44 protein-coding genes and 1 tRNA gene are annotated in these 49,872 nt (G+C 50.3%); 31 read left to right on the forward strand and 14 right to left on the reverse strand.

The genetic code is table 11. The features are described 5' to 3' along the window. Window positions 1-66: 66 nt before the first annotated feature. From Q0P86_RS08960 to Q0P86_RS08970, 3 genes are read right to left on the reverse strand one after another with little or no spacing between them, the layout of a single operon-like run. On the reverse strand, window positions 67-252 hold the full coding sequence (locus tag Q0P86_RS08960) for a hypothetical protein (protein ID WP_295038903.1): 186 nt from the start codon (window positions 250-252) through the stop codon (window positions 67-69). Beyond that, window positions 237-572 carry a hypothetical protein gene (locus tag Q0P86_RS08965; RefSeq protein ID WP_295038905.1) on the reverse strand — a complete coding sequence of 112 codons (336 nt, stop codon included), beginning with the start codon at window positions 570-572 and terminating at the stop codon, window positions 237-239. The genes Q0P86_RS08960 and Q0P86_RS08965 overlap by 16 nt, the downstream gene beginning before the upstream one ends. Before the next feature lie 24 nt (window positions 573-596). Next, a complete protein-coding gene (locus tag Q0P86_RS08970; protein ID WP_295038907.1) occupies window positions 597-833 on the reverse strand; it encodes a hypothetical protein in 237 nt (78 codons plus the stop codon). Window positions 834-1,071: 238 nt separating this feature from the next. Here Q0P86_RS08970 and radA point away from each other — a divergent pair, with 238 nt between their 5' ends. Next, on the forward strand, window positions 1,072-2,511 hold the full coding sequence (radA, locus tag Q0P86_RS08975; RefSeq protein WP_295038909.1) for a DNA repair protein RadA: 1,440 nt from the start codon (window positions 1,072-1,074) through the stop codon (window positions 2,509-2,511). A gap of 94 nt (window positions 2,512-2,605) precedes the next feature. On the opposite strand, the gene Q0P86_RS08980 is transcribed toward radA, so the two are convergent. After that, entirely contained in the window at window positions 2,606-4,024 is a 1,419-nt protein-coding gene (locus tag Q0P86_RS08980; protein ID WP_290994602.1) for a pentapeptide repeat-containing protein, read from the reverse strand. A 120-nt stretch (window positions 4,025-4,144) separates the two neighbouring features. Between Q0P86_RS08980 and Q0P86_RS08985 the strand changes: the two genes are divergently transcribed. From Q0P86_RS08985 to Q0P86_RS08995, 3 genes are read left to right on the forward strand one after another with little or no spacing between them, the layout of a single operon-like run. Continuing rightward, complete coding sequence (locus Q0P86_RS08985; RefSeq protein WP_295038911.1) at window positions 4,145-5,344, forward strand: NAD(P)/FAD-dependent oxidoreductase; 1,200 nt, start codon at window positions 4,145-4,147, stop codon at window positions 5,342-5,344. Window positions 5,345-5,366: 22 nt separating this feature from the next. Further along, window positions 5,367-5,801 (forward strand): SufE family protein, encoded by a 435-nt coding sequence (locus Q0P86_RS08990; protein ID WP_294113662.1) that lies wholly within the window; start codon window positions 5,367-5,369, stop codon window positions 5,799-5,801. A 21-nt stretch (window positions 5,802-5,822) separates the two neighbouring features. Continuing rightward, window positions 5,823-6,425 carry a hypothetical protein gene (locus Q0P86_RS08995; protein WP_294113660.1) on the forward strand — a complete coding sequence of 201 codons (603 nt, stop codon included), beginning with the start codon at window positions 5,823-5,825 and terminating at the stop codon, window positions 6,423-6,425. 467 nt (window positions 6,426-6,892) lie between these two features. On the opposite strand, the gene tsaE is transcribed toward Q0P86_RS08995, so the two are convergent. Further along, window positions 6,893-7,300 carry a tRNA (adenosine(37)-N6)-threonylcarbamoyltransferase complex ATPase subunit type 1 TsaE gene (tsaE, locus tag Q0P86_RS09000; protein WP_295038913.1) on the reverse strand — a complete coding sequence of 136 codons (408 nt, stop codon included), beginning with the start codon at window positions 7,298-7,300 and terminating at the stop codon, window positions 6,893-6,895. 98 nt (window positions 7,301-7,398) lie between these two features. Beyond that, window positions 7,399-8,538: a carboxynorspermidine decarboxylase gene (gene nspC / locus Q0P86_RS09005; RefSeq protein ID WP_294113656.1), complete on the reverse strand. Its 1,140-nt coding sequence runs from the start codon at window positions 8,536-8,538 to the stop codon at window positions 7,399-7,401. 69 nt (window positions 8,539-8,607) lie between these two features. On the opposite strand from nspC, the gene Q0P86_RS09010 reads away from it, so the two are divergent. From Q0P86_RS09010 to Q0P86_RS09020, 3 genes are read left to right on the forward strand one after another with little or no spacing between them, the layout of a single operon-like run. Continuing rightward, window positions 8,608-9,525, forward strand: coding sequence for a hypothetical protein (locus Q0P86_RS09010; RefSeq protein ID WP_295038918.1), 918 nt, complete (start codon window positions 8,608-8,610; stop codon window positions 9,523-9,525). 7 nt (window positions 9,526-9,532) lie between these two features. Then, complete coding sequence (locus Q0P86_RS09015; RefSeq protein WP_294113653.1) at window positions 9,533-10,507, forward strand: iron ABC transporter permease; 975 nt, start codon at window positions 9,533-9,535, stop codon at window positions 10,505-10,507. Continuing rightward, a complete protein-coding gene (locus tag Q0P86_RS09020) occupies window positions 10,504-11,238 on the forward strand; it encodes an ABC transporter ATP-binding protein (protein WP_290994583.1) in 735 nt (244 codons plus the stop codon). The genes Q0P86_RS09015 and Q0P86_RS09020 overlap by 4 nt, the downstream gene beginning before the upstream one ends. Window positions 11,239-11,257: 19 nt before the next feature. Here Q0P86_RS09020 and Q0P86_RS09025 read toward each other — a convergent pair whose 3' ends face one another. The 3 genes from Q0P86_RS09025 to rho form a co-directional block, all read right to left on the reverse strand. Then, window positions 11,258-12,613, reverse strand: a complete 1,356-nt coding sequence (locus tag Q0P86_RS09025; RefSeq protein ID WP_294113651.1) for a sigma-54-dependent Fis family transcriptional regulator — start codon at window positions 12,611-12,613, stop codon at window positions 11,258-11,260. Between the two features lie 86 nt (window positions 12,614-12,699). Then, window positions 12,700-13,506, reverse strand: coding sequence for a pyrroline-5-carboxylate reductase (gene proC / locus Q0P86_RS09030; protein WP_290994578.1), 807 nt, complete (start codon window positions 13,504-13,506; stop codon window positions 12,700-12,702). A gap of 15 nt (window positions 13,507-13,521) precedes the next feature. Further along, window positions 13,522-15,513: a transcription termination factor Rho gene (gene rho, locus Q0P86_RS09035; protein WP_295038921.1), complete on the reverse strand. Its 1,992-nt coding sequence runs from the start codon at window positions 15,511-15,513 to the stop codon at window positions 13,522-13,524. A gap of 290 nt (window positions 15,514-15,803) precedes the next feature. On the opposite strand from rho, the gene folK reads away from it, so the two are divergent. From folK to panC, 3 genes are read left to right on the forward strand one after another with little or no spacing between them, the layout of a single operon-like run. Then, window positions 15,804-16,313 carry a 2-amino-4-hydroxy-6-hydroxymethyldihydropteridine diphosphokinase gene (folK, locus tag Q0P86_RS09040; protein WP_290994573.1) on the forward strand — a complete coding sequence of 170 codons (510 nt, stop codon included), beginning with the start codon at window positions 15,804-15,806 and terminating at the stop codon, window positions 16,311-16,313. 1 nt (window position 16,314) lies between these two features. Then, on the forward strand, window positions 16,315-16,965 hold the full coding sequence (locus tag Q0P86_RS09045; protein WP_072977093.1) for a deoxynucleoside kinase: 651 nt from the start codon (window positions 16,315-16,317) through the stop codon (window positions 16,963-16,965). Next, complete coding sequence (panC, locus tag Q0P86_RS09050) at window positions 16,965-17,816, forward strand: pantoate--beta-alanine ligase (RefSeq protein ID WP_294113645.1); 852 nt, start codon at window positions 16,965-16,967, stop codon at window positions 17,814-17,816. The genes Q0P86_RS09045 and panC overlap by 1 nt, the downstream gene beginning before the upstream one ends. 60 nt (window positions 17,817-17,876) lie before the next feature. Here panC and Q0P86_RS09055 read toward each other — a convergent pair whose 3' ends face one another. Beyond that, window positions 17,877-21,014, reverse strand: coding sequence for a CHASE2 domain-containing protein (locus Q0P86_RS09055; protein ID WP_294113644.1), 3,138 nt, complete (start codon window positions 21,012-21,014; stop codon window positions 17,877-17,879). A gap of 192 nt (window positions 21,015-21,206) precedes the next feature. On the opposite strand from Q0P86_RS09055, the gene Q0P86_RS09060 reads away from it, so the two are divergent. From Q0P86_RS09060 to guaB, 6 genes are all read left to right on the forward strand, one after another. Next, window positions 21,207-24,278 (forward strand): DNA translocase FtsK, encoded by a 3,072-nt coding sequence (locus tag Q0P86_RS09060; RefSeq protein ID WP_295038925.1) that lies wholly within the window; start codon window positions 21,207-21,209, stop codon window positions 24,276-24,278. Between the two features lie 169 nt (window positions 24,279-24,447). Next, window positions 24,448-25,317, forward strand: a complete 870-nt coding sequence (ispE, locus tag Q0P86_RS09065; protein ID WP_290996253.1) for a 4-(cytidine 5'-diphospho)-2-C-methyl-D-erythritol kinase — start codon at window positions 24,448-24,450, stop codon at window positions 25,315-25,317. Between the two features lie 48 nt (window positions 25,318-25,365). After that, window positions 25,366-25,437: transfer RNA gene (locus Q0P86_RS09070), tRNA-Gln, on the forward strand. A gap of 39 nt (window positions 25,438-25,476) precedes the next feature. Beyond that, the gene (locus tag Q0P86_RS09075; RefSeq protein WP_290996255.1) at window positions 25,477-26,085 is read left to right on the forward strand and encodes a 50S ribosomal protein L25; all 609 of its coding nucleotides are present in this window, start codon (window positions 25,477-25,479) and stop codon (window positions 26,083-26,085) included. A gap of 154 nt (window positions 26,086-26,239) precedes the next feature. After that, window positions 26,240-26,794 carry an aminoacyl-tRNA hydrolase gene (pth, locus tag Q0P86_RS09080; protein WP_290996257.1) on the forward strand — a complete coding sequence of 185 codons (555 nt, stop codon included), beginning with the start codon at window positions 26,240-26,242 and terminating at the stop codon, window positions 26,792-26,794. 114 nt (window positions 26,795-26,908) lie between these two features. Further along, a complete protein-coding gene (gene guaB, locus Q0P86_RS09085) occupies window positions 26,909-28,366 on the forward strand; it encodes an IMP dehydrogenase (RefSeq protein ID WP_294113641.1) in 1,458 nt (485 codons plus the stop codon). A gap of 181 nt (window positions 28,367-28,547) precedes the next feature. On the opposite strand, the gene Q0P86_RS09090 is transcribed toward guaB, so the two are convergent. From Q0P86_RS09090 to Q0P86_RS09100, 3 genes are all read right to left on the reverse strand, one after another. After that, on the reverse strand, window positions 28,548-28,841 hold the full coding sequence (locus tag Q0P86_RS09090) for a diguanylate cyclase (protein WP_366941257.1): 294 nt from the start codon (window positions 28,839-28,841) through the stop codon (window positions 28,548-28,550). Then, a complete protein-coding gene (locus Q0P86_RS09095) occupies window positions 28,819-29,043 on the reverse strand; it encodes a hypothetical protein (protein ID WP_294113640.1) in 225 nt (74 codons plus the stop codon). Before Q0P86_RS09095 ends, Q0P86_RS09090 begins: the two co-directional genes overlap by 23 nt. A gap of 248 nt (window positions 29,044-29,291) precedes the next feature. Further along, window positions 29,292-29,780: a GNAT family N-acetyltransferase gene (locus tag Q0P86_RS09100; RefSeq protein ID WP_294113639.1), complete on the reverse strand. Its 489-nt coding sequence runs from the start codon at window positions 29,778-29,780 to the stop codon at window positions 29,292-29,294. 108 nt (window positions 29,781-29,888) lie between these two features. On the opposite strand from Q0P86_RS09100, the gene bioA reads away from it, so the two are divergent. From bioA to bioD, 4 genes are all read left to right on the forward strand, one after another. Further along, window positions 29,889-31,235 (forward strand): adenosylmethionine--8-amino-7-oxononanoate transaminase, encoded by a 1,347-nt coding sequence (gene bioA, locus Q0P86_RS09105; protein WP_294113638.1) that lies wholly within the window; start codon window positions 29,889-29,891, stop codon window positions 31,233-31,235. A 79-nt stretch (window positions 31,236-31,314) separates the two neighbouring features. Beyond that, entirely contained in the window at window positions 31,315-32,163 is an 849-nt protein-coding gene (locus Q0P86_RS09110; protein ID WP_291021932.1) for a 6-carboxyhexanoate--CoA ligase, read from the forward strand. A gap of 269 nt (window positions 32,164-32,432) precedes the next feature. After that, window positions 32,433-33,593, forward strand: coding sequence for an 8-amino-7-oxononanoate synthase (locus Q0P86_RS09115; protein WP_295038929.1), 1,161 nt, complete (start codon window positions 32,433-32,435; stop codon window positions 33,591-33,593). Between the two features lie 47 nt (window positions 33,594-33,640). Continuing rightward, on the forward strand, window positions 33,641-34,336 hold the full coding sequence (gene bioD / locus Q0P86_RS09120; RefSeq protein WP_290996266.1) for a dethiobiotin synthase: 696 nt from the start codon (window positions 33,641-33,643) through the stop codon (window positions 34,334-34,336). Between the two features lie 28 nt (window positions 34,337-34,364). Here bioD and Q0P86_RS09125 read toward each other — a convergent pair whose 3' ends face one another. Next, window positions 34,365-35,246: a LysR family transcriptional regulator gene (locus tag Q0P86_RS09125; protein WP_295038931.1), complete on the reverse strand. Its 882-nt coding sequence runs from the start codon at window positions 35,244-35,246 to the stop codon at window positions 34,365-34,367. Between the two features lie 1,008 nt (window positions 35,247-36,254). Between Q0P86_RS09125 and Q0P86_RS09130 the strand changes: the two genes are divergently transcribed. The 11 genes from Q0P86_RS09130 to Q0P86_RS09180 all read left to right on the forward strand — a co-directional run bounded on the left by Q0P86_RS09130 (window position 36,255) and on the right by Q0P86_RS09180 (window position 49,800). After that, complete coding sequence (locus tag Q0P86_RS09130; RefSeq protein ID WP_295038935.1) at window positions 36,255-36,755, forward strand: hypothetical protein; 501 nt, start codon at window positions 36,255-36,257, stop codon at window positions 36,753-36,755. 775 nt (window positions 36,756-37,530) lie between these two features. Next, on the forward strand, window positions 37,531-40,755 hold the full coding sequence (locus Q0P86_RS09135) for a helicase-related protein (RefSeq protein WP_295038937.1): 3,225 nt from the start codon (window positions 37,531-37,533) through the stop codon (window positions 40,753-40,755). Window positions 40,756-40,766: 11 nt separating this feature from the next. Further along, window positions 40,767-41,423 carry a DUF4391 domain-containing protein gene (locus Q0P86_RS09140; protein ID WP_295038939.1) on the forward strand — a complete coding sequence of 219 codons (657 nt, stop codon included), beginning with the start codon at window positions 40,767-40,769 and terminating at the stop codon, window positions 41,421-41,423. After that, window positions 41,395-43,257: a site-specific DNA-methyltransferase gene (locus Q0P86_RS09145; RefSeq protein WP_295038941.1), complete on the forward strand. Its 1,863-nt coding sequence runs from the start codon at window positions 41,395-41,397 to the stop codon at window positions 43,255-43,257. The genes Q0P86_RS09140 and Q0P86_RS09145 overlap by 29 nt, the downstream gene beginning before the upstream one ends. Window positions 43,258-43,269: 12 nt before the next feature. Beyond that, window positions 43,270-46,350, forward strand: coding sequence for a DEAD/DEAH box helicase family protein (locus Q0P86_RS09150; protein WP_295038942.1), 3,081 nt, complete (start codon window positions 43,270-43,272; stop codon window positions 46,348-46,350). A 161-nt stretch (window positions 46,351-46,511) separates the two neighbouring features. After that, window positions 46,512-46,826 (forward strand): helix-turn-helix transcriptional regulator, encoded by a 315-nt coding sequence (locus tag Q0P86_RS09155; protein WP_291025571.1) that lies wholly within the window; start codon window positions 46,512-46,514, stop codon window positions 46,824-46,826. Window positions 46,827-46,833: 7 nt separating this feature from the next. Continuing rightward, window positions 46,834-47,568 (forward strand): ImmA/IrrE family metallo-endopeptidase, encoded by a 735-nt coding sequence (locus Q0P86_RS09160; RefSeq protein ID WP_291025572.1) that lies wholly within the window; start codon window positions 46,834-46,836, stop codon window positions 47,566-47,568. After that, window positions 47,540-48,193, forward strand: a complete 654-nt coding sequence (locus tag Q0P86_RS09165; RefSeq protein ID WP_295038945.1) for a DUF4417 domain-containing protein — start codon at window positions 47,540-47,542, stop codon at window positions 48,191-48,193. Before Q0P86_RS09160 ends, Q0P86_RS09165 begins: the two co-directional genes overlap by 29 nt. Then, window positions 48,186-48,635, forward strand: a complete 450-nt coding sequence (locus Q0P86_RS09170; RefSeq protein ID WP_295038947.1) for a hypothetical protein — start codon at window positions 48,186-48,188, stop codon at window positions 48,633-48,635. The genes Q0P86_RS09165 and Q0P86_RS09170 overlap by 8 nt, the downstream gene beginning before the upstream one ends. Window positions 48,636-48,645: 10 nt before the next feature. Beyond that, window positions 48,646-49,167 carry a hypothetical protein gene (locus tag Q0P86_RS09175; protein WP_295038949.1) on the forward strand — a complete coding sequence of 174 codons (522 nt, stop codon included), beginning with the start codon at window positions 48,646-48,648 and terminating at the stop codon, window positions 49,165-49,167. Between the two features lie 360 nt (window positions 49,168-49,527). After that, window positions 49,528-49,800, forward strand: coding sequence for a hypothetical protein (locus Q0P86_RS09180; RefSeq protein ID WP_295038951.1), 273 nt, complete (start codon window positions 49,528-49,530; stop codon window positions 49,798-49,800). Window positions 49,801-49,872 lie beyond the last annotated feature (72 nt).

Below are 49,872 nucleotides of genomic sequence, written 5' to 3' on the forward strand. Positions count from 1 at the left end.
GAAAACCGCTGCTTAGACTCCTCCCAACCCCTCCACACAAACTGCAGAAGCCTCGTAAAAATGCCCTTATTTTGAGCCTTTCGTTTCAGTAAGACCGAATTCCCGGCGGGCCCAAGTTTCCATATAGGGCAGAATTTCCTTGTAAGGCACCACGATCATCACGCTGCCGTGGGAATGCCAGCCGATTTCGAAAGAGTACCCGTCAAAACCGATACCGTCCTTCAAAAAAGAAGGTTCTAGCTTGAAATCCATGCCGATGGCATTGGGACGTGCATCGTATTTTTCCGCATATTTGCGAAGAAGCGATACAATCTTTTCCTTTTCTTCTGGATTGAATAGAACTCTTCATGAGTACTCAAGATGCTGATAACGCATTTGTCCTGGCCGAACACGGCCTTGAAAACCTTGATTACATACACGAGGCCGCGTTCAAGCTCGGGTGTAAGCTCCATTTCGACACCTGGTTTCTGGAAGGTGCTCGGGTCGAAAATGAGCTTATAGCCAACGATGAGCATGATGACTATAAGGATTAGCCCTAGGAAGATTTTGATAAGGTTGACAAGGCATCCCATGGTGACGCCTCCGTTGTTGTTGGTTTATTTTCCATATTGTTCGTCATAGAGGCGTTGCAAAGCCTCCTTGTATTGAGCATCTCGTTCGGCCTCGATTTTCTGTTTCTGGATTTCTTGCGAGTGGTCCACATAGGGGTTATGGTTGTGCCTATGCGTTGCAAGAAAAAGCAAGACGACTGCAAGTACGATGATGATAAGCAAGATAGCTTGTGTGAAAAAGTGAGTTATGCTTTCAAGAATGTTGCTGATGAAGTCAAACATAGGTTACCCGTTGGCTGTATTTCCTATATAATTATCGTAGGTAATTCTGCCAATGTAAAGCAAACCAGTGAAAATTGTAAAAAAAGTAAATAGCCTTGTGCTTTCCGCTTAATGCTTTGAGTGCTAAGAAGGAATGCCCTGCAAAAATCGGGTGCTGAACCTTATGTAAAAGTGCTTTTTTGTGCATTATTTATAAAATGTCATAAATTGTCGGTGGTAATTTGTTATATTAGTGCACATGGTAGCACTAAGTAAAACGAAAGCGAAAAAAGAAATTGAGTTCCTCTGTACCGAATGCGGCAATACCACGCCAAAGTGGGCTGGCAAGTGTCCGTTCTGCGGGGCGTGGAGCAGTCTCAAGGAGCATGTTGTAGAAAGTGTTCTCGACGGTGGGCGAGCTTCTCGTGGCCTTGGCGGTCCTGTCCATAAGGTGATTCCGCTGAAGGAGGTTGCTACAGAAGAGACGAGGCGGCTGAGCACCGCCAATACCGAATTTGACAGAGTGCTAGGGGGCGGGCTTGCACCAGGTTCCCTGGTGCTCATCGGTGGCGATCCTGGAATCGGGAAATCCACCCTGGTGCTGTCCACGCTCGCCACCATGACAGCCGCCGGCGTCAAGACGCTTTACGTGAGCGGCGAAGAAAGCGCGGTGCAGGTCAAGCTGCGCAGCGAACGCTTGAATGTGGCGGGTTCCGAAATGCTTTTGCTTTGCGAGACTAGCCTCGAAAAAATTTTGCAGCAGGCGGCAGAGATCAAGCCGCAGGTGCTCGTCATCGATTCTATCCAGACGGTCTATAAAGAAAATCTTTCGGGGACTCCGGGCTGCGCCACGCAGCTTCGCGAATGCACGCTCGACCTGATGGTGTTCGCGAAGAATACGGGCTGCATCACTATTCTTATCGGGCATGTCACCAAGGACGGTCAGATCGCAGGGCCTCGCATCCTGGAGCACATGGTCGATACGGTCGTGTATTTCGAGGGCGACCGTAACCATCAGTACCGCCTAATCCGTACCATCAAGAACCGCTTCGGCGCAACGGACGAAATCGGCGTATTCGAGATGACTTCGCACGGGCTTTCTCCGGTAGAAAATCCGAGCCGGGCCTTTCTGCAAGAGAATGTTCCTCCGACGCCCGGAAGCGTGGTCTGCTGCACGATGGAAGGGACGCGGGCGATGCTTTTCGAAACGCAGGCGCTCGTAAGCCAGACCACCTTTGCGGTACCGCAGCGCGTGGCCGCAGGGATTGACCCGAAGCGGCTCACCATCATCCTTGCGCTGCTTGAAAAGTTCGGCGGGGTAATCGTCGGGGCTTCCGACGTGTTCGTCTCGATTGCCGGCGGGCTGAAGGTCTCCGACACTTCGTCGGACCTCGCCCTCGCGCTCGCCGTCGCGAGCAACCACCTCGCCATTCCGCTCGGCAGGCAGTCCATCGTCATCGGAGAACTCGGACTGTCGGGCGAGGTCCGCTCCGTGAGCCTTTTGGAACAAAGGCTCAAGGAAGCCCGCCGCCTGGGCATGACCGAAGCGGTCGTCCCGGCGGGTGGCCGCCTGCCGGAGAATTCCTCGGGCATGAAGGTTGTCCAGGTGCATACGCTTTCCGAAGCGGTGAACTGGCTGATGGACAAATGCGAAAGGCGAGTTTCGCAGTCACGCTCGCATGGCTATGACCGAGCCTAGAGTTTGATGCTTGAACGAAGCGATAGCATAAAAAAAACACTAAAAAAGCCTCGGTTCGTCACCGAGGCTCTTCAATTCCGTTTTTGGTTAACGACTATTCGTCGTCATTGTCCATTGACTTTCTTTTCTTGCGCTTCTTCTTCGGCTGGTCTTCGCCGTCACCGGACTTCTTCTTGCCTTCGACCTTGATATCGGCGGCCTTTTCACCACGCTTGGTGAAACCATACTGACGCGGGTCAAAGCCTGACGGGAACTGGGTCTTGTTGTCGTAGATTACCTTCTTGGCGGTGAACTTTTCGATCTTGGCGCCTTCGAGGTTTGCGCCAGAGAAGTCCACGTCTTCCATCTTGGTGTCGGCATCAATCTTGATGCCCTGCATGTTGGCGTTGGTGAAGTTCACCTTTTCGAGCTTGGCACCGGCAAAGCTTACACCGGCGAGCTGGGCGAGAATGAAGTCGGAACGTTCAATGGTGGAATTCGCGAAGTTGGCCTTGGTGAGGTCAGCTTTGTCGAAGATGTTCTTGCGGACGTATGCACCGTCGAACACGGCCTTCAGGAGTTCTGCGTTCTGGAAGGAGTTCTTGCTCACTTCGGTATCGTAGAAGGATGCCTTGGAGAGCTTGGTCTTCACGAAGGAGCTCTTGGAAACGGAGCCCTTGTCGAACACCACGCCCGTGAGGTCCTGGTTGTCGAAGTTCATGTTCTTCAGGGTGGACTGGGCGAACTTGGCCTTCTGGAGCTGGGTCTTGGAAAGATCCACGTCATTGAAGGTGGTCAGGGAAAGGTCTGCTTCCCTGAGGTTCACGTTCTTGAATTCGGCACCGCTGAAGTTGGCCTGGGAAAGACCAGCCTTGGCGAAGTTCACTTCGATGAGGTCCACGCCCTTGAAGTTGGCGGCGATCAGGTTACAGGCGGTGAAGTCCGTCTTCACGAGGGTCGTCTTGCGGAGGTCGCTGTTTGCCATCAGGGAACGCGAGAAGTTCGCGTTGGTGAGGTTTGCCTTGTTGAAGTCGGCGGCAGTCAGGTCCACGTCCATCACGGATGCCTGGGTGAGGTCAGCCTTGCTGAAGTCGGTCTGGTCGGACACCTTCATGGCGTCGAGGCGGGCATTCTTCAGGTTTGCCTTGGGGAACTGGCTATCGAGGAGCGTTGCACGGTAGAGGTTCGCTTCCTGCATGTTGGCGCCTTCGAAGGAGGAGCCACGGATGTCGGCACCGCTAATGGTTGCCTTGACGAGGCTTGCATTTTCAAAGTTTGCGTTGCTGATCACCGCATTCTGGAAGGAAACTTCGTTGAGGTTTGCGCCCGTGAAATCTGGGTTTTCACCAGTTGCACGGCGGAAGTCCGTCGTATGGGCGACAGCCTTCGCATTCTTGAAGTTGAAATTGTCGATACGCTTGTTACTGAAGGACACGTTCAGGTCCTTGCCGGCCCAGTTGTCCTGAGCAAAAACGTTGAGGGCTAGTGCGCTGACTAGGCACAAACCAAACTTTGATACTCTCTTCATATTCATATACATTCCCTTTTAAGGATAAAACCAAATAACGGATAGCCCTAAAATAACTAAAAAAATTGGCAAATAACAATAAAAAAGAAAAAAACTTTATAAATAAATGCTAATTTGTTCCCCGAAATGGCAAATTTTGCATCAAATCGGTATGATGTGGTGGTTTGCGGGGCCGGTCCTGCCGGTCTCATGGCCGCCTGCACCCTGGGGCGACTGACTGGCGGTGCTAGACGTATTTTACTTTTGGACAAGAAAGAACCGTGGAAAGAGCCGATTTTTTGCGCCGAGGCCGTCTCTAATGACAGGCTGAACGCCCTGTGGCCGGTGGATCCCTCTTTTGTCCGTGGAACGCTTTCCGGAATTTATTTTACCTCCCCCAAGCGCTATCGAGCTGAGTTCTACAGCAAGGACTGTGGCCTGATCCTGGATCGCAGGATTTTCCACCATAGCCTGGCGGAAGGATGTAGCGCGGCAGGCGTGGAATGCCGCTACGATGCCTTGATCAAGAAACTTGAAAAGACCACCGATGGTTGGAACGTTTCTGTGTCCGTGGCTGGTGGCGAAGTCGAGACGCTTTCGGCCGTTGCCGTGGTTGACGCTTCGGGCCCGAGCTGCAAGCTGACCCGCGGTATCGAGTGCCTGCAGGGAATTGAATCGGGCGATGCCGACCTGGAACCTGCAATCTTTGCGGTGGCCGAAGGTATAGAGCATAGCAAGGAACATATCGAGCTTTTCTTTGGCTCCGAATTCGAATCGGGGTACGGCTGGATTTTCCCGCGCGACGGCAAGGAAGTGAATATCGGCTTTGTGCTAGGCAAGGATGTCAAGCATAAGGTGCCCCTGCGCCAGAAGTTGCTGGACTTTATCGCCCGCGACTATCCCGAGGCAAAGGTCAAGGCCGTGTACGGTGGCGCAATCGCCTGTACCGGAACCCAAATTCGCCCCTTCGCGAAGTGCGGCCTCTTTAAGGCGGGCGATGCGGCAAGCTGCGTGAATCCCATCAGCCGTTCGGGAATCGTGGAATCGCTCCTGTGTGGAAAGGTGGTCGCGGAGTCCGTGAAGGAATGGCTTGACGATTCCGGTGCAAACCGTGAGGCAATCGAGGCCAAGACGCTTGACCGCTGGATGGCTGTTCTTGGCAAAAAGCACCTGCAGGTGGCGCGAGCCAAGGCGGGCTTCAACAAGATTAGCGACGCCCAGTTTGATCGTGCCGCCAAGAAACTATCGAAACTTCCGCGCGAAAAACAGACGTTGTTCAGAATTTTCTTTAATGTGCTGTGGGCCGCACCTTCGCTCATCTGGAAGATGCGTTCCTTCTTGCGTTGATGGTGATTTTATGAGTGATGTGATGGATTCTCGTTTGAACGAAGTGCGTGAGACGTTTGCAAACTTTGCAGACGAAGACGGCAAGTGGAAGTACCTGCTTGACTTGGCCCGTGCCCATAAGGGGATGGACACCGCGCTCAAGGACGAAAAATTCATTATCCAGGGGTGCGCCTCGACCATGTACCTGGTGCCTAAGTTCGACGGCGAAAAGATTCACTTCGAAATGGATGTCGAAGGCGGTACCACGAATCCGCTCATTAGCCGCGGCCTCGGCGCGCTTGCGCTCAAGGTCTATAACGATATGGCTCCGGCGGACATTCTCGCGGTCGATCCGAAGTTCTTCCAGGATATCGGCCTGAATGTAGGCCTTTCGCCGACGCGTTCGAACGGCTTTGCGAGCCTGGTCAAGCAAATTTATTTGTATGCACGGGTCTTTGCGGCCCTTGCCAAAAAGTAAGTGTAAAAAAGTAGGTAGAAAATGTTCAGTTTCTTGAATGGAAAAAGCCCCTTTGACGAAGCCGAAGAACGCCTGGAAGCAGGCGACACCGTCAACGGAAAACCGAGACTTCCCAGCGGCCCGATCATGGGCTGGCAGGACGGCGTGTTCCTCCTGGTCATTGTCGGCCTGATTGTGGGCGGTTATCAGTACTATCAGCATGTGAAACGCAGCTGCGCCGAAACGTTTGCACAGTGCGATTCTCTGTATGTCGCCGCGACCGCAGATGCGACGAAGTTTGCCGAAGTGGAAGCCTGCTACGAGTCCACCTGGGACTTGGCTTTCGTGAGCGATACTCTGGAAGTGCTCCGCCAGAACCGCCTCGGTGAAATCGAGGATATGCGCAACGCCCAGAAGGACTTGCTCGCAAATGCAAATGATGCTCTCGACAAGGGCGATACAGCCGCTGCCGCCAAGATCGTGACGGAATACAAGGGTGCCATGCTCCTGTATACCGGCGACAAGAGCGAATGGGACGAAATCGTGAAAATCTCGGAAATTCAGGCCGCGAAGGATGCCGCTAAGGCCTCTGCGGTCGCTGCTGCTCCGGCTAATTCCGCTGCCGACTCTAGCGCGGCAAAGTAGTTCTCAGAAACTTTAAAACGCAAATTTTATTGCAAATGAAGACGCAAAGCCGTTCCATAAAGGAACGGCTTTTGTGTATAGCTCCGTTTTTGGGGCGAAGACGTGCTTTTTCCTAGATTTTGTTCCATTTTGGGGTTGTTTTTGAGTGCTTTTTGGCGAAGTGTACCTATAAAGTGCTGCTTAGGACAATTTTATAGGTAAGAAACGGATTGCAAATTGTGCCTGTTTTGAATATATACCTATAAACAGGGGTTATTTGTTTGTTTTATAGGTGCTTAATTGTTTAATTTGTACGCAAGTACAGCAAAAGTTGAAAAAATATACCTATAAAGGGTCCGTTTTCGATTTGTTTATAGGTACGATTGCAAAGAGCGTTTTTTTTGTTACCTATAAACGAGTTGCTTTATGCCGGTTTATAGGTACACGCCGGCCCTGCTGCTGCTCGCGGCTCCAGTGGCATGGGAAATTTAAAGCGTAGTGACGGTGATATCCCTCTTGGTTTCCGAGAGGATTTTTATTTCAACCTTATGCGTGAGGCCGGGGTCGTTGTCTTCGAGGCGTTCAGGCCATTCGATCAGGCTAATCCCCTTTTCGAGGTAGTCGGGGTCGAGGCCGACCTCGTTCAGGTCGGCGCCGCCGTCCAGGCGGTAAAGGTCGAAGTGAAAAATCGGCGGGTTGTTCGGGTATTCGTGCAGGATGGTATAGGTGGGGGAGCAGACGGACCCCGTGAAACCGAGACCTTTGCAGACCCCGCGACTGATGACCGTCTTGCCGGCACCCAGGTTCCCGTAAAGGGCCACCTTGTCGCCCGGCTTCAGGCTACGCCCGAATTCTACCGCCCAGTTATAAGTTTCTTTTTCCGACTTAAAAATCATAATGCAATTAAAAATTCATTGATCATTATTCTCGAAATCTGAATTTTCTTAGTTCTAAGCTCTAAGATCTGAATTCCGAATTCTGAAATCCGAATTAATTACAGTTTCTCCTTGAACTGCTCGTAAGTGAACTTGTGGAGCAAATGGAATTTGCCCTGTTCGTCGAACTTGCCGATGCTCGGGTGGCGTACACCGTTAAAGAATGTGGTCTTGACCATTGTATAATGGATCATGTCTTTGAAGATAATCTTGTCGCCTACCTTGAGTGGCTCGTCGAAGGAAAAGTCTCCGAGCTGGTCGCCTGCGAGGCAAGAATTGCCTGCGAGTTTGTATGTGAATTTCTTTTCTCCAGGCATTCCCGCGTCAATCACTTCTGGGCGGTATGGCATTTCCAAGCAGTCCGGCATGTGCGCGCTGATCGACACGTTCAGGATGGCAATGTCCATTTCGTTGTGAACAATGTCTCCGACTGAGGAAACCAATTCGCCTGTCTGCCAGCCGACAGCTTCGCCCGGTTCCATGATGACGGTCAGGTGCGGGTAGCGGCTATGGAATTCTGTTAGGATACGCACGAGCTCTTCGCGATGGTAATCCTTGCGGGTAATGTGGTGGCCGCCGCCGAAGTTCACCCATTTCATTTGGGGCAGGTACTTGCCGAAATGTTGTTCGAAAGCTTTGAGTACGCCCTCCAGTGCGTCGGCGTCCTGTTCGCAGAGGGCGTGGAAGTGCAGCCCTTCGATGCCGTCCAAGAGTTCCGGTTTGAACTCCGCTTCGGTGACTCCGAGTCTCGAAAACTTGCCACACGGGTTGTACAGGTCGGTTTCTACGGTCGAGAACTGCGGGTTCACGCGGATTCCTGCGCTTACTCCTGCGGCGAGAGTCTTGTCTTTGAATCGCTGCCACTGGCTAAAGCTGTTGAAGGTGATATGTCCCGCGCAAGACAGGATCTGGTCGATTTCGTCGTCTTCGTAGACGGGGGCGAATACATGGACTTCCTTGCCCATTTCTTCCTTGGCGAGCCTCGCCTCGTTCAGGCTGGAGGCTGTTGCGCCAGCAAGGTATTCTCGGATGAGCGGGAAGGATCGCCAAAAGCTGTAACCTTTTAACGCACAAATTATTTTTACATTCCCTCGCTTTTGGATATCGTCCAAAATTTCCATATTACGGCGGAGTCTTGCCTCGTCCAGGACAAAACAGGGGGAGGGAACTTGGGTATAATCGAGCTTTTTTTCGAACATAGCCCAAAGATAGCCTTTTTTTATCCTTTTTCCTACTTTTTTGAATATGCTTTAACTACATTTAAGTCGATGAGAGATTTCATGTACAAGCATATTCTTATTTCGTTTTTGTCCCTGGCGTTCGTAGGGATGCCTTTCGCTCAGACTGCAGCATCTGCTGCTAAGCCTGCTCCCGCTGCTCAGACCGCGCCTGCCGCTCCGGCCAAGACCGCAACCCCGACGCAACCGTCCGCTACTGCAGCGACTGTCTCTTCTTCGACGTCCCAGGCTCCTGCCAAGTCCGCTACGCAGCCCGCAAACCTTGCGAAGGTGGAAGCTCAGGTGGTTGCCGCTCCCCGCGGTGCGACTGCAACGCTTGACGAAATGATCCAGGCGAAGCTCGATTCTATGAACAGGGTTGCCGCTCCGACGGGCCCCCGCAATAGCGACAGTGTCGCCAAGGTTCAGGCCGATAGCGTCCGCAAGCAGATCCAGAGCGGCAAGTACGTTCAGCGTGTGCGTTACGACAAGAGCAACTTCGACCACTGGAATATCGATACGGTCCTCCAGAAGAGGATGAAGGAACAGGTCTTCGGCGTGTGGCGCACTCCGATTATCGCCCACGGCCATGCCTTCCGCGATGCGGAACTTCGTTTCGGTGCAAACGACACCCTCGTGGGTATTACCCGCACCTATTCCGATTCGGGCCGCTATCAGATGACCGGTGAATACACCTTCAAGGCCCGTTACCGTTTCGATAGCGATCAGACTCTCGTGAGCCGCGAAGTGTTCAAGGACCGTCAGGTGGTTCGCTGGGACTATATCACGTTCGAAATCAGCAAGGACTCCCTGCTCTACAACTTGAACAAACTGGAATTCCGCGACTTGAACGATAACTGGCTCAACGCCCTGCAGGGCTTTGACAATATTCCTGCCGAAATCTACCTGCGCGACCCGAAGGGCTCCGCCGAAATGAAGCAGGAAGCTGAAAAGAACAAGAAGAAATAAGGCGCTCGTGATTGGGGGACGAAATACGTTTCGAATCCTCACGGGGTTTGCCTTGTTGCTTCTGCTTTCGGCAACACTCTCTTATTTGACATTGTTTTCAGGGACGGTCGGACTGTCGTTGTCCGACGTTTTTTATGGGGACGGTTCTGTCCTGAACCGTATCTTTTGGGATTTGCGCGTGCCCCGACTGGTGGCGGCGGTCCTAGCCGGTATTTCGCTTGCGGTGTCGGGGCTCTCGTTGCAGACCTTATTCAGGAACCCGCTTGCGGGGCCGTTTGTGCTCGGCATCAGTAGCGGCGCAAGTCTGGGGGTTGCCCTTTCGCTGTTGGCCGGATTTAGCTTCGGACATTTCGGGGTGCTTACTTCGGCGGCGGCGGGTGCTTTTGCGGTGACATTCCTGGTGATGCTGGTGTCGAACCGCTTCCGGAACTCGACTGTGCTTTTGATCGTGGGACTTCTGGTCGGTTATTTTATTGACGCCCTGGTGAACCTGCTGATTGTCGGGAGCGATGCGGAAGCGCTCAAGGTATTTGTGTCTTGGGGCATGGGTAGTTTTTGCCGGTTGACCTTTGACGGCATTTGGATCTTTGCGGTAGCGGTCACCGTAGGGTGCGTGCTGATTGGTGTCTCGATCCGCTACTTGAACGCGATCCGTATGGGTGAAGATTTTGCGAAGGGCTTGGGCGTGAATGTGCGTCTTTACAAGAACCTGGTCTTGTTCGGGGCCTCGCTCCTGGCAGCTTCGTCGACCGCTTTTTGTGGACCGGTTGCCTTTGTGGGAATTGCCGTTCCGCATTTGGCGTTTATGTTGTTCAAAACGGGAAACCACCGCCTGCTTTTGCCGGGTTCTGCCTTGTGCGGCGCTGTTCTTTGCCTTGCGGCTGGGCTCTTCACGATGGTTCCCTTGAATGCCATATTGAGCTTGGTCGGTGTACCCGTGGTGCTGCTGGTCATTTCTCGCGGTAGAGGGGCGCGCGGATGAGCCTGCTTGCTTGTGAGAATCTGGTGTTCGGCTATGTCTCCCGATCTGAAAAGAAATCTGGGCTTGTCGACGCATTTGACTTCAACTTGGAAGCGGGTGAGGTGGTTGCCCTGATGGGGGCGAACGGATCGGGCAAAAGTACGTTCCTCAAGACGTTATCCGGGCTTATTCCGCCCCTTGCCGGTAAGGTAAGCCTGTGCGAGAAAACTCAATGGACTTCTCGCGAGCGGGCGCGGTTAGTGACGCTTGTCCGTATGGGACGCATGAACGGAGCTTTTTTTGACCGCATGACGGTGCGGGAGTTTGTTGGGCTTGGCCGCACGCCCTATGCGGGAGTCTTTGATGGGCATAGTGCCGAAGACGAACGCGTCGTTGACGAATCCCTGGAACTGCTGGACCTGAAGGATTTTGCAAACCGCTGGATGTCCGAGTTGAGCGACGGCGAATGTAGTCGCGTTTACCTGGCGATGGCGGTGGCGCAGCAGGTGAAGGTGCTGTTGCTCGATGAGCCGAATGCGTTTTTGGATATTCCCCGAAGTCGAAAACTTTTTGTAATGCTGCGGACCTTGGCTAGGGAGCGCGGCATGGGAATTCTGGTGTCAACCCATTCCGTGGAGTATGCCGAACGGTATTGCGACCGGATTATGGTCATTGCAAATGGCCTCGCGCATTGCGAGGCGGCCGGTGAAGCCCGCGCGAAGGGACTTCTGGACTGGACGGAAAAGTTTTGAATCTCCGGCTCCAGGCGACTTAGTATCTGGTAATTTCTTTAATGTCTACGCCTAGGTGATTAAGGCGGTTGTATAGGGCGGTGCGGAGGAGTCCCAGCTTTTGTGCTGCCTCGCGGACAGATCCGTTACATTCGCGTATTTTTTGAATGAGAAATTTCCGTTCCTGCTCCAGTTGCATTTGGCGGAAATTTTCGTAATCGGAAAGTTCCTTGCCCGTCGAGGATTGCTCGGTGGCAGCGGATGTGGCTTGCTTGCTGGATGCTTTTGCCGTGGAATCGCCAATCTGGATGTCTTCAGGGCGGAGGGTGCCTGCGCTGGTGAAGCAGAGTGCGCGCTGGATGACATTTTCCAGTTCGCGGATATTTCCCGGCCAGTCGTATTCCTGTAGCTTGATTAGGGCTTCGGATGAAAGCGAATAATTTTCGCCTGCCGTCTGGTAAGTACGGATAAAGTAATTGGCCAGGTCTTCGATATCTTCTTTGCGTTCGCGGAGTGGCGAAATCTGCACGGGAATCACGTTGAGACGGTAGTACAGGTCTTCGCGGAAACGTTTTTCGGCGATTTCCTGTTGCAGGTCCCTATTGGTGGCCGCGATGATGCGAACATCAATATGCTTAGTCCTGTTCGCTCCGAGGGGGCGGATTTCCTTGCTTTGCAAAACGCGCAAAAGCTTGACCTGGGCGTGTAGGGGCATGTCCCCGATTTCGTCAAGGAAAATGGCGCCGCCGTCGGCGGCCTCGAATAGGCCGATGCGCTCGTTTTGCGCTCCGGTGAAGGCTCCGCGGGTATGCCCGAAGAGTTCGCTTTCGAAAAGGTTATCCGGAATGGCGCTGCAGTTGACCGTGACGAATTTGTCGTAGACGCAGGCGACCGCCTGCGCAATCAGTTCCTTGCCGACACCCGTTTCACCTTGGATAAGTACGGGACCCGTATGTACGATTGCCCGCTCGACAATCTTGCGGAGACTCTGCATAGCTGGGCTTTTCCCGACTAGGTGACTCATGCGTTCGCGGAAAATCATTCGGGCGTTATGAATTTCCTTGAGCTTCGCGATTCGCGACATCAGGTGGAGCTTCAGGGATTCCACCGAAAGGACGCTGTCGTAAAGTTTGTTTGAAATTTCGCTGAACCGTTCAGGGTTCTCGGCATAAACGAGAATCAGCGTGTCCGGAGACTTTTCGCGGAAGGTGGTCAGGGTTTCCAGGTTGGATTCTGGAAAGGAATCCAGATCCCAGATGATTAGAGTGACTTGCGGAATGGCGTCCGCTGCGGGAACATCGTGGAAAAAGTCCAACTGATAGTCTACCGAAGAAAAGACGTCCTGGATGAACGAGGACGTTGCATTTTCTTTTGCGTATAGACTGATGGTCGCCATTGTTAGAACTTAGAACTTAGAAGTTAGAACTTAGAAAAAAATCTCTAAGTTCTGCCAACTAAGTTCTACCGACTGCGGCGAAGCCGCTATTTTCCCAGTTCCTTGCTACGGTCGGTTCCTGCGACAACAGCCTTGATGAGCGTGCTGCGGAAGGCACCTTCTTCGAGGGCATTGATGCCTGCAATCGTGGTACCTGCGGGGGAGCAGACCATGGCGCAGAGGTCGCTGGGGCTCTTGCCGGACTGTTTCACGAGTTCAACGCTGCCTTCGATGGTGCCAAGCGCAAGCTTGAGTGCCACATCGCGGGTGAGGCCCGCCTTCACGCCACCGCGGGTGAGGCCTTCGATGAATTCAAAAACGTAGGCGGGAGCACTGCCCGAAAGTCCGGTCACTGCATCCATCAGGGATTCTGCAACGCGGCAGGTCACGCCGATGTTGCAGAAAATCTTTTCGGCGATGGCGAGCGTTTCTTCGGTCACACCGTCGGTAGCGAGGCCCACGGAACCCTTGCCGACGGTAAGCGGCAAGTTCGGCATCACGCGGAGAATCTGATTCTTTTCGCCGAGAACTTCGATGAGGGCCTTGCGGGTGACGCCGGCCATGATGCTCACGAAGGTCTTCGATGTTTTTTCGGCTGCTGCAGCGGCCTTCCATTCGGCGGAAACCAACTTGAAAATCTGCGGTTTCACGCAAAGGAAGGTGACTTCTGCTTTGTTGATACCTTCGGCAAAACTTGCCACACGCACGCAACCGAGGGCGGTGACTTCGGCGGCTGCCTTATCGGAGGGGTCAAAGAAGAAAATGGTAGAAGGATTGGTGCCGGCCTTCAAAAGTCCGCGGAGAATTGCTCCGCCCATGTTGCCGGTGCCTGCGAAAAAGATTTTTTCTGACATAGAATCTTCCTTTTGTTAACGGAGGCTGTCCTTGGCCTTCTTTAAAAATTCGAGCAATTCGGCATTGGTCTTGTTTTGCATCATCATCTTGATGAGCTTGTCCATAATGCCGTTTTCAGTATCGTTCTGGGCGCCCTGACGGAATTTCCAAATAATATCCTGCTCGTAAAGGGAGAGCAAACGGTCTTCTTTACGGGTGCCGGACTTGAAAATATCAATGGCGGGCCAGGTGCGCTTTTCGGCCAGGCGGCGGTCAAGCACCAGTTCCATATTACCCGTACCCTTGAATTCTTCGAAAATCACTTCGTCCATACGGCTGCCGGTTTCGATCAAGGCTGTGCCGATAATGGTGAGAGACCCGTTCTTCTGGATGATTTCGCGAATGGGTTCGCCAGTAATGGTGTGAACGACCTGTCCGTTAGAATCCTTTTGGAAGTCTCCGAGTTTGTCGGCAATCTTACGGGCTGCACCGAAGAATTTTTTCGGGAACTGCATGGCGTTCGCGTCCACACCGCCCGAAAGGATCTTGCCGGAGTGCGGAATCACCACATTGTTCGCGCGGGCAAAACGGGTAATGGAGTCGAGCAAGACAACCACGTCCTTCTGCTGTTCCACGAGGCGCTTGGCTTTTTCGAGCACCATGGTGGCTACGCGGGCGTGATGGTCAGGCGGTTCATCGAAAGTGGAGGCCACCACTTCGGCACGCAGGTTCGGGTTTGCTTCGACCAGTTTGCCGATAATTTCACGCATTTCGGTCACTTCTTCAGGACGCTCGTCAATCAGAAGTACGATGATGATGATTTCGGGGTGGTTCTTGGCGATGGCGCGGGTCATGTTCTGCAACAGGATCGTCTTACCGGTACGTGGAGGCGCGAGAATAATACTACGCTGACCCTTACCGATGGGGGAGAACAGATCCATGACGCGGGTGCTAAGTTCTTCGGAATCCCATTCTAGCTGAATCTTTTCGTTCGGGTGAATCGGGGTTAAGTATTCAAAAGCAACGCGGCGCTTGATCTTTTCGGGATCTTCGAAATTTACTTTGTCTACACGGCGGAGCGCATAGTATTTGTCGTTCTGGTCGCGCGGCGGACGGGCAAGACCGGCAACGGTATCGCCGATTTTGAGTCCGAGCTTGCGGATCAGGTTCTGGCTTACGTAAACGTCGTCCGGTCCCTGCTGGTAGTTGAATTCGGTGTTGCGCAGGAATCCGTGGCCTTGCGGGGTGACTTCCAGGAGGCCTTCGGCGTAAACGATGTTGTTCTCGTTTTCGAGGCTCTGCAACAAGAGACCCAGGGACTGCTTGCGGTAACGCCTAAAGTCAAGATTTTCCTTTTGCGCGGCGAGCTCCTGCAAGTCGCTCATGGTCATCTTGCGGTACTTGCTCCAGCATTCGCGGGCCTTGTTCCAGGCTTCGGAGTCCGGTTCGGGGAGCGGAGTCGTGTCTTCTTCTTCGGGCTGGAATCTCTGATTCTGTCGGTAGTTCTTGTCGAAACGGCGGTTGTTCTTGTTGTTGAACTTGTTGAACTGGCGGTTCTGCGGGTTCTGGAACTTCTGCTGGCTGTTCCCCTGCTCGCCCTGGCTTGCATCGACCGCGACGCCCTGATTTTCGGTGGCTCCGTTGTTCTGGCCTTCGCCCTGGTTTTCGGCAGGCATGCCGGCTTGATTTTCGGCGGGAGCGTTTTGGATGTTTGCTTCGGAGGGAGCGGTTTCGTTGGTGTTTTTAATTTCTGTCGTGGCGGGTTCTACAGGGGCGTTGTCCGTAATAATCTTTTCTTCGCCTGTAGCGACTGCTTCTTGCTCAGGAATCTTCTTGATTTTCTTCGGTTTCTTTTCGTCATTGCCATCTGTCTTGGCAGCCTTGGTAGAGGGTCTGCCGCGCTTGGGCTTTGCGACTTCGGCGGGAGCTAGTTCGATGTTACCCTGCACTTCTGCCGGAACATCGATGCCGGTGGATTCTTGATCTGCAAGATGAGTTTCTTTAAGATTCTTTTTTGTTGGAGCCACGATAGTGTCCTATAGGTTTAATACAATAATGAATGATTTTGTAAGGATGATATTTATAATGAAATTGTGCCCAAAGTCGAGTTGCTAGAAATGACCAATATGGGCTAGTGTTGTTCTACTTCGCGTAGCAGGATACAAGATAATTAAAAAAAAGTATTTTGTCATAAGAAACCTCATTTTTTTCATAAAAAAATTTTTTATGAGATTTTTGGGCCTCTTTTCGTGTTTTTAACAGTTGAAAAGCTCTTTTTTGACAGAAAAGTGAAAATTTGAATATCTATATTTGCGACGTGGATTCTTTAGAAAGAGTTTTCATAGCCCTGGGCAGCAACCTCCCTGACCGATACAAGCATCTTGCCGAAGGCCGCGAAATGCTTCGCCGGATTTCGGCGGGTGGCTGGATGGAAAGCCCGATTTACGAAACACCTCCGGTAGGACCGGCAGGCCAGGGACCCTATTTTAACCAGGTCGTCAGTTTCTGGTATTCGGGAAATTCCACCAAGTTGCTCCATTACCTGAAAGGTTCAGAATTTATTTTGGGGCGCAAGCCGCGTGGCCATTGGAATTCTCGTGAAATTGATCTGGACTTGCTTTATTTTGGTAAGGAAGTTCGGCAAGGGCGTCCAAATCTGCCCCACCCCCAGATAGTGAGCCGTCAGTTCGTGCTTGTTCCGTTGAACGACATTGCTCCCGACTGGGAAGATCCGCAAACGGGACTTAAGGTCAAGGATCTGCTATCTGGCCTGTTGCAAAAAGAAGAAAAGATTCCGTTCCGCGTCGTAACCTCGGAGGAACCCTGATATGCTGAGAGAAAAGGGCGTTCATTTTTTGGCCATCGAAGGCGCTATCGGCGTGGGGAAGACTTCCCTTGCCAAGATTATCGCCGAGCGCTGGAATGCGATGTTCATCGAGGAAAATTTCGAGGAAAACCCGTTCCTTGAAAAGTTCTACCAGAACAAGCAGGCCTACGCTTTCCAGACGCAGCTCTTTTTCTTGCTTGACCGCCTCAAGCAGTTGCAGCACTCCGCCTTGCAGAGCGACCTGTTCCATGATCTCCTGGTGAGTGATTTTACTTACGACAAGGACCAGATTTTTGCGGCCCAAAATTTGTCCGAAAGTGAATACGCCATGTACGACCAGGTGGCGAAGGCCTTGAACCACGATATTCCGAGACCGGATCTGGTGGTTTACTTGCAGGCGTCTGTCCCGACGTTGCTGAAGCGAATTCACGGACGTGGACGAACCATGGAAAAGACTATTGAAGGGTCTTACCTGAGTGGCCTTATGGATCGTTTTGACCGCCATTTTTGGAATTATCCTTATGCGCCGGTGTTGATCATCAATACCGACAATATTGACTTTGTACACAACGAAAACCACCTGCAACTGGTGCTGGATGCGATTGCGTCCTGCCCCAAGCAGACGACCTACTTTGTTCCAGAAGGTAAATAATGCAAATCGTAACGACTGTTGATTCCCTGCGTCAAATCCTCAAACCGCTTTCTAAGGAAGGCAAGGTTATCGGGCTTGTTCCCACGATGGGTGCTTTGCACGATGGCCATGGGGCTCTTATCAAGGAATCCGTCAAGGATTGCGATATCACGGTGGTGAGCGTGTTCCTGAATCCGATCCAGTTCGGCAAGAACGAGGATTTGGACAAGTACCCGAAGCGCCTGGAAGCGGACGCCAAGTTCGCCGGTTCTCTCGGAGCCGACTATGTGTTCGCCCCGAGCGTGCAGGAGATGTATCCTGATGGTGACCCGCTGACGCTTGTTCGCGATGAAACCTTGGAAAGCCTGTATTGCGGTGCATACCGTCCGGGACATTTCCGCGGCGTGCTCACGGTGGTGTCCAAACTGTTCCTGATTTCGGGCTGTAACCACGCCTACTTTGGCGAAAAGGATTACCAGCAGGTATTCCTGATTGAACGTATGGTGAAGGACCTGAATTTTGACTTGCAGATTCACCGCGTGAAGTTGGTGCGCGAAGATTCCGGTCTTGCCCTTTCTAGCCGCAATGAGTACTTGAGTGAAGACGAACATAGCCGCGCCCTGGGCATTTATGGTGGCTTGAAGCAGGCGAAGGCCGCCTACGAGGCGGGCGAACGCAGCGTTTCCAAGATTCGTGATATCGTGCTGAAGTCTATCCTTGCCGCTCGCGGCATCGTGCAGTTCGTGGAAGTCGTCAACCAGAAGGACTTGCAGAAGTTCTCCGGGATGCTCGCTCCCGAAGACAAGGTGGTCATCTTGGTGGCCGCCTTCTTCGGAAAGACTCGCCTGATCGACAATATCGAGCTGAACTAGAACTTAGTCCGCTACGCTCTTAGAACATAGATCTAAGAGCTATGTTCTAAGCACTATCAACTATTTCTCAGTTGCCGTGAATACTCCGTCCCATATCTCGCCTTCTGCAACAGGCGGGGTTATTTTGTATGCCTCGCAGCGCTTGATGTAGATGTGCGACGGGGTTGTCTTGCTGCCCGGATCGCGGTCGGGGTGGTGCGGCTCGATTTCGAGGCATTGCTTGAAAAGTTCGATGGCATCATCCCATTGCATGTTCAGGTAACAGGCGCGGGCCTTTTCCCAAATGCCGACCAGTTCGGTCAGGCTGGCTTCGTTTTCGCAACCGGTCTTGTTCAGAAGTTCAAATGTCTTTACCGGCTGGCTCTTGCCTATCACGCGGATGGTATCGAGAGAACGGTAGATGAACCGTCCCGGTTCCAGGTGCTTTTGCGTATCTTCGCTAATCTGGATGTAGGCGCCGTACTGCTTGGCCGCACTTTCGAGACGTGCGGCGAGGTTCACTGCATCGCCCATCATGGTGTAGTTCTTGCGCATGGTGGAGCCCATGTTTCCTGTCACGATGTCGCCCGAGTTGATACCGATACGCATGTGCATGTCGTGAACGACTTTCGGCCATTTGTTGCCTTCGCTAGCCCATTTTTTACGGAGGTCCAGCAGCTTGTTCTGCATGTCCACGGCGGAGTCGCAGGCGCTCTGGGCGTGGTTAGGTAATGGCATCGGTGCACCGAAGAACGCGATGATGGCGTCACCTTCGTACTTGTCGAGCGTTCCCTTGTTTGCAAGCAGGGTGTCGGTCATTGCGGTTAAATATTCGTTCAAAAGCTCGACCAGCTTACTCGGGTCGCCGATTTTTTCGGAGAAAGTCGAGAAACTGGCGATGTCGGTAAAGTAGGCGGTAATGTTCGATTTTTCGCCACCCAGGGTGGGCATAATTTCGTTATCCACCATGGCGTCGATCAGTTCAGGAGAAATGTATTGCTTGAAGGCGTTGTTGATGAAGCTCTTTTCTTTGTTTTCAAAATAGAACTGTACCACCAGAGCTGTGATGTTGGTCAGCAGCATGGCGAGAACCTGCTTGGATACGCCGATATAGAGGCCGTTCTGGAAATATTTGTAGGCGACCATCACGTAGGCCGCCATCAGGATGACCGATATGGCGACCGAAAAGTAGCTTCGGAAATAGAGCCCGAGGAACAGGCTGATCAGAGCGAGCAGGATGACGATTAGCCGCTGGTAGTTTTCGGCCAGGGTGACGATGTAGTCGTCTTCAAGGATGTTCTTGATGATGGTGGCGTGGATCAGCACGGCAGGGTAGTTCTCTTCGCTGGGAACGGGCACAAAGTCGAAGAGGGCCGCTGCGGCGGAACCGAGAATGAATATTTTTCCTTGTTCGGTCCTGGATTCGCCCGAGGCGACGTCTTTGTAGGATAGGTGCTGGAAAGTGCGGCGGGAATCGGCGACATTGTATCGGCCCTTGAAATTAACCTGATAGCGTCCGAATTGATCAATCGGAATTCTTTTGGCGGGGCCGAAACGGAGTTCCTCGCCGGGCTTGAGGTTCGTGATTTTTTCTTCGTCTGTAGCCTGAATGTCGCGGATGACGGCGTCGGAGAGGATGACCTGGTTTGATTTCCAGCGCCTTAACTGCTTGTCATAGTTGATGTCCATGTCGAGTGACAGATAGACGGACTTGCCGTTAGGAATTCTTTTGATGGAATCGGCATAAAGTTGGAGCGTGTTGACAGTGTAGCGGCTGATGTTGATGAGGTCGTAGTCTTCCTCATCTTCTTCATCTTCCTCGCCCTCTTCACCTTCGTCGTCACTTACGCTATCCGGGTCGCGGATTGAAATGACGAAATAATCCTTGTCGTCTTCGTCCTCGTCGAATTCCAGTTTGGCGAGCTTGTTGAGAATGACGGGCTTATCCTCTTCGACGGAATCCAAGGTGGCTTCCGTAATGTTCATAATCAGTCTGGACTGCTCGATGTCGAGGGGACGTGGATTGTTGCCGATTTTCAGGGTGATCTTTCCCAGGGAATCCTTTTGGACGATAATGCGGAAAGAAACGTCAATGAATGTCTTGCTTGCTGTTTTTTCAATTTTCTTTTCGGAAAGTTTTTTCTTGAGTGCAGTGAACATGGGGTAGCTAAAATTCGGGTAAGTCGTGTGGAAGGTTCCCGCGGAGTCCCTGTAGATACCGAAAGGCTTGCCGACATCTATATATTGCCCCATCTTGATTTTAACGTTCTCGGGTTTTTGGTGGAATAGGTGCAAGATGGTCATCAGGGACATGGTCGTATAGATGTGACTGGAATCGATATGTCCGACTTCAAGCAGGGTGGTGTCCTTGGTAGGGGGAATGTCTGTATTCGGGAAACGGTAGAACATGGACACCTTGCGCACGATGCCGTCGTTGTCCGGGTAGGCGTTCACGGAACCGAGACCGGCACCTGCCTGGGCGAGTTCCGGGAAGATGTTATCGAGAAGGTCCTTGGGCTCGATATTTTCGGGCTTGTCGACTTGGCTGCTATTGAAGGTGGATCCGAGGCCGATTTCCTGGGCGCGCATTTCGCCGCTCAGCTTGCGCCATTGCGATTCGTGCTTGTATCCCTTCGCGTCGCCGAACACATCGCAGACGATGGTGTGGCCGCTTTCCTTGATAGCGGAGACGAGTATGGAGTCGTAGTTGTAGTTGGCGAGAATTTCGGGGTAGGTGGAATCCCACGGGGTGTCCGGGGCGATATTTCCGAGAACCTGCAGCACTTGGTCCGCTTTTTTCTTGCCGAAGTCGGCGGTCTTGAACACGATATCAAAACTGATTGCAGCCGCGTTGCTCTTGCTCAGGTTCTTGATGACGTTGGCGTGGACGTCGCGGTCCCATTCGTTAAAGGGACCTAGAGTTTCTAGGGAGGGCTCGTCGATGTCAACAATGAAAATGTTGGGGTCGTTCTTGTTCAATGCGTCTTTTTGGACAATGGTAATCTTTTCGTTCAGGGCCACATCGCTGTCGTCAACATAGGTGGCTCCCTTGAAAAACAAGTCGTAAAAGAGGTTCTCAAGGGCTTCGCTACTGTTTCTGGAGTTTCCGACGATATCGTTTTGTGTACTTCCGAAAATAAGGATGGCAACGACAATGATTGTCGATGCGGTAAAACCGGCAATGACTTTCTTTAGTTTCTTGGAAATCTTCGCTTGCATAAGAAAAAGATAATAATATGTTGTTATACAAAATTTTGAGGCAAAACGATAAATAAGTAGATAGGGACGAAGGAAAAATAAGGCGTAGTGGCGTAACTCGTTGACGGTCAATGTGTTACGGTATATTTTGCGAAGCCGGTGAGCCAAATATTTTTAGAAGAACTATATTTAAAAGGTAATTGCGGAGGCATTTTGGCTACACAAAAGAAATCGACATCGAAAAAGGCGGGAACGTCTTCTAAATCGAAAAAGGATTTAACTCCGAATTCGGATACTCAGGGCTTTGGTTCCATTATCGGGGGCTGGGCGCTTGTCGCGTTTGGCTTGTTTTTGGCATTGGGGTGTTTCTGTTCCGTGTATAGTGGTGAATCAGGAGGTTTCCTGGGGCCATATCTCGGGAAAATGTTTCCCAATGGGCTTGCTTATATGCTTGGCCGTGTAGCGTCCGTCGTTGCGGCGGGTGCCATGGTGCTTTGGGGCTTGACCCTTATTTCGTCAAGTCGGCGCTTTACATTTATCCGCTATGCCGTTGGTCTCTCGTTGTTGACGGTCAATTTCTCGTTTCTTTTTGCCATCCGCAACTATGGCCAGGTGAAGGTTCCCAAGGCCGAACTGATGCAGAACGGGGGCGTGGTGGGGCAGTTCCTGAACCAGTTCGTGGCGGCTCCCGTGTTTGGGAAGGAATCGTTCCTGATGCCGCTAGGCATTTCGCTCTTTTTGGTGGTTCTGGTTCTGGTGCTTGCTTTTGGATTGCGCCCGAGGCATTTTAAGTTTATCGTGCAGGCGACGGCTTGGTTCAAGTCGGTGTTCAAGAAAAGGGAGCCTATCGAGGGTGAAATTGTAGAACCTGTCGAAAGTACGCGTTCCGGTCGATATGCCCAGGTTCGGACGAATATGGACTTGCCGGGAGCAGGGCTCCCCCGAGGCGTTTACATGGACGACAATACGGTGAATATCAAACCGGATGGTTTCAAGATTCGTCGAAAGAACAAAGTGTCTCCGTTTAGTGGACGCAACAGCTGGATGGATGACGAATTCAGCTTGAACGGCTCGATGGATGAAATTCCCAATGTTCCGGATGAAGTGCTGCAGACCATGACGCCGCACCAGGTGAAAGAGGTGGTTCAGCCGCAACCAGAACCTACGAACAACGTGGCGGGCGAGTACAACTTGGACGAAGATCCTGAAATCCGCAGGCTCGAAGATTATCTGCGCCAGAATGGCGGCAAGATGAACGCTCTCGAAATCGTGGAAGTCAAGGAAAAAATCGCAGCCCTTAAGCGCGCACGCGACTTGATTGCTTGGGAAAAGGATCACCGCGGCCGTATGCAGGTGAAGGGCGATGTGCGTCGCGAAGGATCTCCGGTGACGGGTTCGATGGCGACGCGTACGGTGGCTGCAGGTGCGATTCCGACAGGAACGATGCCTGCTGCAAGGGGTGTAACGCAAAGATCCATGACGCAGCTCCCGACTCAAAATGCTGATGAACGCACGGTGATGGCGGGCGAGCCGACTCGCGGAAAAGTGAATGCCGAGGACTTGCTGGGTGGCGATGGCGCAAAAACAATCGATGCGGCAGCCTCTGATGACGAAACTTTTGTACCGGAAGTTTATGGTGCCGACGATGTGGGCGATGTCCCTGAAATGCCGGACGATCAGTTCCCTGAGCTTGCCGAAGGGGGGGATGGATCGATCGGGACTGTTCCTAGTGGTTCCTCGACTTCGGGAATGAAAGCCTCTCCGATTCCGCACCGAGACCCGACCACGGTTTACGACGAATACAAGGTGCCTGCCATTAGTGACATTCTGGAAGAACATGAACCGCAGACCGCCGATTATAGCGAAGAGGAATTGAATGCCATCGGCAAGATGCTTGAAGAAAAACTCGAAAACTTCAAGGTGAAGGGTCGCGTGATCGGTTGCGAAACGGGCCCGATGATTACCCGTTTCGAGGTGGAACCGGGCCCGGGCATGAAGGTGAGCCGGTTCTCTGCCTTGCAAGAAGACTTGGCGCTTCCGCTCCGTGTTTCGTCGGTGCGTATTCTAGCCCCGATTCCGGGCAAGGCGGCTGTCGGTATCGAAATCCCGAATCGTAAATTCCAGACGGTGTACAGCCTCGATGTGTTCCAGAGCGAAAAGTTCAAGCCGTCGCACGAAAAGATTCTGGTGGCGCTCGGTAAAGACATTACCGGCGAAGCGTTTACCATGGACTTGGCCAAGGCGCCGCACTTGCTGATTGCAGGTCAGACGGGTTCCGGTAAGTCTGTGTGCATTAACGCACTCATGGCCTCGATGCTTTTCAGTAAGACTCCTGACGAACTCCGCATGATTCTGGTGGACCCGAAGGCGGTGGAACTCAAGATGTACGAAAACATTCCGCACCTCTTGGCGCCTGTCATTACCAAGCCCGAAATTGCGATTCAGGCGTTGCAGTGGCTGTGCTATGAAATGGACCGCCGTACTGAAGTCCTAGCGTCTGCGAAGGTGCGTAACATTGGCGGCTTTAACGCGAAGTTTGAAGCGGGTGAGTTGCCCGATGAAGTGCCCGAAGAAGACCGCAGTCACCGCATGGCGTTCATCGTGGTGATTATTGATGAAATGGCGGACTTGATGATGGTCGCCGGCAAGGAAATCGAAAAGAACGTGGCGCGCCTTGCCGCAAAGGCTCGTGCTGTAGGCATTCACCTTGTGCTTGCAACGCAGCGCCCCTCCGTCAAGGTGATTACGGGCATTATCAAGGCGAACTTGCCGACGCGTATCAGCTTCAAGGTTGCCTCTCAGATTGACGCTCGCACGGTCATGGACCATGCCGGCGCCGAAAAACTCTTGGGGCGGGGCGACATGCTTTACAAGGCCGTGAACGATCCGGAACCGGTTCGTGTTCACGGTGCATTCTTGAGCGACGAAGAAGCCGAAAAGCTTGCCGATGCCTGCTCCGACCAGAACGTATTCTACCCGCAGATAGAATCGTTCGACGTCAGCGACGGCGAAGGCGACGAAGACGGCGAGGGCGGAGGTAAGGACTTGGGCAAGCTCGACAAGCTACTTTATGACGTAGCCGTTTGGGCGGTCGAATGCCGCGGGCTTTCGACCTCGGCGGTGCAGCGCCACTTTAGCGTGGGATTCAGCCGAGCCGGTAAAATTGTGGACCAACTTTCCAGTCTCGGCGTGTGTGGCCCTGCCAAGGGTAACAGCAAACCCCGCGCCATGCTCCTTGGAATCGAAGAAATCCAGAACATGGAACGCTCCGGAAAATTCGGGTAAGTTTCCTTTAAAATCGTTTTAAATGAAATGCTGTTCTATCGAACAGCTTTTTTGTAATATTATGTGTTGCTTTTTTTTTTCTGATTGAATCGCCGTGTAGACCATTTTGATGACTTTACGGTGATGGTCATTAGTTTTTTTTAGAAATATTTTTGCTAAGTTTGACACCATGAAAGAGTACGCTCCTGCTAAGATTAATTTGTTCTTAGATGTCATCCGCAAGCGTGAAGACGGATATCATGACTTGGGCACGCTGTTCCAGACCATTGATGCAGGCGATGCCGTGAGTGCCGAAATCCGTGAAGATGGTCGTATAACACTCTGTTACAATGAACCGCAGGACTACCCGCTGGAGTCTGACCTGGTTTTCAAGGCTGCCAAGCTCCTGCAGCAGGAGTCGGGCACGACGCTCGGTGCGGATATTTATTTGAACAAGGTAATGCCTTTAGGAGCAGGCCTTGGTGGCGGATCCGCAGACGCTGCAGCAACGCTTCGTTTGTTGAACCAGCTGTGGAAGCTCAAGTTTAAGTTTGATCGGCTTGAAGAAATTGGTGCCCGCCTCGGGGCCGATGTGCCGTTCTTGGTGCGAGGCGGCACAGCTTTCGCCGAAGGAATTGGCGAAAAGCTCACATTTGTAAAGCCGTTGCAACTGACGGGTGAACAATATTTGCTCGTGGCGACTCCACTTGATTCCGTGCCGACTAAGGATGCCTATGCTGGTGTGCCCAAGTCCGGCCCGGACCGTTGGGAAACTTACAGGGCGAAGTGTATGCGCGCGGGCGGCAAGACCGCGTCGATCGACTTTGCGCTTGCCAATTCCTTCAACGCTTTCGAAGAGTCGGTGTTCCCCAAGCATCCGCTTGTCGAAGAGATGAAAAACGAGTTCAAGCGCCTCGGGGCGAAATCCGTCCTGATGTCGGGGTCGGGGGCGTCGGTTTTTGGCGTCTTTGATTCGCGTAAACAGGCTAAAGAGGCTGCCGAAGAGCTGAAGCCGATCTCCAGGTACCTGGTTGTAACCCGCTTTTTTGAGGGTTTTTAGCGAAAACCCTTTGAAATTTTGGCGAAAATGCTATATTTGCGCCACCATTGGGGTATCGTCAAGTGGTAAGACAACGGATTTTGATTCCGTTATTCGTTGGTTCGAATCCAGCTACCCCAATGAATTTTTTTTAACCATTTACTTAATTGGAGTAAAATTATGGAACTCACAAAACTCGCAGCAACCTCGAGAGTGCTAGGCAAGAGCCGCGACTGCGCCCGTCTCCGCAAGGAAGGCAAGATCCCGGCTGTCTATTATGGTAAGGGTCAGGAGTCTGTGAATATCAGCGTTAGCGCAATCGATGTTCGCAAGGTTCTCGCCCCGGGTAAGCGTTACACGCTTCTCGACCTGGAAATTGATGGCAAGGCCGGCAACGCTGCCGTAATTTACAACTACCAGAAGAATCCGCTGACCCAGGAAATCGAACACATTGACTTCCTCAAGATTGAAGAATCTTCCAAGGTCAAGGTTCGCGTTCCGGTCAAGCTCTCCGGTCTTCCGGTTGGCGTCAAGACTCAGGGCGGTACCTTCGCTCAGCAGAACCGTTACATCCAGCTCGCTGCTGAACCGGCCAAGATTCCGGCTGTCCTCGAAATGGACATCTCCGAATTCCCGGCTCCGACGACTTTCTACGCCAAGGATTGGAAACTTGCCGACGGTATCGAACTCGCTTGCCAGCCGCGCACCGTGATTTTCACCATTACTGCCAAGAGCGGTAAGAAGGCTGACGACGCTGCTGCTGAAGCTTCGGCTGCCGAAGCTAAGTAATTGCTCCAAGCAATCGAAATTGGACCTGTCTGCTCCGTGCAGGCAGGTTCTTTTTTCACGCATCTCGCGCCTCGTGCTTCGAACCTCGTCCCTTTTACTATATTGCCGTTTACCTCACACCTCAAAGCGCCCTTGGCGCGACCTCATACCTGTTATGTACATCATCGTCGGTCTCGGAAATCCTGGTACTCAGTACTCTAACACTCACCACAACGCGGGCTTTATGGCTGTAGAAAAGTTGGCCGACCCGAACAAGGACTGGAAAAGCGAACACAAGGCGCTCACCATGAAGGTGAATATCGCGGGCGAGGAATGCCTGCTTGCTAAGCCGCAGACGTTCATGAACTTGAGTGGCGAGGCGGTGCAGGCCCTGATGACCTGGTACAAGGTGAAGGTGGATCATCTGCTGGTTTTCAGCGACGACATTAATTTGGATGTAGGCCGTATCCGTTGCCGCAAGGACGGCAGTCACGGCGGCCAGAACGGGCTCCGCAATATCATTGAGCACGTGGGTGACAAGTTCCCGCGAATCCGTTTTGGCGTGGGCAAGTGCCCCCCGAAATTCGACCTCAGTAACTGGGTGCTGGCGAAGTTCTCGCCCGAAGACCGCCCCATGTTCGAAGAGGCCATTGCAAAAGTGCCCGCGCTTGTGGAATGCTACTTCAAGCTCGGCATCGAAAAGTGCATGGAACGGTATAACGGCAAATAGGGCGACTTCTACGCTGCTCATCGCTATAACGCTCTTTTTTACATATTTATAGCGCTTTTGAGCTAGGATTTGCGCGTGAAAATTACTATATTCTATGCGCAAAAGAGGTACTATATGAAACTTTTGCCAGAAGCTTTGACGTTTGACGACGTCCTCCTTGTTCCCGCAGAATCTTCTGTTCTTCCGGCCCAGACCGATGTGAGCACGCAGCTCGCTCCGAATATTAAGCTGAACATTCCCATTATCAGTGCAGCTATGGATACTGTGACGACGGCTCCGTTGGCAATTTCCCTTGCTTTGCAGGGTGGTCTCGGCATTATCCACAAGAATATGTCCATTGAAGACCAGGCTGAAGAAGTTCGCAAGGTCAAGCGTTGGCAGTCCGGTATCGTGACTAATCCGGTGACGCTCGATGCCGATGAACCGGTGTCTGCTGCTTTTGAACTCCGCGCCCGCAACAAGGTGAGCGGTTTCCCGATTCTTTCGAAGGGTAAGCTCGTCGGTATGCTCACGAGCCGCGACCTGCGCACCGTGAGCGACATGAACGTGAAGATTCGTGCCGTGATGACCAAGAACCCGGTGACGGCAAGCCCGAAGGTGAGCCTCGCCAAGGCGAAGGAAATCCTTGCCGAAAAGCGTATCGAAAAGCTCCCGCTCGTGGATGCTTCCGGTGTCTTGAAGGGCCTCATTACGATGACGGACATCTTGAAGCGCGAAAACAACCCGAATGCAAGCCTCGACAAGAACGGCCAGTTGCTCGTCGGTGCCGCTGTCAGCACTTCCGCCAATACGCTTGAACGCGTCGCCGCCCTCGTGGACGCCGGCGTCGACCTGTTGATTATCGATACGGCTCACGGCCACCACATCGGTGTGCGCAACATGGTGAAGACCGTCCGCAAAAAGTATCCGAAGCTCACGATTTGCGCCGGTAACGTCTGCACGCCGGAAGCTGTCGAAGAACTCGCCAAGTGCGGTGCGAACATCGTCAAGGTGGGTATCGGTCCGGGTTCCATCTGCACGACCCGTATCGTGGCCGGTGTCGGTTACCCGCAGTTCTCCGCTGTCGTGGAATGCGGCAAGATGGCTCGCAAGGTCGGCGTGAAGATTATCGCTGACGGTGGCCTCAAGTTCTCTGGCGACATCGTGAAGGCTCTCGCTGCTGGCGGTCACGCCGTGATGGTGGGTTCTCTCTTTGCCGGTACCGAAGAAGCTCCGGGCGAAGTGATTCTCGCTGATGGCCGTAGCTACAAGAGCTACCGCGGCATGGGCTCTCTCGGCGCCATGAAGGCTGGTTCTGCTGACCGTTACTTCCAGGGTGGCGTCCAGGAACCGCGCAAGTTCGTTCCGGAAGGCATCGAAGGTCGCGTTCCGTACAAGGGACCGCTCCGCGACACCGTTTACCAGCTGATTGGCGGTATCCACTCGGCCATGGGTTATGCCGGTGCTGCAAACCTCGAAGAACTCTACAAGAAGGCAACCTTTGTCCGTATCACGGGCGCAGGCCTCCGTGAATCTCATCCGCACGATGTGACCATTACGAAGGAAGCTCCGAACTACAGGACGGGCGACTAATCCTTCTTTACAAAGGAATTAAAGCGGCGGGCATTAGCTCGCCGTTTTGTCATTTATGCTCCAAGTAGAAAAAACATTTGTTGGCTAACTGGAGAACCAACGTCCAAAAATATTCGCTAAATGTGAACCTTATTTTTACAGTTGTATTGCCAAACTCAGTATAAGTTGGAAATACTTAATTTTATTCTTCGAATGGAACTAAGGTAACGCAGTTCCTTTTTTTCTTAGACACATAGAGCGCCTTGTCGGCATAAGAGAGCATGTCTGAAACCGTTCCGTCTCCGAATGTTCCGCCAAAACTCATCGTTAACTTTACATTTGGGTAATATTTCAGTTTGATTTTTTCTGCCTTGGCGCGCATCTGTTCAAGTCTGATTTTTAGTACTTCATGACTGATTCCCTTGAACAAAATTAAGAACTCGTCGCCACCATAACATACTATGCGGTCCAGATTACGAACAGATGAATTCAGTATCGATGCAAGCGCAGTATGTTGGTTGTTCTTTGATGAGGCTTAGGGCGCTTTCGATTCGATTGCTGGTGCGAAGAATTTCCACCTTTTCCGTTACAAAATCGACTCCGATAACGGAGGCAAATCCGTTCATGAGCGCGTTAATCATATTTTGTTGTTTGCGGTTCTGCTCCAGGAGCTCCTTCTCTTGTTCCAGCTTGGTCATTTGCGCGTTCGCGTTTTCAACAAGGTACAGGACTCGGCGTAGAGGCTTTTCTTCGCCAATGCGGACAAATATCGCATTGCTCCAACCGTGTATCTTTCCATGAAAATTTCTGAAGCGACATTTGTATTATCGAAATGTACAGCTCAGTTGCGGCGTAGTTATAGCTGTGAAAAATTCCGCAGTGTTCACAGGAAAGTCTGCTATAAATTTTTTGCAATTGTCCATAACGGTTCTCGAAAATAATTGTTTTAAAGTTCAATATAGTGCGGGATGATGTCCTCGTAATTTCCGTCCTTGAGCAGGAATCCCTTGGGGATCACGCCGAGCTGCGTAAAGCCAAGCTTCTTGTAGAGCTTGAGAGCCGATGTGTTTGTCGCGACAACGGCGTTGAACTGCAAAATCCTGAAACCGATTTCTTTAGCTTTTGCGAGGCAATCCTTCACGAGAAATTCGCCGATGTGCTGGCCGCGCTTATTCTTCTTGACCGCATAGCTCGCGTTCGAGATGTGCCCGCAGCGCCCGACATTGTTTGGATGAAGAATGTACAGCCCGACCACCTCGCCGGAGTCCGCATCGATAGCGATGCCCGTGAATGACTGCGACTTGAAAAAGGCGTCGCCCGTCTGCGGGTCAAGCATTTCTTTCTGCGGGAACGCGATACCGTCTTCGACAATGTCGTTCCAGATTGCAATGGCGTCATTGATATGTTTTTCGCTGTAGGCTTCGATTTTGAGCATTTTTTTTATCCTTTTAAAATCCCAAAAAATACTTTTACGAGTGTTTTTTTCATAAGGGAAAATATATAAAATGTGCTCGGAATAGGAATTTTCTACATTTGAATCTAAATGGAAAAGTTACTTGATTTTGATAGCGAACATTTGTGGCATCCGTATGCGGCTCTGAAAAATACTCCCGCAAGATTTCTTGCAAAATCTGCTCACGGAACGACGATTGAAACGGCCGATGGTCTGAAATTAATCGATGCAGTATCGAGTTGGTGGTGCATGGCGCATGGGCATAACGCCCCTGAAATCGTCGAGGCGATTCAAAAACAAAGTGAAAAGATGTGCCACGTGATGTTCGGTGGTTTTACGCATGAACTCGCGATTGAGTTGGGTGAAAAGCTGGTGAACTTTTTGCCCGAAGGCTTGAACAAGATTTTCTTCGCAGATTCGGGAAGCATTGCTGTGGAATGCAGCGCCAAGATGGCGGTGCAGTACCAGTATTCCCTCGGTCATCCGGAACGCTGTAAGTTGGTCGCCTTGAAGGGTGGTTACCATGGAGATACCGCAGGCGCGATGGCACTTAGTGACCCGGACGGAATGCATACGCTTTTCCGCGGAATCATGCCGCATCATTATTTTGCGGAACGCCCGAACTGCCGCTTTGACGAGGCTTGGAACCAGGCGGATTTCGCTTCGATGGAACGTGTCGTCGAGGAGCACAAAGGTGAAATCGCTGCCGTGATTTGCGAACCCGTTTTCCAGGGTGGAAACGGCATGTGGCTTTACAATGCGGGTTACTTGAAGGCACTTCGCGAACTTTGCGACCGTTACGGTATCTTGCTTATTTTGGATGAAATCGCTTCGGGCTTTTACCGAACGGGGCCGCGATTTGCGATGATGCATACCGCTGAAAATAACGACGCCGAAAAAAACGACGCCGACTTTATAAAGCCGGACATCATGTGCATAGGCAAGGCGCTCACGGGCGGAAGTATCACGATGGCGGCTTGCGTTGCGTCCGAGAAGGTTGCCGAAACAATTACGAATAGTAAAATTCCGGCATTTATGCACGGCCCCACTTACATGGCGAATCCGCTTGCCTGCGCTGCGGGAATCGCGTCGCTTTCGCTGTTTGAAAGTCGCGATTGTGCGGGGGCGGTTGCTCGAATTGAATCTCGCCTCCGTGCGAACCTTGAACCGCTCCGAGCGCTTGACAATGCGGCCGACGTGCGTGTTCTCGGCGCTATCGGAGTCTTGGAATTGAAGGCGAAACCTTCTGCGGATGATGTTCTGCGCGTGATTCGCGAAACCGGCGTGTGGCTCAGGCCTTTCTGCAATTACGTTTACACGATGCCTCCGTTCATTACGACTGATTCTGAAATTGACCGCATCTGCGAAGCCATCAAGATGATTGGCGAATGTGAACCCGCGCCTGTCGTAGAAGGCGAAGACGAATTTCATGAGTAAGTAGACATCCTGTCATCCTGGAGAGACAAGGTGGGTGAGCTTGCCGAACCACGCCCCGAAAGGATCCATTGAGATTTTTATGGAATATTATAGTTTAAAAATGCGGGCCTCGCAGCAAGTGGGCGAGGGCGAGCAGAAACACGAACAGCATATTTCCGGTGCAGAGCGCATCGTGGGCAGGAATTCCGTTGAAGCGGTATGTTCAGCGATGGTGCGCCGTGCCATGACGCATTCCAAAGGCGACCCGGATTTTATCAACGTGAAAATCGAAAAGGTTTGTGAATGCGATATCCAGATTTTGAAGGCCTTGCCCGTGACGCGTATCGATGTGGATACCTGGCAGGAGGGGCTGGAGAAGGCTTTTGGGTTGGTCAGTAAAGCTGTGATGGATGTTCATAAAGAAAGTTCCCTGAGCGTGCCGAAGGGAACGAGTGAAAATGCCAGCCTTCAAAACTTCGCCGCAAATTTGCCAGAACTTTTGCGGGCGACGTTCCCGATGCGTGGTGCGATGCTGTACGATATCGCAACGGGCGCACGTCTGGAACCGGACCACGAACGCGGCGTGCGTGCAACTTATATGGACGCGCTTCATTCGAGCGAAGTGGATGGCTGCAAGAATCATTTTAACGAAGCGATTGTGCTTGCGACCAAGGTGGCGAACGCCCCCGGAATGGTGGCGGAATTTTGCGTGAGCGATGACCCGAATTACGTGACGGGTTATGTGGCGAGCAAGGAACTTGGCTATGTACGCATCATGAAAATGAAAGAAATGGGCGATGAAAACGGAGGCCGCATTTTCCTGTTCGATTCGCGCAAGGCTAAAGCCGAAGAGTGTATCGAGTACTTGCAGAAGAAAAAAGTGCTAGTGGATGTCTCCTCGAGTCTTCCTGGAGCGAAGAGACGGGATCCAGAGCTGATTTTTCAATAACAAGTCATCTCGAAAAAAATGGATTGTTTAGTAACAAGTCATCCTGGAACGACCGTAGGAACGATAGGATCCAATGAGAAATAGAAAGGCTAGATTGCCATCCTGAGTGGAGAACCGAAGGAAAATGGTTGAGTGCTTCGTAACAAGTCATCCTGGAGAAGCGAAGCTTCGAACGGGATCCAGAGAAAATTAGCATGAAAGAGAAAATTTTAGACTTATTTACAAGAGAAACATTAGAGACAGCGCGTGCGAATAACACTTACCGCTCCATGCGCTTGATGGAAACGCCGGAATCGTCGCGCGTGAAAATCCGCATGCCCGACGGCACTTCGCAGGAGCAGATTTTACTTGCTTCCAATTCTTATCTCGACTTGGCGAACGTCGATGAACTCAAGCATGCGATGTCCCAGGCGGTTTTGGGGTGGGGGACAGGTAGCGGGGGAGCCCGCCTTACCACAGGCAACAAGACTCCGCATCAGGAACTCGAAGAATTTATCGCCAAATTCAAGGGGGAAGAATCCGCCATCACCTTCAATACGGGCTATATGGCGAATGTCGGCACGATTTCTGCTTTGTGCAGCAAGAGCGACTTTATCTTTAGCGATGAACTGAACCACGCGAGCATTATCGACGGAATCAGACTTTCACGAGCCAAGTGCTATGTTTATAAGCATAATGACATGGCTGATTTGCAGCGCGTGATTTCGACTGCCAAAGCAGAATTCAGCACACGTGAAATGCCTGCAGAAAACAGCGCGGCCTCAGCCTTCCGCGGCCTCATCGTGACGGATGCTGTTTTCAGCATGGATGGCGACCTTGCGAACCTGCCGGAACTTTTGCGGATTGCGCACGAAAGCGAATGCCTCCTGATGATTGACGAGGCGCACGCCACGGGCGTGCTCGGCAAGACCGGGCGCGGACTTGCCGAACACTACGGCTGTGCTCACGCTGATGTAACTGTCGGCACATTGAGCAAAGCCGTCGCCGCCGAAGGCGGCTTCGTGGCGGGTAAGCAGCAACTGATTGATTTCCTCCGCAACAAGGCCCGCAGCTTTATCTTCACGACGGCGATGGCCCCTGCCGTTGCCGCTGCCGCCTGCAATAACTTGCGCTACATTGATGCGCACCCTGAACGCGTGCAGAACTTGCGCGAAAACGTGAAATTTTTCTGCGATGCCTTGCTACATGAAGGCGTGAACGTCGTGCAGTCCCCGTCGGCGATCGTTCCGATTGTCATCGGCGACGAAGCCCGCGCACTCAAAATATCCGCCGCTCTCCAAGATGCGGGAATACTCATCCCTGCAATCCGTTACCCCACCGTCGCCAAGGGACAGGCCCGCCTGCGCGCAAGCTTGATGGCCACACATACGCAAGAACAACTTCAGATTGCTGCAACAACCATTGCTCAAATCATAAATGATTGCTTGTGAAGCGTTGCTATTCCTAACCACTAATCACTAACCACTGTTTACTTTTTATGTCCAAAGGTTATTTCGTCACAGCTACCGGAACAGATGTCGGCAAGACCTTCATCACCGCCCTTCTCGTCAAGAAATGGCGCGATTCCGGCATCGATGCGGGCTATTACAAGGCCGCCCTCAGCGGCGCAGAACTTCGCGACGGTAAATGGGTCGCAGGCGACGCCGATTACGTGAAACGCATCGCGAACCTCCCCGATACGCAAGAGCAGCTCGTGAGCTACGTCTATAAAGAAGCCGTCTCGCCGCATCTCGCCGCCCGCAAAGAAGGCAACCCCGTAGAAATTACGAAAGTCCAGGCCGATTTCGAAGCGGCCTACACTCGCCACGAATTCATTTTCGCCGAAGGCAGCGGCGGAATCATTTGCCCCATCCGCTATGATGCCGACGAATCTAGCAACGCATCTGGAGCATCGAAAAAAATATTCCTCGTCGATATCATGAAAACGCTGAACCTACCGCTGCTTATTGTTACGACAGCGGCCCTCGGCTCCATTAACGCTTGCGTGCTCACCGTAGAATACGCCCGTAGCCGCGGCCTCGATGTTCGCGGGCTCATCGTAAACCGCTACGGCTCTAGCGGCAACCTAGAAATGGAAGACGACAACATCCGCATGGTGCAAGACTTGACAGGCCTCGAAATCCTTGCGAAAGTAAAAGACGGCGACACCGATTTAGGCGTGCAACCGTTTTAAACCTTAAAAATGGGGCGCTTGTCCGCTTCTATTCCCCCAGCACGTGCCGGAGCGTATCGAGGAAAAGTTCGCCCGCCCGCGTGAACTGCTGGCCCCGCCGCCAAATGATGTACATATTGGTGGTGAGCTCTGGCATAAGCGGTCTGAAGCACAAACGCGAAGTGCGACTCGTATCCACCAGACCATCGAAAGTGAGCAGGTAGCCAGTGCCCTCTTTGGCAAGCACCGAACCGTTGTATGAAAGGTCGAGCCCCACAATCACGTTCAGCTTCGAAATATCGTCGCCGAACCATTTCGGCAAATCCGCCACCATCGCCTGTCGCGACGCCATCAGCGGCTTGTCGAGCAAGTCCTTCGGCTCAATAAAATCCCGCTTGGCCAAAGGGTCGTTGCGACGCATCACCACGCCCCAGCGGTCCACCGAACGCACCGCAAGACAATTGTACTTTTCCAAATCGACGTTATCTACAACCACCGCGAAATCGAAAATGCCCTTGTCCAGCTTTTCCAGGGCGCGCTCGCTATCGCCCGAATATAAGTTGTACTTAATCTTCGGATAATCGTCCCGGAGAATCGCGATGCACTTCGAAAGAAAATTCACGTTCCGCGATTCCGCACAGGCAATGGCGATTTCACCCACCACCTCGTCTTCCTTCAGCGACTTGAAATCCTGCACCGTCCTGTCCGCCATCGAAAGGATATCCTCCGCACGCTCCCGCAAGAGTTCCCCCGCAGGCGTCAGCCGAATCGCGTAATTCGTGCGCTCGAAAAGCTTCTCGCCCAGTTCCTCCTCCAACTCCTTGAGCTGGCGACTCACCGTCGGCTGCGTCACGCAAAGATTATCCGCCGCGCGCGAGACATTTCCCAACCGCGCCGCTTCCAGAAAATACCGCAAAACTCGAAGTTCCATACCCGAAAACTAACAAAATTCAAGCCCCGCAGGTATGAATTTATAAAAATAATGCCCGAAAGGAATAACTGATTGATTTGACGGGGGAAGTCTCCCCCTGCTTGCAGCCTTGCCCTGTTGTCCCCCTGGAGCCATGAGCGTGTCATCCTGAGCGGAGCCCGTAGGGCGAAGTCGAAGGATCCAGACCGATCTAGGGCAAGTCTTCCAGCACCCCACCACCTAAAGGTGGCCATGTACACTAAGGCCTAAAGGCCAAGTGTCCAAAGGTCGCCTAAGGGGCTCCGCCCCCTAAAACCCCCGAGCTTCTGTCATTCCCGCTCCATTTGTCACCCCGGCCACTGTGCCGGGGTCACCGTTTTTTTCGTCATTGCGCAAGCGCATGACCGCTTCGGCTCGGCAGTAGAACTCGCAATCGGTTCTACTGCTCTTGCCTCGCACGTCATTCCGGGCTTGATACACGTCATTGCGAGGGTTCGTAGAACCCGTGGCAATACATCTCTCGCGATATATATTTCCCACAGACATAGCCCCATTCCTCGCGGTTTGGGGTGCGAGTTTAACGTTGAGTTAGCTCTCATTCTCGAAGTGGAAATCTGGTAAATTTTCAAAATACACGAGGGTAAGACGAACACTCACACCCTTTCGGGCGTGGGCCGTTTGTGCTTATTGTGTATTAGGTTTACCAGAGCCTCCATTTCGGTAAGTGCATTCGATGCCACGCTTTTTTACTCCTAAAAATGCGCGTGAATAAGGGCAATTCACCCAAACGGCAACAATGGACCTGTTGCTGTTAGGTTTCACAATGGTCCGATAAAGGAGCCTGTTATGGCTGATTATGCAAACTTTCTTAAAGAAGTCGTAAGGAATTATGCTTGCAGAAAGCGAATCGAAGATATTGAGAGCTATCTCGCTAAGCGCCTGTTGTAGGAATTACATATAAAGCATTTGAAACCTCTGATTACGGAAGTTCCCGCGTTTAGGTCTCTTCCGCATCCTTTTGGAGGAGAAATGAGGAACTGGAGTGTCAATCCTGCGGCGGAAATGCTTGATGTGCATGATTTGGCACAAAGTGTCCTTGATAACGGTAAAGACAGTTCTTTAGTTCAGCTGACGACATATCCCGGTCTGGGAAGTAGGCAATATCTCGATCCTTTCAATTATTACTATCTCAAACCCATGGTTAAGGGGCATGAATACAAGCATTTCTTGGCCCATAGCCTCCTGTACAATCTTGCGTACATTTACGGTCAGAAGGTGTATAATCATGCTAGGCAATCGGAACAGCAACTGTCCAGAAACGATATTGCCATGAAGATAAAGGCTTGGCTCGACTACAAGTATGATCCGGACTACTCCAGATTTGACTTCATGAAGGACCGTGTGGAAGATTTTGACGAATACTTGGATGACATGGAAAACGAAGAAAATATATATTATGGTTGTCCTAGCATTGAAGAGGAACTTTTCGATGATTACAAGATGTTCATTGACGAAATGGATCTTGAGTGAGGCTTTCTTGCTTGCACTCGCCGTGCATCCTGTCGTGAATCAAAAGGACTCGTCTGCTTGCTGCTATGCGGATGCGCAAAGCGAACGATCCATCTTGCGCGATTCATCTTTAACAGACGAACAACGAAAAGTCCATTATCAAAAATTACGCTATCTAAGAGACGAAAAACGGAAGAACTCGGCTACGGACGCCTCCAGTGTTCGTAACGACAATTCCGCGAGTCAAAAAAAGCCTCAAAAATAGCGGTTGCCGTCCTTTTTTTGTCGTCCTCGCGATTTCTCTCGTCATCCTCGCCCCGGAACGTGGTCCGGGGTAAACTCCGGCGGGCGGACAGCACTTAGCACTTTAGTGCTTAGTGCGCATGGCCACCAAGGTGGGGATCTCCTTTCCATACGTCATTCCGGGCTTGATACACGTCATTGCGAGGGTTCGTAGAACCCGTGGCAATCCATCTCTCGCATATTTATATATATTTCCCACTGACATAGCCCCATTCCTCACGGTTTGGGGCGCATAGAGTTTTCAAGCTCTTGTTCCTGCAACCGAAATCGCCAAATTTCAAATCTGATGGGAACAGGGTTGAGGCTCGCGCACTTTGTGCGCGGGTCGTCTTCCGTTTGTCATCAGATAGGTTTTGGCGAACCTAGGTTGCGACAAGCAAGACGATTCCTCGCTTTTTTATTCCTTATATAGAATTGTGCAATCGTATTGCTACAGAGCAAGAGCGCAACCCGCGGTTGCGGTCTTTGCCGTAGTCGCAAGGCGATTTGGTAGATGGAATTATTTGATAATGTAGCCAAGACGGTCAAGGACGACCTTCTCGATAAAATCCGTCGTGGCAGTCGTGTTTCGATTGCTGCGGCCTTTTTTTCCATCTACGCCTTCAACGAACTTCGCAAGCAGTTGGAAAGTTGCGAGGAACTTCGTTTTATTTTCACGTCCCCTACGTTTGTTGCGGAAAATTCCGAAAAGGAACGCAAGGAATTCTACATCCAGCGGCTAGAGCGCGAAAAGTCCCTTTACGGCACCGAATTCGAAATCAAGCTTCGTAACGAGCTCAAGCAGCGTGTCGTGGCTCGCGAATGTGCCGAATGGATTCGCCGCAAGGTAAAGTTCAAGTCGAACGCCACGCGCGAGGGCATGAACAATTTCTTGTCGGTAAAAAACAGCGACAACACCTACACTTATTCTCCTGTCAATTCTTTCACGACGGTAGATTTGGGCGTAAAGCGCGGCAACAATTTGATGAACATGGTAGCGCGTTTTGAAACTCCGGAAAGCGCGAAGTTCCTAGAAATGTTCAATGCGGTCTGGTATGACGAATCTAAACTGAACGACGTTACCGAGAATGTCATCAAGATGATTACGACGGTCTATCAGGAAAACTCTCCGGAACTCATCTACTTTATGACGCTTTACAACATCTTCAGCGAATTTCTGGAAGATGTTTCGGAAGACGTATTGCCGAACGAAGCGACTGGGTTCAAGGAAACTGCCGTCTGGAACAAACTCTACAATTTCCAGAAAGATGCCGCAGTCGCCATAATCCATAAACTGGAACAGTACAACGGGTGTATCTTGGCCGATAGTGTTGGTCTCGGTAAAACGTTCACTGCACTTGCCGTCATCAAGTATTATGAGGGGCGCAATAAGGATGTTCTGGTCCTTTGCCCCAAAAAATTATCCGAGAACTGGATGACCTATCGCGGAAACCAGGTGAACAATCCGTTGGCATTAGACCGCCTGCGTTACGATGTCGCCTACCATACGGATCTTTCGCGAGACAACGGTAAGATTGCAACAGGCCTTTCGATAAACAGTATCAACTGGGGTAACTACGATCTGGTCGTGATTGACGAAAGCCACAATTTCAGGAACGGCAACGGTACCAACAGCCATGGTGGCGAAAAAGAAAACCGCTACATGCGGCTCATGAACCGTATCATCAAGCCGAACAAGAAAACTAAGGTGCTGATGCTTTCGGCAACTCCCGTGAACAACCGCTTCTACGACTTGCGCAACCAACTGGCGCTCGCATACTGCGATAATCCTGACGAGTTCAACGGCAAGCTTTCGACAAGGGCGGATATCGACGATATCTTCAAGCAGGCGCAAAAGGTCTATAATGCATGGTGCAAGTTCCCCGAAAGTGAACGGACAACGGCAAATCTGCTTTCTCGATTGGATTTTGATTTTTTTGAGGTGCTGGACAGCGTAACGATTGCGCGTTCCCGCAAGCAGATTCAGACCTATTACGACATGAAGGAAATAGGCGCGTTCCCTGAACGGAACAAACCCATATCGCTACGCCCGAAGTTGACAGATCTTACTGGTGGCATCAACTATCACGAAATCTTTGAGTTGTTGCAGGTACTCAAACTTACCATCTATACGCCGCTCAATCATGTTTTGGACAGTGAACTTCCGAAGTACTTGAATGAGCGCGATACCGAAAAATTCCGTAAGGGGCGTGAACTTGGCATTCAGCGAATCATGGCGACCAACCTGCTGAAACGCATGGAAAGTTCGGTACATTCCTTCTTGATGACGGTTCAGGAAATTTGCGATTACCTGAAGAGAACTTCTGAAATTATCGAAAATTTCAGCAAGCGTAAAGGCTCAATCGCTTCGGTCACCCTAGAAGCAAACCCGCTCTCTCTTGACGAAGATGATCAGAATACCGATTTCTTTACGGTGGGCAAGAAGGCTTCCGTTGACTTGCGCGATATAGATTACATAACGTGGAAAAACGAAATTGATAGCGATATTAGGACGTTTGAACAACTTGTCAAGATGGTGCAGAGTGTGACGCCGGAATACGATTTCAAGCTGAACGAACTGAAACGCATTATCCGCGAAAAGATTGCCTCCCCGATTAATCCCGGCAACAAGAAGGTCCTTGTGTTTACGGCGTTCTCCGATACGGCGGAATATCTTTACGCCAACCTGTCGGAATTGCTGAAAAAGGAACTTGGTGTAGAAGTGGCTCTCGTGACGGGCGATATCAATGGTCGAACGACAATCCCGAATTTCAAGACGAACATCAGCCATGTGCTAGCCGCATTTTCGCCAAAGTCCAAGGATCGAGACGTCCTTTACCCGAATGACAACGCGAATATCGATATCTTGATAGCGACGGACTGTATAAGTGAAGGCCAGAACTTGCAGGATTGTGATTTCTGTGTCAATTACGATATTCACTGGAACCCCGTACGCATTGTTCAGCGTTTTGGACGAATAGACCGTATCGGTAGCCAGAACAAGGTAATTCAACTGGTGAATTTCTGGCCCGATTTGGACTTGGACGAATACATCAACCTTAAAGAACGCGTCGAAACCCGTATGCGCATATCGGTAATGACGGCAACGGGTGACGACGACTTGATAAACCAGGACGAGAAGGGCGACCTGGAATATCGCAGGAACCAGCTCAAGAAATTGCAGGAAAAAGTCGTTGACTTGGAAGACATGGATTCGGGCGTTTCCATTATGGATTTGGGCCTGAACGAGTTCCGCATGGACTTGCTTGCCTATATAAAGCAAAAGACGGATATGGACCATGTGCCGTTTGGAATCTATGCGGTCGTAAAGGGCGAAAAACCTGGCGTGATATTCGTGCTGAAAAACGTCAAGAGCGACGAGACGATTAGAAGCAAGAACCGCCTGCACCCCTTCTACATGGTGTATGTCGGGAGTGACGGCGAAATTGTCGCGAATCACTTGCAGCCCAAGGATATCCTTGACATCATGCGCCTGCTGGCAAAGGGAAAATCTTCGCCCGATAAGGTTCTTAGCGATGAGTTCAATGCGGAAACCCGCGATGGTCGCGACATGGGTAAAGTTTCGGAAAGTCTAGGAAAGGCGATTGATTCTATAGTCCGCAAGAAAGACGAAAGCGATGTCGAAAGTTTCTTGAATGGCGACTTTGTGGATTTCGGTAAGGAGTCTGTGAAGGGACTAGATGATTTCGAATTGATTTGTTTCTTGGTGGTTCGTTGAGGGCAGTAAAGATGTTTGGACTGCCGAAAAGCACCGAAGAGAAGAAAATCATCCCGAAGGAAACGTTCTTTGGGCGAGTCGGAGCGTTTTCTGCGATGACAACGACGCAGAAGACTGCTTTTAACGAAGATGTAACGCAAGTGGCAATCACGAATGTGGTCGGCCCCCAAAGAATGCCCGTAGCAGCAGGCGCCCGCGTAAAGGGCTTTTATGTGGCTCGGGTTACGATGAAGCGAAAACAGTTTAACCCGAAGAATGTGGAGACCCTGCTGCACCGCATTGGACAAAAGAACATCCTTCTCGCTTTGAGTTATGGCGATGTGGTTCGTTTTGCACTGAAGTATGATGAACATGTCGTGGTATCGTTGGAGTGGCTGCTGGCTGAGGAATTCCGCTTCAGCTTTAGCGGCCTCAACTTGGATGATGTTTGGAACGGAATTGTGAAACAGGTGGCGGGCACCCCTTGGAAGGATGCCTTGAGTGTTTCCGAAAACTTGGATATTCAGGAACATATCGCCAAGTTGCAGAAGGAAATTGCGAACCTTGAAAAGAAGGCTCGCTCCGAAAACCAACCCGCCCGCAAACTGGAATTTTTTAACCGCAAACGAGACTTGGAATCTCAACTTACGGAGTACCAAAATGGAAAAAGCGAACATGCACAGCCTTGATATGGTGAACGAAAACATCAAGAAAATCGGGAACCTTTTCCCGGAATGCGTCACCGAGACTGTTGACGAAAATGGCAATGTCAAGGCCGCCATTGACTTTGAAAAATTGCAGGAAAACCTGAGCCACGCCACCATTGGCGAAGGCGAAGAACGCTACCAGTTTACTTGGCCCGGCAAGCGCGAGGCTATCCACAATGCGAATGCCTCCACCAACATGACGCTGCGCCCCTGCAAAGCGGAATCTGTAGATTTCGACAATACGGAAAACCTTTACATTGAAGGTGACAACCTGGAAGTTCTCAAGCTACTCCAGGAAAATTACTTGGGAAAGGTCAAGATGATTTACATTGACCCGCCTTACAATACGGGCAACGACTTCGTGTATAATGATGACTTCAAGGAAGATACGGAATCATTTCAGTCCAAGAGCGGAATGTATGACGAAGACGGAAACATGCTTTTGCAGAACTTCGAGAAGAATACCGAAAGCAACGGACGCTTCCATACCGATTGGCTGAACATGATGTATCCGCGCTTGAAAATTGCAAGGAATTTGCTAAGTGATGACGGTGTGATATTTATCAGCATTGATGATAATGAAGTAGAAAACTTGAAGAAAATATGTGATGAAATATTTGGAGAACAAAATTTTGTTGCTGATATTATTTGGAAACGTAAACGAGGAAGAGATAATAGTGCAAGATGGTTTAGTAAGGCTCATGAATATTGTTTGTTGTTTGCAAAGAATAAGGAAAAATTTAATACGGGTTATCTTGAATTAGACGAAGAAACGAAAAGTGCATATAAAAATCCTGATAATGACCCGCGTGGAAATTATCGTATGCTTGGATGCTGGGCAAGAGGAACTCAAGGTGGTGTAAAATATGATTTTACGACAAAGGATGGAACATATTTTAAAGAACGGTTATGGCTTTTTAGTAAGGATAATCTAAAAAAACTTGATGACGATGATAAGTTGATTATTCGAGGAGATAACATTTATCGAAAAATGTTTATTTATGAAAATAAAGGAAAAATACCTGAAACACTTTGGGATGATGTTTCGAATGCGGCTAATGCATCTGACGAAATCAAGCGATTGTTTGATGAAATTGTATTTGATACGCCGAAGCCGACTCCATATATAAAGCGAATGATTGAAATCGCATCAAGTACGGATTCATTGATTCTTGATTTCTTTTCTGGATCGGCGACAACGGCAAACGCAGTATTGACTCAAAATATGTTTGATGGTGGCAAACGTAAATTCATCTGCGTTCAGCTTCCTGAAGCGACTGCAGAAGATTCCGAAGCCAATAAGGCTGGCTACAAGAACATCTGTGAAATCGGCAAGGAACGCATTCGCCGTGCTGGTAAGAAAATCAAGGAAGAATTTGGCGAAAAGGCAAAAGACCTTGATATTGGATTCCGTGTTTTAAAACTTGCTAAAAGCAACATGAAGGATGTGTATTACAGCCCTGCAGAAACAGATTCCGCAGACATTTTTGACGCAAACAATGTCAAGGAAGACCGCACTCCGCTCGACTTGCTTTTCCAGGTTATGCCCGAATGCAACCTGCCGCTGTCCAGCAAGATTGAAGAACGCACCATCGAGGGAAAGACCGTCTATTTCGTAAACGGCAACTATCTCGTCGCCTGTTTTGACGAAGGAATCACCGAAAAACTCATCAAGTCTGTCATCGATGTTCCCGATAGCGACAAACCCTACTACTTCTATATGCGGGGTCTCGGTCTCGAAAGTGACAAGGTTCTTGACAACTTCGAACAGCTCTTTGTCCACTACAGCCCTACCACCAAACGCAAGGTCATTTAAGGCGAGGGCTGCATGAAATTCAAGTTCAAGATTCAGCAATACCAGACCGATGCTGTCGAAAATGCCGTAAACGTTTTTGCGGGGCAGCCTTGCTACGACAATACCGTTTATCGCCGTGACTTGGGCAAGCGCAAAGGTCAAGTAAACGTATTCGATCAGGATGAAGCAGGCTTCCGTAACCACGATATCGAACTTTCCGAAAGCGAACTGCTCGCAAACATCCACAAGTCGCAGGATATCTGCGACATCAAGCGCTCTGCAAGCGTGGTAAAGTCCGGCGTGGAAGCTTGCCGCCTCGATATCGAAATGGAAACGGGTACAGGCAAGACTTACGTGTATCTCAAGACCATGTTCGAACTCAACAAGCGTTATGGCTGGAGCAAGTTCGTGGTCATTGTCCCGAGTAAGGCCATCCGCGAAGGTGTCTATAAGAGTTTCCAGACGCTTGAAGACCACTTTATGGAATATTACGGCAAAAAGGCCCGCTATTTCATCTACAATAGTGACCATTTGCAGCAGATTGATTCCTATTCGAGTGATGCCGGCATTAATGTAATGATTATCAACGCCCAAGCGTTTGCATCTTCGTTCAACGAAGAAGATTACAAGAAGAAAATTGCCGAAGGCAAGAAAATTCCCGAAGCGAACAGGAAAATTTTTGACAGGCGCGATGAATTCGGGAGCCGTAGGCCCATTGATGTGCTGGCGGCAAACCATCCGATTGTCATTCTGGATGAACCTCAGAAACTTGAAGGAACTGTCACCCAGAAGACCATGCAGGCGTTCAAGCCGCTGTTCATCTTGAACTACTCCGCAACGCATAAGATCCAGCACAATCTCATCTATGCCTTGGATGCTCTTGACGCCTACCGCCAAAAACTCGTGAAGAAAATTCAGGTCAAGACGCTTACTGCAAAAAACTTGGCGGGAACGGCTGCATACCTGTATCTAGACGATATTATCCTAGATCCGAAAAAGGCTCCTGTTGCAAAAATTCAACTTGAAGTCAAGAAGGGTACGGGAATCAGCCGGGAATATCGCAAGTTTGAATATGGCGATAAGCTTTCTGTTGCTAGCGGGACCAATGCGTATGACGGCTTCACCATTGCGGAAATTGATCCGCTCGCAAACCAGGTTGTATTTACTAACGGTAAAGTAATTTACAAGGGCCAAGTCGTAAACGATACGGACGCAAAGACGATGCAGCGTCTGCAAATCCGCGAAACCATCGAAGCCCACTTCAAAAAAGAAGAAGAACTCTTCAAGAAAGGAATCAAGTGCCTTTCGCTGTTTTTCATTGATGAAGTCGCAAATTACAAGAGCTATGAAGGCGATGACGAGGTCAAGGGTTTCCTCTGGAAAACGTTCGAAGAAGAATACAACAATATCGTTTCAGAAAAGCTGACCTTTTTCGATGACGATTATCAAAAGTATCTAAAAGGGATTACTGCCGAAGATACGCATAAGGGATATTTCTCTATCGACAAGAAAGGCCACGCCTGCGATAGCAAGGCCGAAAAGAAACTGGACGGAATGAGTGATGATGTTTCCGCGTATGACCTTATTCTAAAGAATAAGGAACTCCTGCTCAGTTTCAAGAGTCCCGTGCGATTCATCTTTAGCCATTCCGCACTGCAGGAAGGTTGGGACAATCCGAACGTGTTCCAGATTTGCACGCTTCGCCACGCCAGTTCCAATGTCCGCCGCCGGCAAGAGGTGGGGCGTGGGCTACGCCTTTGCGTGAATCAGGATGGCGACCGCCAGGATTTGGAAGTTCTGGGTGATAACATCCATAATCTGAACAAGCTTACCGTCATTGCTAACGAAGATTATGCCGCATTTGTAAGTGGTTTGCAGTCCGAAATCAGGGAAGCGCTTCGCGATAGGCCGACGCTAGCCAACAAGGATTACTTCTTCGGCAAATCGATTGAAATGGTCGGTGGTGAAAAGCATACGCTGACCGATGCCGAAGCAAGCCTTGTATTTGCATATCTTTACAGCAACGATTATGTCGATGAAAAGGGCCGCGTCACCGAAAGATACAAGATGCACAAGGATGCCGGAACGCTTGCTGCGATGGGTGGTAAACTGGCCGGAATGGAAACAAGTATCCATAGACTTGTGCAGGCGACATTCGATACGGAACTTGCGCTCGAAACGATGGTCGAAGATGGAAACGCAACCGAGGTTCCGGCAAGCGTTTTGAATGCAAACTACTACAAGCAGGAATTTCAGGATTTGTGGAAACGCCTGAACCACAAGTATGTCTATACCGTCGATTATGACAGCGCAGAACTTGTGGAAAAGGCAGCCAAGAGCATCAATGACAATTTGATGGTGAACGAGCTGACATACGTGATTACCGAAGCCGACCAGACCGGAGTTGATGCGTTCGGTGCGACAAAGACTGTCCGCAAGAAGGCTTCTACAGTATCTTCGTCGACGGTAAAATATGACTTGGTGGGTGAAATAGCCGAAGGCGCGAAACTTACCCGCAAGACGGTTGTTGAAATTTTGAAAAAGACGGAAGGCAAGTTGTTCATGTTCCGCAACAATCCTGAAGAGTACATCAAGAACGTGGTGAAGCTCATTAAGGAACAGAAAGCGACCATGATTGTGGAACACATCGGTTATTCTGTGATTGACGGAACATACGATAGCGATATCTTTACCGCCGAAAAACATGCTACGCTAGACAAGGCGTTCCTGACGGAAAAGCATATCACCGACTACATTTTTACTGACGGCTATGCTAAAAAGCCCGAAGATAGCGTAGAAGCACGTTTCGCAAAGCAGCTTGAGTCTGCCGACGAAGTGGCCGTGTATGCAAAACTCCCGAAGGCATTCCAGATTCCGACTCCGGTGGGCAACTACTCGCCCGACTGGGCAATCGCCTTCAAGAAGGATTCCGTGAAGCACATCTTCTTTGTCGCCGAAACCAAGGGCAGCATGGATTCCATGCAGCTCAAGGCCATCGAAGATGCCAAGATTCACTGCGCCGAACGCCTTTTCAACGAAATCTCGACCGAAGACGTAAAGTACCACAAGGTCGCCAGTTATGAGGATTTGTTGAAAGCCATGGAGGCGGTGTAGGGGAGGGGCGACCCTTTGCGTTGTAAAATTAACCCAAAAGTTAACTTGGTTAATTTTTAAGGCTTTAGATACAATATATTGTGTTTTTTTTTGAAAAAATATAAAAATACTTGACAAAGTGATAATTTTGTTATATATTGATGAAAAACGGGAGATACATTATGGCAGAGCCTTTTAATGCGAGATTACAGCGCCTTCTTTCAAATTCTGGCATGACTCAGAAAGAACTTGCTGCTCAGGCTGGTGTGACGGAGGCTGCGGTGTCTCACTATATAAAGGGGGATCGCGTTCCCCGCTCTTCTGTAGTTCTCAAGCTTGCTGAGACTCTGGATGTGTCGGTGGATGAATTGATGGGGCCGGATAAAGTTCCTGATTTTGAGGATATGTATAGAATTGTTGCTCGTGGAGTTGAACAGTTGAGTGCTGAAGAAAGATTGAAACTGGTTAGAGTCCTTTTGAAAGACGGAAAAATCTAGAATGTATTTGGATGATGAGACATATGAAGAAATCAAAGGAGAAGTTGCACACTATCTGTGCGAATGTGATATGTCTTATCCTCTTGATGTTAATGAGTTTGCTCGCCGGATGAATCTGAATGTTGTTCCCTATAGCACGCTTGGATGTGATGCATATATGGCTGCGATGCGAACTAGCCGAGATGGTTTTTTGTGCGAAAAGAATTATGCGTATGCTTATGTATTCCTCAATGACGAAAGGATGAGTGAACGCCAAGATTCATCAATACTTCACGAAATTGGCCATTTTGTAATGGATCATAATACAACGCCAGACAAATCAGATGATGTGAAAGAAGCCGAAGCGAAGTTTTTTGCGAAGTACGCCAAGGCTCCGATGCCGCTCATTCACTTGCTCCCGATTGTAACGACAGAAACAATTCAAAAAGCTTTTGGTTTGAGTCGCGAAGCTGCAAAATATGCTTTGGATAACTATTGGAAATGGCTTGACCGGTTCAATGGAACCTATACGGATTACGAGCAGAAGATTTTAAGTCTCAAAAGAGATGGGCTAAACGCCGATATAGAAGAATTGAAATTTCAAAAAGAACGTTCTTCCGTTCGCTACCAACGTGCGGAAGGGCAAAAGTACAAACCAAACCTTGCAAGAAAACCGCGTGGACAAGCAGTTCCTTTGCAAGATTGTAACAGCACAGTTGTGCAAAGGAACTTATATGAAGTTCGACAAATGGCGGGACCATGATGTCCTGAAGCAAAAAATACTAGAAGGTTTGCCTTTGGATCCCAAATATGGGATGCCTGTTATGAAACGGGTCGCGAAGGCTGACGTTAGAAATCCGATTCCATTCAATTGCCTTGGCTCAACGAAGAATAGGAAGGAACTGTGGTTCCATTTCTACATCGACGATTATCAATTTGAGCGTATATGGAATAACTTCGTAACGTATGTTCCGATGTTAATGGACTGCGAGGGAGGTTTCTCGCCGGACTTTAGCCTTTATCTGGGAATGCCTACTGTGCTACAACAATGGAATTCGTTCAGGAATAAGGCCATTGGGGCACGCTTGCAAAGAATGGGTAAGACTATTATTCCGAATGTCGGGTTTAGCGATGAAAAAAGTTTGGACTTCGCATTTGCAGGAATTCCCGAAAACAGCGTCCTTTCTATCACGACGCAAGGATGCTTGCAAAATGGTGTGTGTAAGCAGTCTCTTTTGAATGGTTTGCATGAACTTTGTAGACAGAAATATCCGACAAAGTTGTATGTAGTCGGTCTTTTTCCTGAAAAATGGAAAGACAAGTTCCCGATGCCTATTGAGACAGTCCCGACTTTTGCCGGAACAAGATGGGGTGGCAACCATGGGTAGAGGTCGCGGCGGCTATACGCAACATCAACTATCTTACAGAGATTCCGGTGGAAGGAAGGTTAAGGATAAAGGCTCAATATTTGTAGCGGAGCGATATATGGATTTGGGGTATGAATCTGTATTCCGACGTGAAATTGACGGTGTAAAGCGTTTTGATTTGACCATCAAAACGAGTGATGATGTAAATTTTGTGAAGAATATCGAAGTGAAACAAGTCATTAGTCCGAACTCTAGCCGAATTGCCGAAAATATTCGAAATGGGTTTGAACAGTTGGCCGGTGAAGGTGGCGGTACGATTGCGCTGTATGACGCAAACCACAACCAATCACAAGATAGAATATCGTTTATTCAGAAAGGAATTGACGAGGCTAGGCGAAAAGGTTGGATTAAAGGTCCGATAGAAGTTTGGTTTAAAGATAAAACTTGTGTAAAGATGAATTAGGAGGCTCAAGATGGCTCGATTAAAATGCAAATGCGGAAATTCTCTTTCCAATTCTACCGACTACGAAACTGATGTTTATTACATCTTTTCCAAGAAGGAAATCTTAGAGGCTATTCAGGAGAATCCGCAATTACTTTACTGGGATTTTTATACGGATAGGGAAGCAGAATGCGACTACTGGTTCTGTCCTCGTTGTAAGCGAATGATGGAGTGTTCTTTGAAAAAGGGTGTTGTATTGAGAATTTACAAGCCGATCCGCATCAAAGAAAACGACCTAAACCTTGAAACGGATTCATGGGCGGAATTTTATTCCTATAGCGACAATGAACTTCTTGTTTTGACGGATAAAAATTACGAGCAGGGGTATAAGATGACTCTTCGGGAGTTCTATGAAAAATATCCTCGCAAGTATTTCTATCGCGTTTCGCCTGACGAAACAAGAATATTTGCTTTCGAATCAAATTCTAAGAAGTTGGCGTTTATCTATGGTCTAGAGGAATGGTCCCCGATAGACCCGGATATTCAGAAATAAAAAACTCGGCAGAAGCTACCAACAACTGCCGAGTGCTTTTGCAAGGAAAACCTCGCGGACAAGCATGGATAATATAGTTTTTTTATGTGGGTTGGATTCGTGAAACTTGCCGAAGATGAAGTTCTTGGTAGTGTTTGCTTTTTTCTGAAATCTGATCGCTTATGCAGTCATTGATTATCAAACCCTCTTGACAACCGCCGTCTAGTAATTTATATTTAGTGCACAAATGTGTAGAAAGTTGTTTTTTCGCGCACGGTGTAAAACAAGCAAAGCCCCGCCTTTTTATGCATGTAGGCGGAGGGAGGAAAGATGAATACTAGCCAAACAAGGCCTGAAAATGTTATATTGCCATTAAGCAATATGATGTACCCCTTTATGACACTTGACGACAACGCGGAAATTGTCCATTCCGAAATGGGCAAGGATGGCCGCGTTAAGGTGTACATCGAAAAACCCGACGCAAAGGACGGCTTCCATCGGGCGACATGCTGTTTACCCTCCTATACATGGGAAGATATATTCGGTTTTTCAGATGAGGAAATCAATCACTATAAGAAGGTGATTGAATCTACGGCTCATTTGATAATGGAATTTTCTCAGAAAGGTGGGTTCAACAATGCCGCAAATCTTTAAAATAGGGTCTTTCTGGGTTTATTGTCCAAAAAATGGTTAAAACCCTGCACTTTCAGTGCAGCGACTTTCAGT

This window comes from uncultured Fibrobacter sp., from assembly GCF_946062555.1.
Taxonomy (GTDB): domain Bacteria; phylum Fibrobacterota; class Fibrobacteria; order Fibrobacterales; family Fibrobacteraceae; genus Fibrobacter.

What these genes read in the sequence shown, in the direction of transcription:
- Q0P86_RS09125 (WP_295038931.1), bottom strand. Translation starts at nt 35,246, where the DNA reads ATGGAACTTCGAGTTTTGCGGTATTTTCTGGAAGCGGCGCGGTTGGGA.
- Q0P86_RS09025 (WP_294113651.1), bottom strand. Translation starts at nt 12,613, where the DNA reads ATGGCGACCATCAGTCTATACGCAAAAGAAAATGCAACGTCCTCGTTC.
- Q0P86_RS09140 (WP_295038939.1), top strand. Translation starts at nt 40,767, where the DNA reads ATGTTTGGACTGCCGAAAAGCACCGAAGAGAAGAAAATCATCCCGAAG.
- Q0P86_RS09075 (WP_290996255.1), top strand. Translation starts at nt 25,477, where the DNA reads ATGGAACTCACAAAACTCGCAGCAACCTCGAGAGTGCTAGGCAAGAGC.
- Q0P86_RS08990 (WP_294113662.1), top strand. Translation starts at nt 5,367, where the DNA reads ATGGATTCTCGTTTGAACGAAGTGCGTGAGACGTTTGCAAACTTTGCA.
- guaB (WP_294113641.1), top strand. Translation starts at nt 26,909, where the DNA reads ATGAAACTTTTGCCAGAAGCTTTGACGTTTGACGACGTCCTCCTTGTT.
- Q0P86_RS09115 (WP_295038929.1), top strand. Translation starts at nt 32,433, where the DNA reads ATGCGCTTGATGGAAACGCCGGAATCGTCGCGCGTGAAAATCCGCATG.
- Q0P86_RS09055 (WP_294113644.1), bottom strand. Translation starts at nt 21,014, where the DNA reads ATGCAAGCGAAGATTTCCAAGAAACTAAAGAAAGTCATTGCCGGTTTT.
- Q0P86_RS09165 (WP_295038945.1), top strand. Translation starts at nt 47,540, where the DNA reads ATGAAGTTCGACAAATGGCGGGACCATGATGTCCTGAAGCAAAAAATA.
- Q0P86_RS09130 (WP_295038935.1), top strand. Translation starts at nt 36,255, where the DNA reads ATGAGGAACTGGAGTGTCAATCCTGCGGCGGAAATGCTTGATGTGCAT.
- Q0P86_RS09155 (WP_291025571.1), top strand. Translation starts at nt 46,512, where the DNA reads ATGGCAGAGCCTTTTAATGCGAGATTACAGCGCCTTCTTTCAAATTCT.
- tsaE (WP_295038913.1), bottom strand. Translation starts at nt 7,300, where the DNA reads ATGATTTTTAAGTCGGAAAAAGAAACTTATAACTGGGCGGTAGAATTC.
- ispE (WP_290996253.1), top strand. Translation starts at nt 24,448, where the DNA reads ATGAAAGAGTACGCTCCTGCTAAGATTAATTTGTTCTTAGATGTCATC.
- nspC (WP_294113656.1), bottom strand. Translation starts at nt 8,538, where the DNA reads ATGTTCGAAAAAAAGCTCGATTATACCCAAGTTCCCTCCCCCTGTTTT.
- radA (WP_295038909.1), top strand. Translation starts at nt 1,072, where the DNA reads ATGGTAGCACTAAGTAAAACGAAAGCGAAAAAAGAAATTGAGTTCCTC.
- pth (WP_290996257.1), top strand. Translation starts at nt 26,240, where the DNA reads ATGTACATCATCGTCGGTCTCGGAAATCCTGGTACTCAGTACTCTAAC.
- Q0P86_RS09180 (WP_295038951.1), top strand. Translation starts at nt 49,528, where the DNA reads ATGATGTACCCCTTTATGACACTTGACGACAACGCGGAAATTGTCCAT.
- Q0P86_RS09110 (WP_291021932.1), top strand. Translation starts at nt 31,315, where the DNA reads ATGGAATATTATAGTTTAAAAATGCGGGCCTCGCAGCAAGTGGGCGAG.
- panC (WP_294113645.1), top strand. Translation starts at nt 16,965, where the DNA reads ATGCAAATCGTAACGACTGTTGATTCCCTGCGTCAAATCCTCAAACCG.
- Q0P86_RS08995 (WP_294113660.1), top strand. Translation starts at nt 5,823, where the DNA reads ATGTTCAGTTTCTTGAATGGAAAAAGCCCCTTTGACGAAGCCGAAGAA.
- Q0P86_RS09175 (WP_295038949.1), top strand. Translation starts at nt 48,646, where the DNA reads ATGGCTCGATTAAAATGCAAATGCGGAAATTCTCTTTCCAATTCTACC.
- Q0P86_RS09095 (WP_294113640.1), bottom strand. Translation starts at nt 29,043, where the DNA reads ATGACCAAGCTGGAACAAGAGAAGGAGCTCCTGGAGCAGAACCGCAAA.
- bioD (WP_290996266.1), top strand. Translation starts at nt 33,641, where the DNA reads ATGTCCAAAGGTTATTTCGTCACAGCTACCGGAACAGATGTCGGCAAG.
- Q0P86_RS08960 (WP_295038903.1), bottom strand. Translation starts at nt 252, where the DNA reads ATGGATTTCAAGCTAGAACCTTCTTTTTTGAAGGACGGTATCGGTTTT.
- Q0P86_RS09045 (WP_072977093.1), top strand. Translation starts at nt 16,315, where the DNA reads ATGCTGAGAGAAAAGGGCGTTCATTTTTTGGCCATCGAAGGCGCTATC.
- Q0P86_RS08965 (WP_295038905.1), bottom strand. Translation starts at nt 572, where the DNA reads ATGGGATGCCTTGTCAACCTTATCAAAATCTTCCTAGGGCTAATCCTT.
- Q0P86_RS09010 (WP_295038918.1), top strand. Translation starts at nt 8,608, where the DNA reads ATGAGAGATTTCATGTACAAGCATATTCTTATTTCGTTTTTGTCCCTG.
- Q0P86_RS08980 (WP_290994602.1), bottom strand. Translation starts at nt 4,024, where the DNA reads ATGAATATGAAGAGAGTATCAAAGTTTGGTTTGTGCCTAGTCAGCGCA.
- bioA (WP_294113638.1), top strand. Translation starts at nt 29,889, where the DNA reads ATGGAAAAGTTACTTGATTTTGATAGCGAACATTTGTGGCATCCGTAT.
- Q0P86_RS08985 (WP_295038911.1), top strand. Translation starts at nt 4,145, where the DNA reads ATGGCAAATTTTGCATCAAATCGGTATGATGTGGTGGTTTGCGGGGCC.
- Q0P86_RS09100 (WP_294113639.1), bottom strand. Translation starts at nt 29,780, where the DNA reads ATGCTCAAAATCGAAGCCTACAGCGAAAAACATATCAATGACGCCATT.
- Q0P86_RS09150 (WP_295038942.1), top strand. Translation starts at nt 43,270, where the DNA reads ATGAAATTCAAGTTCAAGATTCAGCAATACCAGACCGATGCTGTCGAA.
- Q0P86_RS08970 (WP_295038907.1), bottom strand. Translation starts at nt 833, where the DNA reads ATGTTTGACTTCATCAGCAACATTCTTGAAAGCATAACTCACTTTTTC.
- proC (WP_290994578.1), bottom strand. Translation starts at nt 13,506, where the DNA reads ATGTCAGAAAAAATCTTTTTCGCAGGCACCGGCAACATGGGCGGAGCA.
- Q0P86_RS09020 (WP_290994583.1), top strand. Translation starts at nt 10,504, where the DNA reads ATGAGCCTGCTTGCTTGTGAGAATCTGGTGTTCGGCTATGTCTCCCGA.
- Q0P86_RS09170 (WP_295038947.1), top strand. Translation starts at nt 48,186, where the DNA reads ATGGGTAGAGGTCGCGGCGGCTATACGCAACATCAACTATCTTACAGA.
- Q0P86_RS09145 (WP_295038941.1), top strand. Translation starts at nt 41,395, where the DNA reads ATGGAAAAAGCGAACATGCACAGCCTTGATATGGTGAACGAAAACATC.
- Q0P86_RS09135 (WP_295038937.1), top strand. Translation starts at nt 37,531, where the DNA reads ATGGAATTATTTGATAATGTAGCCAAGACGGTCAAGGACGACCTTCTC.